The sequence below is a fragment of the Pseudomonas sp. F220 genome (assembly GCF_057813935.1).
The window spans coordinates 54687-112357 of the sequence record NZ_JBVASJ010000016.1; the positions used below are offsets into that span (position 1 = coordinate 54687).

49 protein-coding genes, 3 tRNA genes and 1 riboswitch (2 of these 53 cut by a window edge) are annotated in these 57671 nt (G+C 58.2%); of the genes, 14 read left to right on the forward strand and 38 right to left on the reverse strand.

Annotated elements, in window-relative coordinates; genetic code table 11:
* The 9 genes from ACZYSM_RS15850 to ACZYSM_RS15890 all read right to left on the reverse strand — a co-directional run.
* On the reverse strand, positions 1-281 hold the 5' portion of the coding sequence (locus ACZYSM_RS15850; RefSeq protein WP_489072421.1) for a phospholipase D-like domain-containing protein. It extends 877 nt beyond the left edge of the window; 281 of the gene's 1158 nt are visible here — the first part of the coding sequence; the start codon lies at positions 279-281; its stop codon lies beyond the left edge, outside the window.
* Between the two features lies 1 nt (position 282).
* Positions 283-873, reverse strand: a complete 591-nt coding sequence (locus tag ACZYSM_RS15855; RefSeq protein WP_489072422.1) for a YceI family protein — start codon at positions 871-873, stop codon at positions 283-285.
* Between the two features lie 174 nt (positions 874-1047).
* On the reverse strand, positions 1048-1818 hold the full coding sequence (locus ACZYSM_RS15860) for an IclR family transcriptional regulator (protein WP_489072423.1): 771 nt from the start codon (positions 1816-1818) through the stop codon (positions 1048-1050).
* A gap of 78 nt (positions 1819-1896) precedes the next feature.
* Complete coding sequence (locus ACZYSM_RS15865) at positions 1897-3369, reverse strand: amidase (RefSeq protein ID WP_489072424.1); 1473 nt, start codon at positions 3367-3369, stop codon at positions 1897-1899.
* Complete coding sequence (locus ACZYSM_RS15870; RefSeq protein WP_489072425.1) at positions 3369-4685, reverse strand: citrate-proton symporter; 1317 nt, start codon at positions 4683-4685, stop codon at positions 3369-3371. The genes ACZYSM_RS15865 and ACZYSM_RS15870 overlap by 1 nt, the downstream gene beginning before the upstream one ends.
* A gap of 81 nt (positions 4686-4766) precedes the next feature.
* A complete protein-coding gene (locus ACZYSM_RS15875; protein ID WP_489072426.1) occupies positions 4767-5942 on the reverse strand; it encodes a M20 aminoacylase family protein in 1176 nt (391 codons plus the stop codon).
* Between the two features lie 186 nt (positions 5943-6128).
* Positions 6129-6458 (reverse strand): amidase, encoded by a 330-nt coding sequence (locus tag ACZYSM_RS15880; protein WP_489072427.1) that lies wholly within the window; start codon positions 6456-6458, stop codon positions 6129-6131.
* Positions 6455-7549: a serine hydrolase domain-containing protein gene (locus ACZYSM_RS15885; protein ID WP_489072428.1), complete on the reverse strand. Its 1095-nt coding sequence runs from the start codon at positions 7547-7549 to the stop codon at positions 6455-6457. The genes ACZYSM_RS15880 and ACZYSM_RS15885 overlap by 4 nt, the downstream gene beginning before the upstream one ends.
* 267 nt (positions 7550-7816) lie before the next feature.
* Complete coding sequence (locus ACZYSM_RS15890; protein WP_489072429.1) at positions 7817-8692, reverse strand: acyl-CoA dehydrogenase middle domain-containing protein; 876 nt, start codon at positions 8690-8692, stop codon at positions 7817-7819.
* A gap of 141 nt (positions 8693-8833) precedes the next feature.
* On the opposite strand from ACZYSM_RS15890, the gene olsB reads away from it, so the two are divergent.
* Positions 8834-9589, forward strand: coding sequence for an L-ornithine N(alpha)-acyltransferase (olsB, locus tag ACZYSM_RS15895; protein ID WP_489072430.1), 756 nt, complete (start codon positions 8834-8836; stop codon positions 9587-9589).
* Positions 9589-10383: a lysophospholipid acyltransferase family protein gene (locus ACZYSM_RS15900; RefSeq protein WP_489072431.1), complete on the forward strand. Its 795-nt coding sequence runs from the start codon at positions 9589-9591 to the stop codon at positions 10381-10383. The genes olsB and ACZYSM_RS15900 overlap by 1 nt, the downstream gene beginning before the upstream one ends.
* 101 nt (positions 10384-10484) lie before the next feature.
* Here the strand turns inward: ACZYSM_RS15900 and ACZYSM_RS15905 are convergent, their stop codons facing one another.
* A complete protein-coding gene (locus ACZYSM_RS15905; RefSeq protein ID WP_489072432.1) occupies positions 10485-11057 on the reverse strand; it encodes an acyl carrier protein phosphodiesterase in 573 nt (190 codons plus the stop codon).
* 154 nt (positions 11058-11211) lie between these two features.
* Between ACZYSM_RS15905 and ACZYSM_RS15910 the strand changes: the two genes are divergently transcribed.
* The 3 genes from ACZYSM_RS15910 to ACZYSM_RS15920 are packed head-to-tail and all read left to right on the forward strand — an operon-like array spanning position 11212 to position 13777.
* Positions 11212-11514, forward strand: coding sequence for an ArsR/SmtB family transcription factor (locus ACZYSM_RS15910; RefSeq protein WP_489072433.1), 303 nt, complete (start codon positions 11212-11214; stop codon positions 11512-11514).
* 26 nt (positions 11515-11540) lie between these two features.
* On the forward strand, positions 11541-12707 hold the full coding sequence (locus tag ACZYSM_RS15915; protein ID WP_489072434.1) for an MFS transporter: 1167 nt from the start codon (positions 11541-11543) through the stop codon (positions 12705-12707).
* A gap of 20 nt (positions 12708-12727) precedes the next feature.
* Positions 12728-13777, forward strand: coding sequence for an alkene reductase (locus tag ACZYSM_RS15920; protein WP_489072435.1), 1050 nt, complete (start codon positions 12728-12730; stop codon positions 13775-13777).
* Positions 13778-13850: 73 nt separating this feature from the next.
* Here the strand turns inward: ACZYSM_RS15920 and ACZYSM_RS15925 are convergent, their stop codons facing one another.
* From ACZYSM_RS15925 to emhR, 4 genes are all read right to left on the reverse strand, one after another.
* Positions 13851-14480: a CoA transferase subunit B gene (locus ACZYSM_RS15925; RefSeq protein WP_489072436.1), complete on the reverse strand. Its 630-nt coding sequence runs from the start codon at positions 14478-14480 to the stop codon at positions 13851-13853.
* Between the two features lie 2 nt (positions 14481-14482).
* Complete coding sequence (locus ACZYSM_RS15930) at positions 14483-15181, reverse strand: CoA transferase subunit A (RefSeq protein WP_489072437.1); 699 nt, start codon at positions 15179-15181, stop codon at positions 14483-14485.
* Positions 15182-15298: 117 nt separating this feature from the next.
* Positions 15299-16183: a DMT family transporter gene (locus tag ACZYSM_RS15935; protein WP_489072438.1), complete on the reverse strand. Its 885-nt coding sequence runs from the start codon at positions 16181-16183 to the stop codon at positions 15299-15301.
* 162 nt (positions 16184-16345) lie between these two features.
* The gene (gene emhR / locus ACZYSM_RS15940; protein ID WP_489072439.1) at positions 16346-16978 is read right to left on the reverse strand and encodes an efflux system transcriptional repressor EmhR; all 633 of its coding nucleotides are present in this window, start codon (positions 16976-16978) and stop codon (positions 16346-16348) included.
* Between the two features lie 264 nt (positions 16979-17242).
* Between emhR and emhA the strand changes: the two genes are divergently transcribed.
* The 3 genes from emhA to ACZYSM_RS15955 are packed head-to-tail and all read left to right on the forward strand — an operon-like array spanning position 17243 to position 23025.
* Positions 17243-18400, forward strand: coding sequence for an efflux RND transporter periplasmic adaptor subunit EmhA (gene emhA / locus ACZYSM_RS15945; protein ID WP_489072440.1), 1158 nt, complete (start codon positions 17243-17245; stop codon positions 18398-18400).
* Positions 18401-18403: 3 nt separating this feature from the next.
* Positions 18404-21568 carry an efflux RND transporter permease subunit EmhB gene (gene emhB / locus ACZYSM_RS15950; protein WP_489072441.1) on the forward strand — a complete coding sequence of 1055 codons (3165 nt, stop codon included), beginning with the start codon at positions 18404-18406 and terminating at the stop codon, positions 21566-21568.
* Positions 21565-23025: an AdeC/AdeK/OprM family multidrug efflux complex outer membrane factor gene (locus ACZYSM_RS15955; RefSeq protein WP_489072442.1), complete on the forward strand. Its 1461-nt coding sequence runs from the start codon at positions 21565-21567 to the stop codon at positions 23023-23025. Before emhB ends, ACZYSM_RS15955 begins: the two co-directional genes overlap by 4 nt.
* Positions 23026-23184: 159 nt before the next feature.
* Here the strand turns inward: ACZYSM_RS15955 and ACZYSM_RS15960 are convergent, their stop codons facing one another.
* From ACZYSM_RS15960 to ltaE, 8 genes are all read right to left on the reverse strand, one after another.
* Complete coding sequence (locus tag ACZYSM_RS15960; protein WP_489072443.1) at positions 23185-23805, reverse strand: methyltransferase family protein; 621 nt, start codon at positions 23803-23805, stop codon at positions 23185-23187.
* Between the two features lie 669 nt (positions 23806-24474).
* Positions 24475-24551: transfer RNA gene (locus tag ACZYSM_RS15965), tRNA-Arg, on the reverse strand.
* A 72-nt stretch (positions 24552-24623) separates the two neighbouring features.
* Positions 24624-24700: transfer RNA gene (locus tag ACZYSM_RS15970), tRNA-Arg, on the reverse strand.
* Positions 24701-24807: 107 nt separating this feature from the next.
* Positions 24808-24898, reverse strand: a tRNA-Ser gene (locus ACZYSM_RS15975).
* Between the two features lie 62 nt (positions 24899-24960).
* Positions 24961-25149 carry a carbon storage regulator CsrA gene (gene csrA, locus ACZYSM_RS15980; protein WP_002554426.1) on the reverse strand — a complete coding sequence of 63 codons (189 nt, stop codon included), beginning with the start codon at positions 25147-25149 and terminating at the stop codon, positions 24961-24963.
* 185 nt (positions 25150-25334) lie between these two features.
* Positions 25335-26576 (reverse strand): aspartate kinase, encoded by a 1242-nt coding sequence (locus tag ACZYSM_RS15985; protein ID WP_489072444.1) that lies wholly within the window; start codon positions 26574-26576, stop codon positions 25335-25337.
* 95 nt (positions 26577-26671) lie between these two features.
* Entirely contained in the window at positions 26672-29302 is a 2631-nt protein-coding gene (alaS, locus tag ACZYSM_RS15990; RefSeq protein ID WP_489072445.1) for an alanine--tRNA ligase, read from the reverse strand.
* A 146-nt stretch (positions 29303-29448) separates the two neighbouring features.
* On the reverse strand, positions 29449-30453 hold the full coding sequence (ltaE, locus tag ACZYSM_RS15995; protein WP_489072446.1) for a low-specificity L-threonine aldolase: 1005 nt from the start codon (positions 30451-30453) through the stop codon (positions 29449-29451).
* A 215-nt stretch (positions 30454-30668) separates the two neighbouring features.
* A riboswitch (FMN riboswitch) is annotated at positions 30669-30840 on the forward strand.
* Positions 30841-30961: 121 nt separating this feature from the next.
* Between ltaE and ACZYSM_RS16000 the strand changes: the two genes are divergently transcribed.
* Positions 30962-31471 carry a 6,7-dimethyl-8-ribityllumazine synthase gene (locus ACZYSM_RS16000; RefSeq protein WP_489072447.1) on the forward strand — a complete coding sequence of 170 codons (510 nt, stop codon included), beginning with the start codon at positions 30962-30964 and terminating at the stop codon, positions 31469-31471.
* Between the two features lie 139 nt (positions 31472-31610).
* On the opposite strand, the gene astE is transcribed toward ACZYSM_RS16000, so the two are convergent.
* The 14 genes from astE to acs all read right to left on the reverse strand — a co-directional run bounded on the left by astE (position 31611) and on the right by acs (position 47863).
* Positions 31611-32621 carry a succinylglutamate desuccinylase gene (astE, locus tag ACZYSM_RS16005; protein ID WP_489072448.1) on the reverse strand — a complete coding sequence of 337 codons (1011 nt, stop codon included), beginning with the start codon at positions 32619-32621 and terminating at the stop codon, positions 31611-31613.
* Between the two features lie 12 nt (positions 32622-32633).
* On the reverse strand, positions 32634-32921 hold the full coding sequence (locus ACZYSM_RS16010) for a topoisomerase II (RefSeq protein ID WP_419118869.1): 288 nt from the start codon (positions 32919-32921) through the stop codon (positions 32634-32636).
* A gap of 63 nt (positions 32922-32984) precedes the next feature.
* Complete coding sequence (gene astB / locus ACZYSM_RS16015; RefSeq protein ID WP_489072449.1) at positions 32985-34331, reverse strand: N-succinylarginine dihydrolase; 1347 nt, start codon at positions 34329-34331, stop codon at positions 32985-32987.
* A gap of 153 nt (positions 34332-34484) precedes the next feature.
* Positions 34485-35954 (reverse strand): succinylglutamate-semialdehyde dehydrogenase, encoded by a 1470-nt coding sequence (gene astD / locus ACZYSM_RS16020; protein WP_489072470.1) that lies wholly within the window; start codon positions 35952-35954, stop codon positions 34485-34487.
* Complete coding sequence (astA, locus tag ACZYSM_RS16025) at positions 35951-36985, reverse strand: arginine N-succinyltransferase (RefSeq protein WP_489072450.1); 1035 nt, start codon at positions 36983-36985, stop codon at positions 35951-35953. Before astA ends, astD begins: the two co-directional genes overlap by 4 nt.
* An 82-nt stretch (positions 36986-37067) precedes the next feature.
* Entirely contained in the window at positions 37068-38087 is a 1020-nt protein-coding gene (aruF, locus tag ACZYSM_RS16030) for an arginine/ornithine succinyltransferase subunit alpha (RefSeq protein WP_489072451.1), read from the reverse strand.
* Positions 38088-38329: 242 nt separating this feature from the next.
* Entirely contained in the window at positions 38330-39550 is a 1221-nt protein-coding gene (locus tag ACZYSM_RS16035; protein ID WP_489072452.1) for an aspartate aminotransferase family protein, read from the reverse strand.
* A gap of 362 nt (positions 39551-39912) precedes the next feature.
* A complete protein-coding gene (argR, locus tag ACZYSM_RS16040; protein ID WP_489072453.1) occupies positions 39913-40893 on the reverse strand; it encodes a transcriptional regulator ArgR in 981 nt (326 codons plus the stop codon).
* A gap of 122 nt (positions 40894-41015) precedes the next feature.
* Positions 41016-41780 carry an ABC transporter ATP-binding protein gene (locus ACZYSM_RS16045; protein ID WP_489072454.1) on the reverse strand — a complete coding sequence of 255 codons (765 nt, stop codon included), beginning with the start codon at positions 41778-41780 and terminating at the stop codon, positions 41016-41018.
* Positions 41781-41807: 27 nt separating this feature from the next.
* A complete protein-coding gene (locus ACZYSM_RS16050; RefSeq protein WP_489072455.1) occupies positions 41808-42920 on the reverse strand; it encodes a succinylglutamate desuccinylase/aspartoacylase family protein in 1113 nt (370 codons plus the stop codon).
* A 2-nt stretch (positions 42921-42922) separates the two neighbouring features.
* The gene (locus tag ACZYSM_RS16055) at positions 42923-43621 is read right to left on the reverse strand and encodes an ABC transporter permease (protein WP_489072456.1); all 699 of its coding nucleotides are present in this window, start codon (positions 43619-43621) and stop codon (positions 42923-42925) included.
* Positions 43618-44307 (reverse strand): ABC transporter permease, encoded by a 690-nt coding sequence (locus tag ACZYSM_RS16060; RefSeq protein WP_077431437.1) that lies wholly within the window; start codon positions 44305-44307, stop codon positions 43618-43620. The genes ACZYSM_RS16055 and ACZYSM_RS16060 overlap by 4 nt, the downstream gene beginning before the upstream one ends.
* 91 nt (positions 44308-44398) lie before the next feature.
* A complete protein-coding gene (locus ACZYSM_RS16065; protein WP_489072457.1) occupies positions 44399-45172 on the reverse strand; it encodes an ABC transporter substrate-binding protein in 774 nt (257 codons plus the stop codon).
* 735 nt (positions 45173-45907) lie between these two features.
* A complete protein-coding gene (acs, locus tag ACZYSM_RS16070) occupies positions 45908-47863 on the reverse strand; it encodes an acetate--CoA ligase (RefSeq protein WP_489072458.1) in 1956 nt (651 codons plus the stop codon).
* 487 nt (positions 47864-48350) lie between these two features.
* Between acs and ACZYSM_RS16075 the strand changes: the two genes are divergently transcribed.
* The 5 genes from ACZYSM_RS16075 to ACZYSM_RS16095 all read left to right on the forward strand — a co-directional run bounded on the left by ACZYSM_RS16075 (position 48351) and on the right by ACZYSM_RS16095 (position 55009).
* Positions 48351-48614 carry a DUF2790 domain-containing protein gene (locus tag ACZYSM_RS16075; protein ID WP_489072459.1) on the forward strand — a complete coding sequence of 88 codons (264 nt, stop codon included), beginning with the start codon at positions 48351-48353 and terminating at the stop codon, positions 48612-48614.
* A 332-nt stretch (positions 48615-48946) separates the two neighbouring features.
* Complete coding sequence (locus ACZYSM_RS16080; protein WP_489072460.1) at positions 48947-49318, forward strand: heme utilization protein; 372 nt, start codon at positions 48947-48949, stop codon at positions 49316-49318.
* A 651-nt stretch (positions 49319-49969) separates the two neighbouring features.
* The gene (locus ACZYSM_RS16085; RefSeq protein WP_489072461.1) at positions 49970-51217 is read left to right on the forward strand and encodes a ribonucleotide-diphosphate reductase subunit beta; all 1248 of its coding nucleotides are present in this window, start codon (positions 49970-49972) and stop codon (positions 51215-51217) included.
* A 716-nt stretch (positions 51218-51933) separates the two neighbouring features.
* Positions 51934-53133, forward strand: a complete 1200-nt coding sequence (fdhA, locus tag ACZYSM_RS16090; protein WP_419118553.1) for a formaldehyde dehydrogenase, glutathione-independent — start codon at positions 51934-51936, stop codon at positions 53131-53133.
* 244 nt (positions 53134-53377) lie between these two features.
* Positions 53378-55009, forward strand: coding sequence for a DNA cytosine methyltransferase (locus ACZYSM_RS16095; RefSeq protein ID WP_489072462.1), 1632 nt, complete (start codon positions 53378-53380; stop codon positions 55007-55009).
* A gap of 118 nt (positions 55010-55127) precedes the next feature.
* On the opposite strand, the gene ACZYSM_RS16100 is transcribed toward ACZYSM_RS16095, so the two are convergent.
* Positions 55128-56900 carry an AIPR family protein gene (locus ACZYSM_RS16100; RefSeq protein ID WP_489072463.1) on the reverse strand — a complete coding sequence of 591 codons (1773 nt, stop codon included), beginning with the start codon at positions 56898-56900 and terminating at the stop codon, positions 55128-55130.
* Positions 56897-57671 carry the 3' portion of a PD-(D/E)XK motif protein gene (locus tag ACZYSM_RS16105; RefSeq protein ID WP_489072464.1) on the reverse strand. It continues 236 nt past the right edge of the window, so the window shows 775 of its 1011 coding nt (coding positions 237-1011); the start codon falls outside the window, past its right edge; it ends in the stop codon at positions 56897-56899. The genes ACZYSM_RS16100 and ACZYSM_RS16105 overlap by 4 nt, the downstream gene beginning before the upstream one ends.

Consider the following 57671-nt stretch of genomic DNA (forward strand, 5'->3'; position numbering starts at 1 on the left):
TCGACACCGGCATCGATCAATCGGCTACGCAAACTCAAGGTGAAGGCCAGGCTGCCGTAGTCATCGAACAGGCAGCGCACGTGAACACCGCGCTCGGCCGCCTGCACCAGCGCCTGGACCATCGCTTCGGCGCAGGCACCGGCCTCCACCAGGTACAACTCAAGCTCCACCTGACGCTCGGCCCGGGCAATTGCCACCAACATGCGTGGGAAGAAACTCGGCCCGTCGATCAGCAGTTCGAAGCGGTTGCCTTCGCGCCATGGGAATACTGCGCCGCTCATGTCAGCGCGCCGTAAAAATCAGCACCGCACCCACCGGCACCGAGAGACTGATCGCCGACAAACCGGCGGCGTTGCGTAACGTGGTCAGGCCTGGCGCCAAATCAAAGTCTTCGGCATTGAGCACCAGCGGCTCAAGGGTGACCACCTGAAAACGCCGGTCATCAAGCCTTGTGGCCAGCAGCTCAGCGTTGTAGTTCTGCTCTTTGCCGTGGAGTTTTACCGTCAGTGGCAGCCGCAGTTCGAGCTGTGCGCCGGGGGCCAGATCCTTGATGGGCTGTAGATTGATTTGTGCCGTGATCAGCGCCTGCGGGAAAGTCTTGATCTCGAACAGATCTTTGCGCATGCGCTCATCGCGCAGTGGAATCCCGCTATTGACCGACTCCAGCTCGACCTCCACGTGCGCCATGCCCTTGAGATTGATCTTGCCGTGCAGCACCAGAAAGCGCTGAACTTCAGAGATATGGGCGTTCTTGGTGGTGATAAAGGACAGCCGTGAAGACTCGCCATCCAGATACCAACTAGCGTGGGCGGGCAAAGCCGCACAGAGCGTCAGCAGGAAGGCGCACAGTTTGAACAGCGAAGCGTTGGGCATAACAACTCATGGGCAAATAAACCTGAGCCGAACCTTAGCTGTCCTTGGGGCCGTTGCAAACCGTCCATTGCTTGCAAGGGACTGCGAGCTAGCAGTTCAAGCGAATACCGAGTCCAGCACAACCCCGGTGGCGAGGGGGATTACCCCTAGCCACACAGCGCTGCGAAAGCACCCTCATGCCAACGCATGCTGCACATCACGAATGGTGTTGGCCAGACTCGCCAGATGCAGACTCAACACCCGCTCCACCGGCGCCTGATCCATCGGCCAATGCAAAGCCATACTGCCGACCAGCCGGCCATTGGCACGAACTGGCAGGGCCACTGCACGGATCAAAAAAGGAAGGCGCACCGGGTATTCCCAATAGCCTTCCGTGCGTTGACCGAAGCCTTGATGCTGGGACTGTTCGCACGCACGGTACTGATCCTCCAGCGCCACTTGATCACGGCCGGCCAGGCGCTCTACCTCGCTGCAATCAAGCTCGGCCAGGCAGGCCTTGCCCATCGCCGAATGAAACAGACTGGCATGCTGCCCGACGATCTGGCAGTTGTTTGGATAGCGCTTGCGCAGCACCGTGGGGATCGAACTCTCCATGACCTCCAGACGCTCGCCATCGAAGCTCGACAAATCGGCAACCAACCCCGTGCGCTCACTCAACGCCAGCAGCCAGGGTGCCGCACTCTCCACCAAATGGCGTTTGAAACGCTGCTGGCTGTCGCCGAACAGACGCCTGGAACACAACCGATAGCGTCGGTCGCTCAGACCCCGATAGATCCAGCCCTGCTCCTGCAGGGTCAGCAGCATCCGAGATACCGTGGCCTTGGGCAGCGCCGTCAGGTAATGCAGTTCTTCCAGGCCCAGCTCCTGATGCAGCCCCAAGAGCTCGACGATCGCCAAGGCCCGTTCGACTGAACGCACACCGCCGGTTTCTGCCTTGCTGTCCATGTTCCGACCTCCCTGATACCGGATGGATGATCGCTTTACGCAGCAAGATGCGGGCCCGCTGACTGATCGACAGAGTTGTTATGACCGCAGCAAGCAGGTGGGCGGCTGACGTTTGACCCACCGAGTCAGTTGTTCATGAGCATAGGCCAATTGCAGGACGGCCCGATCAGCCTGGGCCGGACCAATGATTTGCAGGCCCATCGGCAACCCGGCCGGGTTGAAACCCACCGGCACGCTGATACTCGGCAAGCCCGCCAATGTCGGCCCGATCACCACCTCCATCCAGCGGTGATACGTGTCCATTGCTCGCCCCTCGACGACGCGCGGCCAGTGCTGTTGTGCATCGAAAGGGAACACTTGGGCGGTCGGCAGCAGCAGAAAATCGTAACGTTCGAACAGCCGGCTCAAGGCGCGATACCACTCGCTACGACTCTGAGAGGCCTGATAGACATCAGCCGCACTCAGTCTCAAACCGCCCTCGACTTCCCATTGAGCCTCTGGCTTGAGCAAGCGGCGCTTCTGCGGATCGGCGTAAAGCGTCCCGAGGGCTCCCTGAACCAACCAATGCCGATGCACCAGCCAGGTTTGCCATAACCGCTCCATGGAAAAGTCAGGCTGGCAGGGTTGGACCTCGCAGCCCAACTCAGCGAAGTCGGCCAGTGCGGATTCGCACAGGCTCAACACCCCGCTCTCCATTGGCAAGTAACCCTTGTAATCGCCCAACCAGCCTAGCCGCGCCCCGCTGAAATCACGCTCAAGCGGTTCGGCAAAAACCCTCGGATCCTCCTTCAGCGACAATGGCACCCGCGAGTCGAAGCCGGCCTGAGTGCTCAACAACCGAGCGACATCAGCGACACTGCGGCCCATCGGCCCTTCGGTGGCCAACTGCTGAACAAATACCTCGGGGGCCGGCCCGTGAGGAACCCGCCCTTGGGAAGGTCGAAATCCGAACACATTGTTGAACGCCGCCGGGTTGCGCAACGAGCCCATCATGTCACTGCCATCGGCCACCGGCAGCATGCGTAAGGCCAGGGCCACCGCCGCCCCGCCGCTGCTGCCACCGGCAATCAGTCGCGGGTCGTAGGCATTGCCGGTGGTGCCAAACAGGCTGTTGTAGGTCTGCGAGCCGAGGCCGAATTCGGGGACGTTGCTCTTGCCGATGATGATCGCCCCGCAGTCCCTGACTCGCGCCACACTGATGGCGTCGTGTTGCGGAATCTGCTCGGCGAACAACGGCGAACCCATGGTCGTGCGCAGGCCGGCGGTGGCCGCCAGGTCCTTGATCGCCTGGGGCATGCCATGCATCCAGCCCTGGGACTGCCCCTTGTCCAGTTGCCTGTCGCGCTCATCCGCCTCGGCCAGCAGCACCTCACTTGGACGTAACGAGACCAACGCATTGACCTGCGGGTTGAAGCGCTCGATCTGTGCCAGATAAGCCAGCATCACCTCGCGACAGGAAACCTGTCGGGCATGGATCGCCCGCGACAACTCGTTAGCATCCAGTTCAACGATCGGGTTGTGCCAGGGGCACCGGTGCTCAGCAGGATTCATCAGGGCTTCACCCCATTGGAAAGTGGCAGTGCGGCAGATTTCTTTTCCCGCACAGCTTCATGCATGCAATAAGTGCCCAGCAATGTCAGCAAGCAGGCGAACAGCACATAAAATGCCGGCGCAACGGGGGTATCCATTACCTTACTGAGCCAGGTCACAATCAGCGGCGCAAAACCACCAAACACCATGACCGCCACGTTGTAGGCAATAGAGACACCTGTGGAGCGCACCTCAATCGGAAACTGCTCGGCCAACGCGGTAGGCGCCGGGCCGAAAAAGCCGCCGATGGCGCTGCACAACAGCAGTTGCATCACCAACAAGCGTTCCACCGAAGGCGCTGCTGCCACCCAGACATACAGCGGATAGACCATCACAAAAAATGCCAGGGTGAAGGCCATTAATACCGGACGTCGCCCAAGCCGATCCGACAACGCGCCGGACAACGGAATCACAATAGTCATCAACGCCACCGCGAGCATCTGCACCAGCAGTACCTGGTCCAGCGGCAAACCGAGGTTCTTGTGGGCAAACGTCGGCATGTTCACCAGCACCACATAGAAAGACACCGTGGCACCGCAGGCCAGACCCATGGACACCAGAATGCTCCGTCGATAATCACGAACCACCTCCAGCAGCGTCGGGCTCGGCCCACGCACGTTCTTACGCGCCTCGATAAACGCTTCTGGATCTTCCATGTGTTTACGGATCCACAACCCCACCGGACCGATCAGCAAGCCGAGGATGAACGGCAGCCGCCAGCCCCAACTGTCGAGCGCTTCAGGCGTGAACAGATGAGTCACCAGCGCCACCATTGCCGCGCCGCAAAACACCGCCAGGCATTGCCCGACCAGTTGCCAGGAACCGTACAAACCTTTTTTGTTCGCGGGTGCACTTTCCACCAGAAAAGCCGTGGCGCTGGCGTACTCGCCACCGGTGGCAAAACCCTGAAGCATTCGCGCCACCACGATCATCAGCGGTGCGCCCATGCCGATGGCCGCGTAGTTCGGCGCGAAGGCAATCAGCGCGATGGAAACCGTCATCAGTTGGATGATCAGTTGCATGGCCGCCTTACGCCCTTTGCGGTCCGAATACATACCCAGCAGGATGCCGCCCACCGGGCGCATGAAAAAACCCACACCGAAAGTCGCCAACGCCATCAGCAGCGAAGCGTAGTCATCCTCGGAGGGGAAAAACTGCCGGGCGATGATGCTGGCGAGAAAGCCGTAAACGATGAAGTCATACCATTCCAGTGCATTGCCGATCACGGCGGCGACCACCTGACAGGTGCGTGAAACACCGGGTTTGGAAATGTGCATGGGAACTCTCCATTAACCTGTTCGGGAAAAAGCGGACGCAGCTCGACTGCACCCGATCCAGCGGCAGAAGACAGAGGGAAATCAGGCTGGCTTGAGCCAGCTCTCGGTCAGTGCGCCCCAATACGCCGCGCCCGTCAGGAGAATGTCGTCGTTGAAGTCGTAGCCTGGGTTGTGAACCATCGGCCGCGCCAGTCCGTTGCCGATAAACAGGTAGCTGCCGGGACAGCGTTGCAGCATCCAGGCGAAGTCCTCGCTGCCCATCAGTTTTGGGGTATTGCCATCAACCGCCTCGGCTCCGATCAGCGCCACCCCGACCTGGCGGGCGAACTCGGTTTCTTCCAGGCTGTTGACCAATACCGGATAGGCCGGCCGATGTTCGATCTGCGCAGTGCAGCCATAACTTTCAGCCTGAGCAAGGATGATCGCCCGCACTCGATCCAGCATTTGCTCGCGAACCGGTGCGTTCAAGGCCCGCAGACTCAGGCGCAGAATTGCCTGTTGTGGAATCACGTTGGCCGCTTGCCCCGATTGCAACGCACCGACGGTGACCACCGCCGCCTGCTGCGCATCGATATTGCGCGCCACCACCGTTTGCAACGCCATGACCACACTGGATGCAGCCACCAGAGGGTCGACGGCCAGGTGCGGCATCGAGCCGTGGCCGCCGACGCCTTCGATCGTCACTGTGAGCAAGTCCTGAGAAGCCATCATCGGCCCTACGCGAAATCCCAGGTGCCCGGCCGGCAGCCCCGGCATGTTGTGCATACCGAACAGCGCATCACAGGGAAAGCGCTCCAGCAAACCGTCGGCAAGCATCGCCTCGGCGCCGCCCTGGCCCTCTTCCGCGGGTTGGAAAATCAGCGTCAGGGTGCCATCGAACTGACGCGTCGCCGCCAGATAACGCGCAGCGCCCAAGAGCATCGTGGTATGCCCGTCATGTCCGCAAGCGTGCATGCAACCGCTGTGGCGACTGCTGTAGGCAACACCCGTGTTTTCGATGATCGGCAAGGCATCCATGTCAGCCCGCAGGCCCAGCTTGCGCGAGCTGCTGCCATTGCGCAGCACACCGACCACACCGGTTTTACCGACACCGGTATGCACGTCATAGCCCCACTCTTCGAGGGATCGGGCCACCAGTGCCGCAGTGCGGTTTTCTTCGAAGCCGAGCTCCGGGTGGGCGTGAATGTCCTGGCGGACCGCGTGCAGGTCGCTGGCGACGTCGTTAAGCCAGGCAAAGATGTGCTGGTGTCGAGTCATGGCGTATCTCCTCAGGGCCGGGTGTATTCCCGTTCTTTTTTTCGGAGCATTTCACGACGTAGCAAGGCACTGTCGTGGCTCACCGTCAGATAACCGCGAGCCAGACTTGGGGACAATCAAATGTGGTTCCACAGGGTGGAACCTCATGGCGAGGGAGCACGCTCCCTCGCCACACAACCAGCATGATTATGGCAATAGCCGGCAACCCTGACGGGCACCGAGCCAGGCGGCGGTATGGCTGCGCCCCATACCGCTGGCGGTCACTCGACGTTGTTGGATGTCATCCAGGAAACCGCTGGTGGGCAGGTATTGCTTCACGTAGGTACGGCAATACTCGGCCGGGTTGCTCATCACATACCGGCAAGAGCAGTATTCCTTGGCGGTGTAGGCGCCAATGATGTCCGGGAAAGCCTGCAACGCCACCCGCTCCTGCCAGACCCAGGCGAGTAGCGCCAGAATCAGCAAACCCAGCAGGCTGCTGAACGGTCTGCGTCGGACAAACCTTTGGCGGCTCATGGCTGCACCTGCGGGGCAAAAGCGCCCAACGCGCGCTTGAGTAGTTCGTTGTGCCGGTAGCTACCATCGCGATCATCGCCATAACGCACGATCACCAGGTTCTCGCTGGGGATGACATACAACGCCTGCCCCCAATGGCCCAGCGCCGCGAAGGTATCGGCGGGCGCGTCTGGCCAGGGTTTGGCGGCGCCATCGACGGCACGATTGAGCCACCACTGACCGCCCGGCACGACCTCATCCTGCTTGGCTTGATAGTGAGCAAAAGGTTGACGATTGAACTCGACCCAATCCTTGGGCAGCAACTGGCGATCGCCCCAACGACCGTCGCGCTGCATCAGCAGACCGACCCGCGCCAGATCGCGGGCCGTGAGGTAGGCATAGGATGAGGCGACAAAAGTGCCGCTGGCATCGGTTTCCCACACAGCGTTGCGAATACCCAAGGGCTCGAACAATGCGGTCCATGGATAGTCCGGATACTTCGCGCCGAGCATGTCCTTCAGTGCAGCGGATAACAGGTTGCTGTCACCGCTGGAATATCGAAACGCCTGCCCCGGCGTACTGAACTCGCCATGGCCAGCGGTGAACGCCGCCATATCGCTGCAGCCACGTGTGTACAGCATGGCCACCACCGATGACTTCAATGGGGCGTATTCATAGTCTTCCTGCCAATCCAGACCCGACGCCCAGTGCAGCAAGTCAGCCATGGAAATCGCCGGATGCGTTTGCAATGGCAAATAGAATTTCGCCACCGGGTCCTGCAACGCAAAGCGCCCTTCGCCGTAGGCCACACCCAACACCGTGGCCATCAGGCTTTTGCTGATGGACCAGGTGAGATGCGGCGTATCGGCGGTGGTCGGCCCGGCATAACGCTCGTAGATCAATTGACCGTCGCGGATCACCAGCAAGGCATCGGTGCGGATGCCTTTATGGGTGGCGTCGTCCCGGGTTTGAAAGGCGTAATCCTCCAGCGCTTTCAGCGCCGGACCGGTAACCTGAGGACCTTGGGACCATTGTTCAGCAGGCCAGTTTTCGGCGACGGCCTGAACGCTCATGAAAAGCAGCACAAGCAGCAGGGACAAGCCTTTGAACATGGCGGGCACTCAGGAAGATCAACCTACTGAGCTTAGTCGAGATAGATGACAGTTTTGGAAGTAATACCAAGGACCGTTGGCTGCGAGAATCCTGTAGCCGCTGGCGTAGCCTGCGTTCGGCTGCGAAGCGGTCGTAAAACCTGCAATCGCGTTTCTTCAGACAAAACGCATCTATCGGATTGCGACCGCTACGTCCGGATGCAGCCCAGACCGAACGCAGCCTGGCGGCAGCTGCTACGAAAAGCGAGCGTTCTCAAGTCCCCCATTTCAACTCGCCAGCGCCTTTGCTAGTCGCTTGGCCCGTGCCCCAGCGGCCAGATCCAGCACCGCCCGATCACGCCCCCACAGCACCGCCCATTCCGGCGGGCCATCGGTGAACGCTTCGTTCAGCTCAGACTTGAGCGAATCAAATTGCGCGAACAAACCGCCCAGCAACACATGCCCGGCTTTCGAACCCGGATTCTGCCGACTGACTTCCGCACACCCGGCCAGCAGCGCCAGCAGCCGCAGTTGCAGGTTCTGCGGCCAATCGCAGTCCCGACCGACGCCATGCAACCAGGCGCTCATGGCACTGTGCACATAGATGTCTTCCAAGGTGCGGAACGGTTTGACGTAGGCGTCCCAACCATCCCCAGCCAGCAACTCGCAGAGGGCACTGTCGAGAAACAGGCGGCTGTGGCTGATGTCCGGCATCAATGGGATGGCCGGCAATTTTTCCAGACGTACGCCGGGCTCTCCGGGGTAAACCACCGCCAGACTCAAACGCGGTTGTTCACCCGCCTCTTCGCAGCGCGCCGCAATCAATAGCCAGTCCGCCGCATCGCCGGCAGTGACGAAGTCCTTGCGCCCGCTCAGTCGCAGGCCATCAAGGCGGGTCTGCATGTCTGCCGAGCGCAGACTACGTTGTTCGGTCGCGCACAAGGCTCCCAGGCTCGGCGGCGCGCTAGGCCAAAGCATACGTAACGCGGCCTGATAGCCCACCAGAAACGCCAGCCCCGGCGTCGCCATCAGCTGGCCGCCGCGCACCGCCAATTCGAACGGCGTCACGCAGCCCAACTGCTGCAACAACGTTGAATAACCTTCGGCCAGATCCGGGTTGGCGGGCAAACGTTCGCAACGGTTCAACAGGGCTTGCCAAGGCATAAACGGTTCCTCAAAGGGCTGTCATACAAGCATCACCAAAGCTTCATGGGGATGACACCGCGGCTACATAGCCTGACTTTGCACAACAAAGTCGATCGGCTGCAACCCAAGACGGGTGAGTAGCCCGTACGGAGATTCGCAATGACTCAGATCGCCCGCATCAGCGACACCGGCAATGAACGCCGCCTGCAAGCCGAACGCCTGATCGGTGCCGAGGCATTGCAGGAAGCCCAGGCCTTGCGCTTCAACGTTTTCAGCGGCGAGTTCAACGCCAAGCTTAAAGGCGCGGAGCTCGGTCTGGACATGGATGACTATGATGTTCACTGCGCCCACATCGGTGTACGTGACCTGAACACGGGTCGTCTGGTTGCCACCACTCGCTTGCTCGACCACCAGGCCGCCAGCAGTTTGGGGCGCTTCTACAGCGAAGAAGAATTCAGCCTGCACGGCCTGGTACACCTCAAAGGCCCGATCCTGGAAATCGGCCGCACCTGCGTTGACCCGGCGTATCGCAACGGCGGCACCATTGCCGTGCTCTGGGGCGAACTCGCTGAAGTGCTCAACGAAGGGGGTTACAGCTACTTGATGGGTTGCGCCAGCATCCCGATGCAGGACGGCGGGATTCAGGCCCAGGCGATCATGCAACGCCTGCGCGAACGTTACCTGTGCACCGAACACTTGCGCGCCGAACCGAAGAAACCGCTACCAACCCTCGACATCCCGTCCAACGTGATCGCCGAAATGCCGCCGCTGCTCAAGGCTTACATGCGCCTGGGGGCGAAAATCTGCGGCGAACCTTGCTGGGACGAAGACTTCCAGGTCGCCGATGTATTCATCCTGCTCAAGCGTGACGAGTTGTGCCCGCGTTACGCTCGCCACTTCAAGGCGGCAGTCTGATGAGCCGGTTGCGGGTGTACGCGCGGATTGCACGGGTGCTGGTGGTGGTCGCGCTGGGGTTGAGCATGGCCGGCCTGTTCGGTCTGTTTGAGCGCATGGGCGTGGCCAACTCCATGGTCCGGCGTCAGCGCTGGTCACGGTTTTTCATGGCACGTCTGGGCAATGCCCTGCCCTTTCGCGTGACCGTTCAGGGTGAATTGCCGCAACAGCCGATGCTCTGGGTCAGCAACCATGTGTCATGGACCGACATTCCGTTGCTCGGCATGCTGACGCCACTGTCGTTCCTGTCCAAGGCCGAGGTGCGCACCTGGCCGGTCGCCGGTTGGTTGGCGGCGAAGGCTGGCAGTCTGTTTATCCGTCGTGGCTCGGGCGACAGCCAGTTGATCCGCAAACAGATGAGCCGTCATCTGGAGCAAGAACACCCGCTGTTGATGTTCCCGGAAGGCACCACCACCAACGGCCGCTCGCTGCGCACCTTCCACGGCCGCTTGTTATCTGCCGCCATCGATGCCGACGTTGCCTTGCAACCGGTGGCGATTCGGTATTTACGTAACGGTCAGATCGATCCGCTGGCACCCTTCATCGGTGATGATGACCTGCTGTCACACCTGATGCGCTTGTTCGCCAATGATCAGGGCGAGGTAGAAATCCACCTGCTCAAACCGATTGCCTGTCATGGTCAAGAACGCGCCGCCCTGGCCTTTCAGGCGCAGCAAGCGGTGCAAATGGCCTTGTTTGGAGAGGTTGTTCAGCCTGCTGAACCGCGTCGTGTCGGCGAGCTGGTCGCGGCTTAGGGAATCGACGATAAACCTGTAGGAGCCGAGCTTGCTCGCGATGGGGTCACCGCGGTCTGTCTGATGACCGCATCATCGTTCATCGCGAGCAAGCTCGGCTCCTACAGGGATCGGTGTGCAAACACCTGAAGCTGCGGATAAAACACCCGGAAATCCTCACTCAACGGCTCATACAACTTTTCCAGTTCCTGCATGGCGCTGGCGAGTTCCTCCGGGCGTGACAAGCGCCGTGAGATGCCCCGGAGCACTTGCTCCAGCACCGCAAAATCCCGATACGAACCCAACCAGTCATTCGCTGCCATGTATGGCGCAATCTGCGCCAGTCGCCCTGGCAACTGCGGTTCAGCGGCCAGTACCCGGTAAACGTCCGAAGTAAAACTCTCCAGCGGCCGGTCGGCATACAACGCCCAATCCCGTGCCAGACAGTGATCGAAAAAAACATCAAGCACGATGCCGGCGTAACGCCGCCGCGTCAGCAAAAACCGTGACAGCGACTGACCGACCACCGGGTGGCGATCGGTGAACACATCAATATGCCGATGCAGCGCAATGGCCGCCTCGATCTCCGGATCGAACTGCCCTTGCAGCCGCCCTTTGACGAAGTCGCCATACAGGCTGCCGAGCAGTTGACCCGGGCGCTGGCCGCCAAGGTGTAGGTGTGCGAGATAGTTCATAGAGCCCAGCTTAGCACTGCGCCACCAATATCATTATAACTCGATATGTCGATTTATGCTGATCCCAGATCAAAATCATATTGGTATATCGCGAAATAGCGATTTAAAGTTCGCCCCATCGCGATATAGCGTTTTACTCACCCCGAGCACTGCCATGACCATCGACCTCGACGAAATAATAAAAGCCCTGGCGCACCCAGTACGGCGAGACATCCTCAACTGGCTGAAAGACCCGAAAGCTCAGTTCCCCGATCAAACCCACAACCACGAGTACGGCATCTGCGCCGGACAGATCGATCAACGCTGCGGCCTGTCGCAGTCGACCGTGTCCGCTCACTTGGCGACCTTGCAGCGTGCGGGGCTGATCACCAGCCAGAAAGCCGGTCAGTGGCACTTCTTCAAACGCAACGAGGATGTGATTCAGGAATTCCTCCGCGCCATCAGCAAAGAGCTCTGACCCAGAGCTTTTACAAGGATTTAAACATGCCCCTCTCGCTAATCATCCTGGCTCTGAGCGCCTTCGCCATCGGCACCACCGAGTTCGTCATCATGGGCTTGCTGCCCGAAGTGGCGGCCGACCTCGGTGTGTCGATTCCCGGCGCCGGCTGGCTGGTGACCGGCTACGCCCTGGGCGTGGCCATTGGTGCGCCATTCATGGCACTGGCCACCGCCAAACTGCCGCGCAAGGCCGCACTGGTAGCGTTGATGGGCATCTTCATCGTCGGCAACCTGCTGTGTGCCCTGGCCAGTGACTACAACGTGCTGATGTTCGCCCGGGTCGTGACGGCCCTGTGTCACGGCGCCTTCTTCGGCATCGGCTCGGTGGTGGCTGCCGGCCTGGTACCCGCCAACAAACGCGCCTCGGCCGTGGCCTTGATGTTCACCGGCCTGACCCTGGCCAACGTGTTGGGTGTACCACTGGGCACTGCACTGGGTCAGGAAGCCGGCTGGCGTTCGACCTTCTGGGCCGTGACGGTTATTGGTGTGATCGCGCTGATCGGCCTGATCCGTTTCCTGCCAGCCAAACGCGATGAAGAAAAACTCGATATGCGCTCGGAACTGGCCGCCCTGAAAGGTGCCGGGATCTGGTTGTCGCTGAGCATGACCGCGCTGTTCGCCGCGTCGATGTTTACCCTCTTCACCTACGTTGCACCGCTGCTGGGCGACGTCACCGGTGTTTCGCCCAAGGGCGTGACCTGGACCCTGCTGTTGATCGGCCTCGGGCTGACCGTGGGCAACATCATCGGCGGCAAATTGGCGGACAAGCGCCTGGCGGCCACCTTGATCGGGGTCTTCATCTCCATGGCGGTGGTTTCGACCCTGCTGAGCTGGACCAGCGTCGCGCTGATCCCGACAGAAATCACGCTGTTCCTCTGGGCCACCGCCTCGTTCGCCGCCGTTCCGGCCCTGCAAGTGAACGTGGTGACCTTCGGCAAAGCCGCACCGAACCTGGTGTCGACCCTGAATATCGGCGCCTTCAACATCGGCAACGCACTCGGCGCCTGGGTGGGCGGCAGCGTGATTGCCCACGGTTTCGGCTTGACCCGCGTGCCTCTGGCCGCTGCAGCACTGGCGGTCCTCGCCCTGCTGGTGACCCTGATTACTTTTCGTCAGAGCGGCAATGCCGAGCTGGCCCCTGTTACCAACTAATCATTAAGAGGGTTGTATCCATGACAACTATTTTCGATCCCATCAAACTCGGCGACCTTGAGCTTGCGAATCGCATCATCATGGCACCGCTGACCCGCTGCCGCGCCGATGAAGGCCGTGTGCCGAACGCGCTGATGGCTGAGTACTATGTACAACGTGCTTCCGCCGGGCTGATCCTCAGCGAAGCCACTTCGGTCACGCCAATGGGCGTTGGCTATCCCGATACTCCGGGCATCTGGTCCAACGACCAAGTGCGCGGCTGGAGCAACGTGACCAAAGCAGTACACGGCGCAGGCGGCAAGATCTTCCTGCAACTCTGGCACGTCGGGCGGATCTCCCATCCGTCTTACCTGAACGGCGAAGCGCCAGTCGCACCGAGCGCCATTGCGCCTAAAGGTCATGTCAGCCTGGTGCGTCCTCTGGCCGACTACCCGACCCCGCGTGCACTGGAAACCGCTGAAATCGCGGACATCGTCGACGCCTACCGCGTGGGTGCCGAGAACGCCAAGGCCGCTGGTTTCGACGGCGTGGAAATCCACGGCGCCAACGGTTACTTGCTCGACCAGTTCCTGCAAAGCAGCACCAACCAACGCACCGACATCTACGGTGGCTCACTGGAAAACCGTGCACGACTGATGCTCGAAGTAACTGACGCGGTGATCGAAGTCTGGGGCGCTGGTCGTGTCGGCATGCACCTGGCGCCGCGGGCCGACTCCCACGACATGGGTGACGAAAACCTGTCGGAGACCTTCAGCTACATCGCTCGGGAGCTGGGCAAGCGCGGCATCGCCTTCATCTGCTCCCGTGAGAAGGAAGGCGCCGACAGCCTCGGCCCACAACTCAAAGCAGCTTTCGGCGGCCCGTACATCGCCAACGAACGCTTCACCAAAGATAGCGCCAATGCCTGGCTGGCCAGCGGCAAGGCCGATGCGATCGCCTTCGGTGTACCGTTCATCGCCAACCCGGACCTGCCGGCACGCCTGAAAGCCGATGCACCGCTGAACGAAGCACGCCCAGAGCTTTTCTACGCCAAGGGCCCGGTCGGCTACATCGACTACCCCGTGCTGTAAACGAAACGCGCTAAAGCAAAAAGCCCCGACTCGTGAGAGCCGGGGCTTTTTTGCATATGCCAATCGCCGCAAATCAATCGCTGATCGGGCACCCTGTCGCCGCTTGCAGTTCTTCCAGGCTCACACCCGCTGCCAGCTCCACCAGTTTCAGGCCTTGTTCAGTCACGTCCAGCACCGCCAGATCAGTAATGATCCGGTCCACCACACCGACGCCGGTCAACGGCAGGTCGCACTTCTTGAGCAACTTGTGGCTACCGCCCTTGGCGGTGTGTTCCATCAATACCACCACGCGCTTGACCCCAGCCACCAGGTCCATGGCGCCGCCCATGCCTTTGACCATTTTGCCCGGGATCATCCAGTTGGCCAGATCGCCGTTCTCCGACACCTGCATGGCACCGAGAATCGACAGATTGATGTGGCCCCCACGGATCATCGCGAAGGAGTCGGCACTGTTGAAAAAACTGCTGCCAGGCAAGGTCGTAATGGTCTGCTTGCCGGCGTTGATCAGGTCAGGATTGACTTCATCTTCAAGCGGAAACGGACCGATACCAAGCAAACCATTTTCGCTCTGTAGCCAGACGTCCATGCCTTCGGGAATATAGTTGGCCACCAGCGTCGGCAAACCAATACCAAGGTTGACGTAGAAACCGTCCTTTAATTCTTGAGCGGCGCGCTGCGCCATTTCTTCACGAGTCCAGGCCATGATCAGGCGCTCCGCACAGTGCGTTGTTCGATGCGTTTTTCGGGGGTCGCGTTGAGCACCAGACGCTGCACGTAGATCCCCGGCAAGTGAATCTGATCGGCATCCAGTTCGCCTATCTCAACGATCTCTTCCACTTCGACAACACAGACTTTCGCCGCCATGGCGGCCAGTGGGTTGAAGTTGCGGGCAGTCTTGTTGAACAGCAGATTGCCCGACTTGTCGGCCTTCCAGGCTTTGACCAGCGCCACGTCGGCTCGTAGCGAGCGTTCCATCACGTACCACTCGCCATCGAACTCACGGGTTTCCTTGCCTTCGGCCACCAGGGTGCCGTAACCGGTCTTGGTGAAAAACGCCGGGATGCCCGCACCACCCGCGCGAAGTTTTTCCGCCAGGGTGCCTTGCGGAGTGAACTCCAATTCCAACTCGCCGGCCAGGTACTGACGCTCAAACTCTTTGTTCTCGCCAACGTATGAAGAAATCATCTTGCGGATCTGCCGGGTGGTCAGCAGTTGGCCCAGTCCGAAACCGTCAACCCCGGCGTTGTTACTGATCACCGTCAGGCCACTTTTGCCGGTATCACGTAAGGCGGCGATCAAGGCCTCAGGGATACCGCACAACCCAAAACCACCTACGGCAAGGGTCATGCCGTCTTCGACGAGACCTTGCAGGGCGGATTCAGCACTCGAGTAAATCTTGTTCACATGTTTTTCCTCGAATTCACCACGACCCGCAGGCATGCGGACGCGGCCTGTTTGCTCTGGTCGGGAGGAGCTAGAACTATCAGCGCCCCCCTCCCCCGATTCGGCTGCTTCGTCAGCTTAGCCCTTGCGCTGCCCCCAAGCCACGGCAAGACCGCTCAGGCAAATCACCGCGATTCCGATGATGCCGAACATATCCGGCGTATGGTCAAAGATCAGGTAGCCGTACATTCCGGCAAACAGAATCTGCCCGTAGCTGAACGGCGCGAGCATCGCCGGGGCCGCGTGGCGGAAGGCTTGGGTCAGCAACATATGGCCAAGCATGCCGCAGGTCCCCAGGCCGATCATGAACAGAGCGTGAGGCAGTGTTGGCGTACTCCAGAAAAATGGCACCAGCGCGCTCATGATCAACGAGTTGAGAATACCAGTCAGGAAGTTGCTGGTGGTCGGACTGTCGATGCCGCTGAGTTTGCGGGTCAGCAGTTGATAGAAGCCGAAACACAGTGCCGAGCACAGTGGCAACAAAATCGCAGGAGTGAACAGTGCCCCACCTGGCCGAACCACAATCAATACCCCGACGAAACCGGCCAGCACTGCGACCCATTGGCTGCGCGTTACCTGTTCGCCCAGCAGCGGGACGGACAGCGCGGTGACCAATAAAGGCGCGAGAAAGTTGACCGAAGTGGCTTCCGCCAACGGGATATAGCGCAAGCCTGTGGTGAAGAACAGGCTGGTGCCTATCAGGCACAGTGCGCGGAGCAACTGCAAGCCTGGGCGTTTGGTGCGCACCACCGCCGAAAACCCTGTGCGCGGCACGAAGATCACCAGCATCAACAGCGTGTGCACCACATAGCGTGCCCACACCACCATGACGATGGGGTAGAAAACAGAAAGGTATTTGGACAGCGTGTCGTGACTTGCGAACAGCAAAACCGCCAGGCAAATCAGTGCAATGCCTTTGGCCGGTTGCTCAGCTCCTTTGAACAACGGGGTTTTCACACTCATTCACACACTCGCAACAAATTCTCTACAAAATAAGTAGTTGGCTATCTATCAAGATAAAGCCAGCACGTATATAAAAGCACCCCATCGAGACAAGGCGAGCGAAGGTCTGATCTTCGCTCGCCTTAAAGGTTGACACAACTGGACTCAATTACGCATTTTGTCTTAATTGCGCAGACTAGGGCTCAAGCGCAGCATATCCAACCCGGTATCGACCCAGCGCTCGGCTTCTATGTGCAGTTGAAAACTGTCAGGTGCCAACAGCCACTTGTAAAGGATGCCGTTGATGAACGCATGCATGCTGACCGCGGCTCGAGCGGTATCGAGATTCTCGGGAAGTTGCCCACGATTCACCGCATTACGTAACGCCAGCCCGATACGCACATTGCAATCCAGGCTGGCCGCGCGGCGCTGCTGGCGCAGATCGCACATTTCATCGGTGAATTCGCACTTATGAAACAGAATCTCATTAATGCGTCGGGTCTTCGGGTCCAGGGCAACTTGATGAAACAAATGAATCAGCAGCTTGCGCATGCAACCCAACGGGTCGAGCTCCGCTTCATTTTCACTGGCCCTGGCCATCTCATCCAGCGGCTCATGCAAGGTGTCGAGCATGGCCTGAACCAGATCCGCCTTGTTACTGAAATGCCAATAGATGGCCCCGCGCGTGACGCCAGCCAGCGCCGCAATATCCGCCAGCGTGGTACGCGCCACACCTCGCTCATAAAAGGCTTTCTCTGCCGCTTCGAGTATCTGGCTACGGGTTTCTTGAGCTTCCTCTTTGGTACGACGGACCATGTCAGTACAACCTCAATCGGGGTGCTTCAGCGATGTTTGAAGATCATCTGAATAAATATGGGGCGAAGTCTCTTGGCTCTCGTCCCCGGCCTACAATTCACACCTTTTACGACTTTTGTAACCGGATCGGTACGCAGCCAAGGTATTTACAAACAACCATGAACGTAAGTATAGTCCTTAGCAAGCTACTTATCTACTCAGCGCACTTTTTTTACCCTTCCACTTTTCTTGTGCGCATTTTGCGTGCCTGACCCGAGGATTTTCATGCAACTCAAGCCAGCTGTTACCGCTCTGGTCACTGCCGTCGCCCTGGCATCGCTGCTCAGCGGATGTAAAAAGGAAGAGGCAGCACCTGCCCCTCAAGCCCCTCAGGTCGGCGTAGTTACCCTTCAACCACAAGCCTTCACCTTGACGTCCGAACTTCCGGGCCGCACAACGGCGTACCGCATGGCGGAAGTCCGCCCTCAGGTCAACGGCATCATTCTCAAGCGTCTGTTCAAGGAAGGCGGCGACGTCAAAGCCGGCCAACAGCTGTACCAGATCGATCCGTCGGTCTATGAAGCCACCCAGAAAAGCGCCGAAGCGAACCTGCAGTCGACCAAGTCGATTTCCGATCGCTACAAACAACTGGTCAACGAGCAAGCCGTAAGCCGTCAGGAATACGACACTGCCGTGGCCAATCGTTTGCAATCGGAAGCAAGCCTGCAAAGCGCACAGATCAACCTGCGTTACACCAAAGTGCTGGCGCCACTCTCCGGTCGTATCGGCCGTTCTTCAGTCACCGAAGGTGCGCTGGTCAACAGCGGCCAGACCGACGCCATGGCAGTGATTCAGCAACTCGACCCGATCTACGTCGACGTCACTCAGTCGTCGGTAGCGTTGCTTGAACTGCGCCGCGAACTGGAAAGCGGTCGCCTGCAAAAGGCCGGTGAGAATGCCGCCATGGTCAAGCTGACCCTGGAAGACGGTAGCCAATACAAACAAGACGGCAAACTGGAGTTCTCCGAAGTCTCGGTCGACCAAACCACGGGGTCCGTGACCCTTCGCGCCGTCTTCCCGAACCCTGACCACACTCTGCTGCCGGGCATGTTTGTCCACGCGCAGTTGCAGGCCGGTGTGAACAGCGCCGCGATTCTCGCCCCGCAACAAGGCGTGACCCGCGACCTGAAAGGCACTCCGACCGCTCTGGTAGTTGGCCCGGACAACAAGGTCGAACTGCGTCAGCTCAAGGCCAGCCGCACCGTCGGTAGCCAATGGCTGATCGAGGATGGCTTGAAGGCGGGTGACCGTCTGATCACCGAAGGTCTGCAATTCGTTAAACCTGGCGTTGAAGTCAAGGTGACTGAAGCGACCAACGTTTCGGCGAAAAACCCGGTTCCTGCACAGGCAACAGTCAAAGCTGCTGGCGGCAAAGGGGAGTAAACCATGTCGAGATTTTTTATCGACCGTCCGATTTTCGCCTGGGTAATTGCCCTGGTGATCATGTTGGTCGGGGCTCTATCGATCCTCAAACTACCGATCAACCAGTACCCGAGCATCGCACCTCCTGCGATCGCCATCTCCGTAACCTACCCAGGCGCTTCTGCACAGACCGTGCAGGACACCGTGGTACAGGTGATCGAGCAGCAGCTCAACGGTATCGACAACCTGCGTTATGTGTCCTCGGAGAGTAACTCCGACGGCACCATGACCATCACCGCGACCTTTGAACAAGGCACCAGCTCCGATACCGCGCAGGTTCAGGTCCAGAACAAACTGAACCTGGCCACCCCGCTGCTGCCGCAAGAAGTGCAGCAACAGGGCATACGCGTGACCAAGGCAGTGAAAAACTTCCTGCTGGTGATCGGCGTGGTGTCGCGCGACGGCAGCATGACCAAGGACGACCTGTCCAACTACATCGTGTCCAACATGCAGGACCCGATTTCGCGGACAGCGGGTGTCGGTGACTTCCAGGTGTTCGGTGCCCAGTACGCCATGCGTATCTGGCTAGACCCGGCCAAGTTGAACAACTACAACATGACCCCGGTGGACGTCAAAACGGCCATTGCCGCCCAGAACGTCCAGGTGTCTTCCGGCCAGCTCGGCGGCTTGCCTGCCCTGCCCGGCCAGCAATTGAACGCCACGATCATTGGCAAGACCCGCCTGCAAACGGCCGAGCAGTTCAAGGAAATCCTGCTCAAGGTCAACAAGGACGGCTCCCAGGTGCGCTTGAAAGACGTCGCTGACGTCGGCTTGGGTGGTGAGAACTACAGCATCAACGCCCAGTTCAACGGCGCCCCAGCCTCCGGTCTCGCGGTGAAACTGGCAACCGGCGCCAACGCCCTCGATACCGCCAAGGCCCTGCGCAAGACTGTCGACGACCTCAAGCCATTCTTCCCTGAAGGTATGGAAGTGGTGTTCCCGTACGACACAACGCCCGTGGTGACCGAGTCGATCAAAGGCGTGGTTCACACCTTGGTCGAAGCGATCGTGCTGGTGTTCCTGGTGATGTTCCTGTTCCTGCAAAACTTCCGCGCTACCGTCATCACTACCATGACCGTACCGGTGGTTCTGCTGGGTACGTTCGGGATCCTCGCGGCGTTCGGATTCAGCATCAACACCCTGACCATGTTCGGTATGGTGCTGGCCATCGGCTTGCTGGTGGACGACGCCATCGTCGTCGTGGAAAACGTCGAACGGGTCATGAGCGAAGAAGGCCTGTCACCCAAGGAAGCCACCAAGAAATCCATGGGCCAGATCCAGGGTGCGCTGGTCGGTATTGCCCTGGTTCTGTCGGCGGTACTGCTCCCGATGGCGTTCTTCAGCGGCTCCACAGGCGTGATCTACAAGCAGTTCTCGATCACCATCGTGTCAGCCATGGCCCTGTCGGTTCTGGTTGCCCTGATCTTCACCCCGGCGCTCTGCGCAACCATGCTCAAGGCGATTCCGAAAGGCGAGCACGGCGTACCGAAACGCGGCTTCTTCGGCTGGTTCAACCGCAACTTCGACCGTGGCGTCAAAAGCTACGAGCGCGGTGTCGGCAACATGCTCAAGTACAAGGCTCCATACATGCTGGCCTACCTGGTCATTGTGGTCGGCATGATCTGGCTATTCACCCGTATTCCAACCGCGTTCCTGCCCGAAGAAGACCAGGGCGTACTCTTCGCCCAGGTACAAACCCCGGCCGGCTCCAGCGCCCAGCGCACCCAGGTGGTCGTGGATGAAATGCGCGAGTTTCTGCTGCGTCCCACCAAGGATGGCGGTGAAGGTGATGCCGTAGCGTCCGTGTTTACCGTGAACGGCTTCAACTTCGCCGGTCGTGGCCAAAGCTCGGGGATGGCCTTCATCATGCTCAAGCCATGGGACGAACGTAACGCCGACAACAGCGTGTTCAAGGTCGCGGCCCGTGCCCAGCAGCACTTCTTTACCTTCCGTGATGCCATGGTGTTCGCATTCGCACCACCTGCGGTACTGGAACTGGGTAACGCCACCGGTTTCGACGTGTACCTGCAGGACCGCGCCGGTATCGGTCACGACAAGTTGATGGCGGCACGTAACCAATTCCTCGGCATGGCCGCGCAGAGCAAAGTGCTGTTGCAGGTGCGTCCCAACGGCCTGAACGACGAGCCGCAGTACCAACTGACCATCGACGACGAACGCGCCAGCGCCTTGGGCCTGACAATGACGGACATCAATACCACCCTGTCGATCGGACTGGGCAGTAGCTATGTCAACGACTTCATCGACCGTGGTCGTGTGAAGAAGGTCTATATACAAGGTCAACCCGGCTCCCGCATGAGCCCTGAAGACATCCAGAAATGGTTCGTACGCAACGCTAGCGGCACCATGGTCCCGTTCTCGGCTTTCGCCAAGGGTGAGTGGATTTACGGCGCACCCAAGCTGTCACGCTACAACGGTGTCGAAGCCATCGAAATCCTCGGTGCCCCGGCGCCCGGGTACAGTACCGGTGAAGCCATGGCCGAAGTCGAGGCCCTGGCCAAGAAGCTACCGACGGGTGTCGGTATCTCCTGGACTGGCCTGTCCTACGAGGAGCGTCTGTCCGGCTCGCAAGCGCCGGCGCTGTATGCGCTGTCTCTGCTGATGGTCTTCCTCTGCCTGGCAGCACTGTACGAAAGCTGGTCGATTCCGATCGCGGTCATGCTGGTGGTTCCGCTGGGGATTATCGGTGCCCTGCTCGCTACCAGCCTGCGCGGCCTGTCCAATGACGTGTACTTCCAGGTGGGCTTGCTGACGACCATCGGTCTGGCATCGAAAAACGCCATTCTGATCGTCGAGTTTGCCAAGGAACTGCATCATCAGGGACGCAGCCTGTCCGAAGCGGCCATTGAAGCCTGCCGGATGCGTCTGCGACCGATCATCATGACGTCGCTGGCATTCGTGCTCGGCGTGGTACCACTGGCAATCTCCACGGGCGCAGGCTCGGGTAGCCAGCATGCGATCGGCACCGGGGTAATTGGCGGTATGATCAGCGCGACTGTTCTGGCGATCTTCTGGGTTCCGCTGTTCTTTGTCACCGTGTCCTCCATGGGCCAAAGAAAAACTGCGGACGAACCAGACACAATTGAAACTGCAAACGAGGCTGGCCAATGAGCAAGTCGCTACTCTCCTTAGCAATTACCGCGTTTGTGCTCGGTGGTTGTTCGCTGATACCTGATTATCAGCAGCCAGAAGCGCCGGTAGCGGCGCAGTACCCGCAAGGTCCTGCGTACTCGCCGGCGGAGGCCGCCAACATGGCGGCCGCTGAACAGGGCTGGAAGCAGTTTTTCCGCGACCCGCAGCTGCAACAGCTTATTCAGACTGCACTGGTGAACAACCGCGACCTGCGTGTCGCGGCCCTGAACATCGACGCCTTTGCGGCTCAGTACCGTATCCAGCGCGCCGACCTGTTCCCGGCCGTGTCCGCGACCGGCAGCGGTAGCCGTCAACGTACTCCGGCGAGGCTGTCGCAAACCGGCGCAGAACACATCACCAGCCAGTATTCGGCGACGCTGGGCGTCAGCGCCTACGAGCTGGACCTGTTCGGCCGGGTTCGTAGTCTCAGCGAACAAGCGCTGCAGTCGTACTTCGCCACTGAAGAAGCGCGTCGCAGCACTCAGATCAGCCTGGTGGCCAGCGTGGCAAACGCCTACCTGACCTGGCAGGCCGACAAGGAACTGCTGCAACTGACCAAGGAAACCTTGGGGACCTTCGAGGAGAGCTACAGACTCACCTCGCGCAGCAACGAAGTCGGTGTGGCCTCGGCGCTCGATCTGAGCCAGTCGCGGACCTCGGTGGAGAACGCACGGGTGCAATTGGCGCGTTATACCCGTCTGGTCGCACAGGACGAAAATAGCCTCGCGCTGTTGCTGGGCACCGGGATTCCGGCCAACCTGCCGGGCAGTCGGCCGCTGGCCGACGACCTGCTGAGTGAAGTACCCGCCGGCCTGCCTTCTGACTTGCTGCAACGTCGTCCAGACATCCTTGAGGCCGAACACAAGCTCAAGGCTGCCAACGCCAACATCGGCGCGGCACGGGCAGCGTTCTTCCCGAGCATCACCCTGACGGCTAACGCAGGTACGGCAAGCCCGGATCTGTCCGGTCTGTTCAAAGGGGGTTCGGGGACCTGGTTGTTCCAGCCGCAGATCAATCTGCCAATCTTCAATGCCGGTAGCCTGAGAGCGAGCCTGGATTACTCGAAAATCCAGAAAGACATCACCGTGGCCCAGTACGAAAAATCCATCCAGACTGCCTTCCAGGAAGTTTCCGATGGCCTGGCCGCACGCCAGACCTTCAACCAACAGTTGCAGGCCCAGCATGATCTCGTCAGTGCCAACCAGGATTACTACCGTCTGGCTGAGCGTCGCTACCGAATCGGTGTCGACAGCAACCTGACCTTCCTCGATGCCCAGCGCCAGTTGTTCACTTCGCAGCAAGCATTGATCACCGATCGTCTTTCGCAGCTGACCAGCGAGGTCAATCTGTACAAGGCCCTCGGTGGTGGCTGGAACGAACAAACCGCGCAGAACAAGCCGGTTGCCGAAGAAGCACCGAAGCTAAAGCTCTTCTGACTGTTCACTTAGGGATTGTTGATCAATCCCTGGCCAACAAAAAATCCGGAATCTGATAAAGATTCCGGATTTTTTTTGCCTGTTGAACAGGATATGAAAACGGCTCTGGACGTGAACGAACAGCCGCTAGCGTCCTGAGCGGTTAATTCAATAATTTTTCTAAAATATGAATGGAACAAGCCGATAACGAACACCCTGCATATACTCTTGATATAAGGGATCAAGAGAAAGATGCGCTTCCTCTCGAAATATTCGTGCGATCAGAAAACCGACACTTACTGCATAGATAACTGCATTCGTTAGCGATGTATTTGTCAATACATAGCCCGTAAACGTCAGACAGTAACTGGCATAGATCGGGTGACGCACCACACGATACATCCACGCAGTCTTGATAACCCGCTTTGCTGCAACGAGTGCAAAGCTGCGATTTAGAGAAATTACACCCAGCACCTGAATTACCGCCCCCACCACTATCAGAGAGCTTGCCAACGGGAGTACCCCCCAAGCCTCCGGACGGAGAAATAACGGGGCAAAAGTCCCAACCACCGCCATCAACCAGTCGACAGGAATGAGCGAAACCGTCTTTGGCTCGCTTCGAAAAACGTACAAAACTGCTGTCAGCGTTTCGGAGAGACAGAACAAAAGTAGGGCCCACTTATGCGTTTCTTGAAATTGAACCAAATGAGCATAAGCAAAAGCACCCCATACCCACGCCAGGACAACTCCGCTATAAAATCCGACCCGTTTCGACTGCAGTACTGCAGACAATGAACTCATGCCACACACTCCCACCCGGAAAGTAACCCGAATCAGTGTTGAGGCGCCCTGTTTGCACCCCCTACCCACTGGTATTTTCGATGCTGTGATTGCGTCATCACTGATCATCATAGCCTTGGCTAGCGATTACGCCTCGCCCCCAGCTCTGCTTTTTTTTACAGAGCTGGTGATTGATTCACCCGTCTTGTTCCACCTGAAGGGCTTGTTGAAGAAACACCGAAGCTGAAGCTGTTCTGACAGCCTGCCCGAGGATTGTTGAGCACTCCTCGATCAGCAAAAAAATCCGGAACCCGACAAGGGCTCCGGATTTTTTTGCCTGCTCCACGGGATTCGAGCACTAACTCTCGTAGCAGCTGCCGAGCCTGCGAGGCTGCGTTCGAGGCCGAAGTCCTCGCAAAACCTGCGTACGCGGTTTGCTTGAAAGACCCCATTGCCTGATTTAACGACCGCTTCGCAGTCGAACGCAGCCTCGGCAGCTGCTACGGCGCCCGGACAAGCACTCACAGCGTGCTTGAGGTCCTTGGCGAGGCATTCACTGCCGAATCGTGTGGCGTCTGCCTGGCACGCCGCACAGGAGCGTTTACCGGCATCCCACACGATGCCAAACCCTTTCATAAAAAGCGCAAAAAAAACGCCCCGAGCCGTTAAGCTTGGGGCGTTTTTCATGTTTGGTGCACTCGACAGGATTCGAACCTGTGACCGCTCGGTTCGTAGCCGAGTACTCTATCCAGCTGAGCTACGAGTGCATTGTGTGTTTGATAAACCAGACCACCGCTGGTTGAAGCAAGTTGCTCGCATTACTGCAAACAACCCTTAAATGGTGCACTCGACAGGATTCGAACCTGTGACCGCTCGGTTCGTAGCCGAGTACTCTATCCAGCTGAGCTACGAGTGCATTTGTTGCCGCGCATTATAGGCCGTAGAATCTTTTTGTAAAGCACTTTTTCTAGTAATCTCAACAACTTACCGAACAAGCCAGATTACAACGTACTAGATAAATAATGGCGGAGAAGGGGGGATTCGAACCCCCGACACCCTTTTGAGATGTACTCCCTTAGCAGGGGAGCGCCTTCGGCCACTCGGCCACCTCTCCGCAACACGGGGCGTATGTTAACCAACCTTTTCCCCGTTTGCAAACATAAAAAACGATAAAAATTAATGGCTTGGTTCTTCGTCCTTCTCTTTCTTGATCCGCAGGTAGATTTCCTCACGGTGAACAGCCACCTCTTTAGGCGCGTTAACACCAATACGCACTTGATTTCCTTTGACGCCGAGCACGGTCACAGTGATTTCGCCATCACCAATAATCAGGCTTTCTGCGCACCGACGAGTCAGAATCAGCATACCTTTCTCCTCACGCATTTCAGTTCAGGGACAACAGTCTGCAAAAAAAAGGCACTCGACCTACAACCAAAGCGGTCGCAGCCCTACATGCCTAAGTATTGACTAGCGCGAGTAAAAGAACAGCTTTCAGTCGCTCCGATCAAAAAAACGAAGGGCGCGGATAACCGCGCCCTTCGGGCAACGCATCACTCGCCCTGTCGGACCGGAGCGTCCAGTTCGAACGCTGTGTGCAGAGCCCGTACAGCCAGTTCCAGGTACTTCTCTTCGATGACGACCGACACTTTGATTTCCGATGTCGAGATCATCTGGATGTTGATGCTTTCTTTGGCCAGGGCCTCGAACATACGGCTGGCAACGCCCGCATGGGAGCGCATGCCTACACCCACGATGGACACCTTGGCGATCTTGATATCGCCGACGACTTCACGGGCAGCTATCTCGCGCGAGGTGTTTTCCAGCACCAGCAAGGCGGCCTGGTAGTCGTTGCGGTGCACCGTGAAGGTGAAGTCGGTGGTGTTATCGTGCGCAACGTTCTGCACGATCATGTCGACTTCGATGTTCGCGGCACTGATCGGGCCGAGAATTTTGAAGGCCACGCCGGGAGTGTCTGGCACACCACGGATGGTCAGCTTGGCTTCATCGCGGTTAAAAGCGATGCCGGAAATGATCGGCTGTTCCATGGATTCCTCTTCATCAATAGTAATGAGGGTGCCCGGACCCTCCTTGAAGCTGTGCAGTACGCGCAGCGGAACGTTGTACTTGCCGGCGAACTCGACCGCGCGGATCTGCAACACCTTGGAACCGAGGCTGGCCATTTCCAGCATCTCTTCGAAGGTGATCTTGTCCAGGCGCTGGGCCACGGACACGACACGCGGATCGGTGGTGTAGACGCCATCCACATCGGTGTAGATCTGGCACTCGTCAGCCTTCAAGGCTGCGGCCAGTGCCACACCAGTGGTGTCGGAGCCGCCACGACCCAGGGTCGTGATATTGCCGTGCTCGTCGACGCCCTGGAAACCGGCGACTACAACCACGCGCCCGGCCTTCAGATCACCCCGAATCTTCTGATCATCAATCTGCAAGATGCGCGCTTTATTGTGCGCGCTATCGGTCAGAATCCGCACCTGGTTACCGGTGTACGACACTGCTGGCACACCGCGCTTGATCAGCGCCATGGCCAAGAGTGCGATCGTCACTTGCTCACCGGTAGAGACGATCACATCCAGCTCACGGGGAACCGGTTGATTATCGCCACTGATTTGCTTGGCCAGATCGATCAAGCGGTTGGTTTCGCCACTCATCGCGGACAGCACAACCACCAGGTCATCGCCGGCTTCGCGGAATTTCTTAACCTTGTCGGCGACCTGCTCGATTCTCTCGACAGTGCCGACCGAGGTGCCTCCAAATTTCTGTACGATCAAAGCCATTTTCAAGCCGCCTCAGCCCGTAAAGGGGCGCCCATTAATCATTCAACTGCACGGCTCCAGAGCCCGCCACTAGACGACAGGCTCTGTTTGGAGCCTTAGATACCCTGCTCTACAAACGGTACGGTCAGGGCCAGTGCTGCATCCAGCGCGCCAGCGTCGGTACCGCCGCCTTGCGCCATGTCTGGACGACCACCGCCCTTCCCGCCCACTGCCGCAGCGGCTTGCTTCATCAAATCACCGGCTTTGAGTTGGCCAGTCAGGTCTTTGGTCACGCCTGCAACCAGAACGACCTTTTCCTCATGGACACTGCCGAGCAGGATCACTGCGCGGCCGAGTTTGTTCTTCAATTGATCGACCAAGGCCAACAGCGCCTTGCCGTCCTGACCGTCCAGACGCACAGCCAGCACTTTCACGCCCTTGACGTCCTGAGCGGAAGCCGACAGGTCATCACCGGCTGCGCTGGCGGCCTTGGCTTGCAACTGCTCGAGTTGTTTCTCCAGCAGACGGTTGCGCTCAAGCACAGCCAGCATTTTGTCGATCAGGTTGTCGCGAGTGCCTTTGACCAGGCTCGCGGCTTCCTTGAGTTGTTCATCAGCGGCGTTCAGATACGCCAGCGCTGCAGCGCCGGTGACCGCTTCAATACGACGAACGCCAGACGCCACGCCGCCTTCGCTGATGATTTTCAGCAGGCCGATGTCGCCAGTGCGATTGGCATGGATACCGCCACACAGCTCGACGGAGAAATCACCGCCCATGCTCAGCACGCGCACGCTGTCGCCGTATTTCTCGCCAAACAGCGCCATGGCGCCTTTTTGCTTGGCGGTTTCGATATCGGTTTCTTCGGTTTCAACCTCAGTGTTGTTACGCACTTCGCGGTTGACGATGTCTTCCAGCGCTTTCAGTTGCTCTGGCTTGATCGCTTCGAAGTGGCTGAAGTCAAAGCGCAGGCGCTGACTGTCGACCAACGAGCCCTTCTGCTGTACGTGCTCACCCAGTACCTGGCGCAGTGCGGCGTGAAGCAAGTGAGTCGCGGAGTGGTTCAGCGAAGTGGCATGACGCACGTCGGCATCGACCTGAGCCTCCACCGGCGCACCAACGGTCAAGCTGCCCGACGCCAACACACCGTGGTGCAGGAACGCGCCGCCGGTCTTGGTGGTGTCGCGCACGTCGAAGCGCGCAACACCCGCCTGCGTGCTGGTCATCAAGAACCCGCAATCGCCAATCTGGCCGCCCGATTCAGCGTAGAACGGGGTCTGGTCAAGAACCACCACGCCCTCTTCACCTTCGCTCAGCACGTCGACCGATTGCCCGTCTTTATAGAGAGCAACCACTTTGGCCGAACCGCTGGTGGCTTTGTAGCCGGTGAACTCGGTGGCCACATCAACCTTGACCAGGCTGTTGTAGTCCATGCCGAACGAGCTGGCCGACCGCGCGCGCACGCGCTGGGCTTCCATCTCGCGCTCGAAGCCTTCTTCGTCGATCGTCAGGCTACGCTCACGGGCGATGTCACCGGTCAGGTCCATCGGGAAACCGTAGGTGTCGTACAACTTGAACACCACATCGCCCGGAACCACGTCGCCTTTGAGCTCGGCCAGATCCTGCTCGAGAATTTTCAGCCCTTGCTCCAGGGTCTTGGCGAACTGCTCTTCTTCAGCTTTCAGGACACGCGCGATGTGCGCCTGGTTCTGCGTCAATTCAGGGAAAGCCTCACCCATCTCGGCGACCAGCGCGGCAACGATCTGATAGAAGAAGCTGCCCTTGGCGCCCAGCTTGTTACCGTGACGGCAAGCGCGACGGATGATCCGGCGCAGCACGTAGCCACGACCTTCATTGGACGGCAGCACACCGTCCGCGATCAGGAAACCGCAGGAACGAATGTGATCCGCGACCACTTTCAGCGAAGCCTGGTTGTCGTTGGTGCAACCAATCGCCTTGGCCGAAGCGCTCAACAGGCTTTGGAACAGGTCGATTTCATAGTTCGAGTGCACGTGCTGCAGAACGGCACTGATTCGCTCCAGGCCCATGCCGGTATCCACCGACGGCGCTGGCAGCGGATGCAGCACGCCATCGGCAGTGCGGTTGAACTGCATGAATACGTTGTTCCAGATTTCGATGTAACGGTCGCCGTCTTCTTCCGGCGAACCCGGCGGGCCACCCCAGATGTCGGCGCCGTGATCGTAAAAAATCTCGGTGCAAGGGCCGCACGGGCCGGTGTCGCCCATGGTCCAGAAGTTGTCGGAAGCGTACGGCGCGCCTTTGTTGTCGCCGATACGGACCATACGTTCAGCCGGAACCCCGACCGCCTTGGTCCAGATGTCATAGGCTTCGTCATCGCTGGCGTAGACCGTGACCCAGAGTTTGTCCTTGGGCAAGTTCAAGACAGAGGTCAGAAAGGTCCAGGCAAACGTGATCGCGTCGCGCTTGAAATAATCGCCGAAGCTGAAGTTACCCAGCATCTCAAAGAAAGTGTGGTGACGAGCGGTATAGCCGACGTTTTCCAGGTCGTTGTGCTTGCCGCCGGCGCGTACGCACTTCTGGCTGCTGACAGCGCGGGTGTAGGCGCGCTTTTCCTGGCCCAGAAAGCAGTCCTTGAACTGGTTCATCCCCGCGTTAGTGAACAGCAGGGTTGGGTCGTTGCCCGGAATCAAAGAGCTGGAGGCTACACGGGTGTGGCCTTGCTCTTCGAAGAAGCGAAGGAAGGCTTCACGGATTTCTGCGCTTTTCATTAGGTTCTTCCACGGAGACTGCGGCCAAAGGCCAGTGCAAAACGTCAAAAGACGGAGCGACGGCAAAGGGCCGCATTATATCGGCGTTAGTGACTAGGTACAGTGTGTTTGTACGATACAAACAGTCAATTGGACGGCTAACACTGTCAGTTGCGAGAAAATTCGACGAAAGTCCCTACAACCTGCTCGATTTGCGCGCGACTGACGTCCAGATGGGTGACCATCCGCAGCCGTGGGGCGGCACTGAGTTTGATCCCGCGCTCACTGGCGAAGGCCTTTAGCGCTTCGGCCCTGTCACCGAGTTGAACATAAACCATATTGGTCTGCACCGGTTCCACCACATATCCCGCGTCGAGCAAACCCTTAGCCAGCAACCGGGCGTTGGCATGATCATCGGCCAGACGCTGCACCTGGTGATCCAGCGCATACAAGCCCGCCGCAGCGAGAATGCCGGCCTGGCGCATGCCGCCACCGACCATCTTGCGCAGCCGCCGTGCCTTTGCGATCAACTCGGTCGTGCCGCACAGCACCGAACCAATCGGCGCGCCGAGCCCCTTGGACAGGCAGACCGACACCGAATCGAAATGCTGAGTGATTTCCCGCGCGTCTACACCCAGTTTGACCGCCGCGTTGTACAACCGCGCGCCATCCAGATGCAGGGAGAGGCCGTGCTGCTGGGTAAAACTGCGTGCTCGGGCCAGATACTCCAATGGCAGGACCTTACCTTGCATGGTGTTTTCCAGGGCCAGCAAGCGCGTGCGCGCGAAATGGAAGTCGTCCGGCTTGATCGCGGCGGCCACCTGGCCCAGGTCCAGCGAGCCGTCGGCCTGGACCTCCAGCGGCTGCGGCTGGATCGAACCGAGCACCGCAGCACCGCCACCTTCGTACTTATAGGTGTGCGCCTGTTGGCCGACGATGTATTCGTCGCCGCGCTCACAGTGGGCCATCAGCCCCAGCAGGTTGCTCATGGTACCCGTCGGTACAAACAGCGCTTGAGCAAAGCCCAGGCGCCTGGCCAGTTCGGCTTCAAGCCGATTCACCGTGGGATCTTCGCCGTACACGTCATCCCCGGTGACGGCCGTTGCCATTGCGTGGAGCATTCCGGCAGTCGGTTGGGTCACTGTGTCGCTACGAAGATCGATAACTCTCATGGAACAGACCTCGGCAATGGGACGCGAGCGTCGCCGCTAAATGGGAAAATCCCTTTCGAACTCGATTACTGCGGTCATCGCACTCGATAATCAAGGCTATACGTAAGAAAAGCCTGTTCAAGCCAACGGAAAATTCGATTCATATCATCAGAAAGCAGCGATGCGCCGTTCAGAAATATATGTTAAAAACTCACCGCCGCCAGAAATCCTGGTGGCAACGTTCTCAGGGCGGGGTGTAACTCCCCACCGGCGGTAATTGCGCGCAATGCGCAGAGCCCGCGAGCGCTTGGTGACACGAACGGCTTCGGCCGTGTGCGTCGGCAAGGTCAGCAGACCCGGTGTGATCCCGGGGCCGACGGTCATAGTCCGGATGAAGAGAGAACGGGATTGGCGCCAAAGGGCCGTCTCAAGGCACTCGTGCAGGTACCGCACGATCGACCGGAACGCACCCTTAAATCCCATTCGATTCATAACGCCCTGTTTTTCACACAAACAGGAGTCAGAACAGATGCAACCCACCGCAATCGATAGCAAAAGCAAAAGCCACCACGGCGAGCGTGTCGCGTTTATCCAGGCCTGCTGGCACAAGGATATTGTCGATCAGAGCCGTAAAGGCTTCGTCGCCGAAATGCTCGTTCAGGGCTATCAGGAAAGTGACATCGATTTCTTTGAAGTCGGCGGCGCATTTGAAATCCCGCTGCACGCCAAACTACTGGCCAAGTCCGGCCGTTACGCCGGCATCGTCGCTGCCGGGCTGGTGGTGGACGGCGGGATCTACCGCCACGAGTTCGTCGCTCAGTCGGTGATCAGCGGCCTGATGCAGGTTCAGCTGGAAACCGAAGTGCCGGTATTCTCGGTGGTACTGACCCCGCATCACTTCCATGCTGGCGAAGAACATCAGAAGTTCTTCTTCGAGCACTTCCTGCATAAAGGTCAGGAAGCGGCGAAGACCTGTGCCGATACGTTGCACAAGACCCGTGCATTGCGTCGCAGCGAACCACGTGCGTTAGCCGTTTAAACACAAGACCCTGTAGGAGCGAGCTTGCTCGCGATGGACGTTAACGATAACGCGCGTTTACTGAATAAACGCGGCGCCCTCGGGTTCATCGCGAGCAAGCTCGCTCCTACATTAGATTTATGCCGGCAGTGAAGTCCAGTCAGACCAGGTTTTCGCCTGTGCTTGGCACAATCAGAATCCCCGCCCGCAATCCGTTCTTCACCTTCGGATTGGGGAAAATGATCCGCGCGCCCTCTTCTTCTACGATCCAGCGCGTCTGGGCGATGTCCTCGGCCAGCAGATAACCTTTTTTCAGCTCCGAGAAATTCTCGATATCCGTCGGCAAGTGCAGATGGAAGCTATCGCTGTGCTTGATGATTTCTCGCGCCACGCTAAACAGCTGCAAGCCGTCCAACCCTTCGGCGGCCAACGACGGCTCGTTGCCTTCGATGATTTGCTTCAGGCGCACTTCCAGGCGTTCAACGTTAACCCCTTCGTTTTGCCCGAACGGTCGGGCTTTGCCCAGCTCAAGGGTGAAGGACTCGGCGCCAAGTTTGTCGTAGGTGTAAGAACTGAAAACGATGGAAGGTTTGTTCTGCAACAGCACCGCTTCCATACCGGCAGCGCGCAAGCGCACGAGTTCCTGGCGCGAATGCTGGCGACCTTCTTTCCAGGGATACAGTGCGAACTGCTCGATCTTCGAACCGCGAATCGCGGTGTGCAGGTCGTAGTGCAAGCGACTGCGATCCGGCAGGCTGAAGAAGCTCGCCGCCAGACGCTCCAGCTCGCAAGCGCGCAAGGCTTCCGAACCACTCGTTAGTTCGTGACGGCCGTTGAACAGCCGATTGACGTCCTGCTCGATATAACGCTCGCCGTGGCGCATGGCCTCAGGGTTGCCGAACAGGAACAGAATGCGTGCGCGTGGCTTCAAATCACCACGGGCGATTTCATGCAACAGACGGTCGAGCAGCTCGATCGGTGCTGTCTCGTTACCGTGGATGCCGGCAGACAACAGCACGTCCATACCGTTGTCACGAGCCTCGGGTGGCCGGACTTCCAGCGCACCTTCGCTCAGCCAGCGCATCCGCACGCCTTCGACAGTCAGTTGAGTCTTCTCCGCCGGTTCGCGGCCGGCGAGGGTCAGTTCAAGCAGTTTGCCGAGGGCGAGCATAGAGCGATTTCCTTAGTGGTCGTGTGCGCAATCCGGGCCGTGCACGTGGTCTTCGTCACCGACTTCAGCCGGTTCCATTTCCAGTTGCAGACTTACCAGATTAGTCGCCAATGGGCGCAACAGTATGTTGGCGTATTCAGCGTCGCCTTCTTCAACATCCACGCCGATCAGCAACTGGCCGCGGCCATCGTGCTGAATCCACAATTCCTTGCCTTGCCACATCACCGCAACGCGGGTGCAGGAAGTTTCCAGCTGAGTGCCGTCGGTGTCTTCAAGGATCAGCTGCAGGGTATCGCTCATTATTACGCTCTCATCTGGAAATAAAGCTACGCGCCCGGCTCTGTTTGAGCCGGACGCGGGCTTTCAATTGATCTGGAATGGATAAACCGCGCCCAGTTTAAGGATTTGCGTCAATTCATCCAGTGCCGTCCGGCACTCAAGCAACAATTGCGGGTCCGCCAGATCGGTTTCGCGCAAGGTGTCGCGGTAGTGCTTGTCGACCCATTGGGTCAGCGTGCTGTACAACGGCGCGGTCATGATAACCCCTGGGTTAACCGCCGCCAGCTCGGTTTCATTCAGCGCGACGCGAAGACGCAGGCATGCCGGGCCACCGCCGTTCTGCATGCTTTGCTTGAGGTCGAAGACTTTTACTTCGCGGATCAGACCACCAGAGCTGGTCAACCCTTGCAGGTACTGCCAGACGCGGTCGTTGTTCTGGCACTCTTGCGGCACGATCAACAACATCGAACCGTCGGCGCGCGACAGTAGCTGGCTATTGAACAGGTAGGAACGCACTGCGTCTTCTACCGACACTTGGGAACGCGGCACGCAGATCGCTTTGAAGTTAGCGCCGCGCTTGGCCAGCTTGGCTTGCAATTCAGCCAGCATCTGCTCGGTGTCGAGGAATGCGTCCTCGTGATAGAACAACGCCTCGCCGTTACCCACCGCAATCACGTCGTTGTGGAACACGCCCTGATCGATCACCGATGGGTTCTGCTGGGCGTAGACCACGCCGTCATCGCTCAAGCCGTGCAGGCGTGCGACCGCTTGCGAGGCTTCCAGGGTCTGGCGCGCCGGGTACTTTTGCGGAGCCGGGTAGCGAGTGTCAAAGGCACTGCGACCAAACACGAAGAACTCGACACCGGCCTCGCCGTATTCACGGCAGAAGCGCGTGTGGTTGGCCGCGCCTTCGTCACCGAACTGCGCCACTGCCGGCAGTGCCGCGTGGTGGGCGAAGTGCTTTTGGTCGGCGAACATCGCCCCCAGCACGCGGCTGGTGGTCGGGTGCTCAATGCTGCGGTGGTATTTGCAGTTGAGGTTGGCTGCGGTGAAATGCACGCGACCGTCAGCAGTGTCGGCGCTCGGGCTGACGGTGGCAGCGTTGGCCACCCACATGCTCGAAGCCGAGCAACTGGCGACCAACAACGGCATCGCCTGCTTGGCGGCTTGCTCGATCACTTGAGCATCGCTGCCGCTGAAACCGAGGTTACGCAGTGCTGCCACGTCCGGGCGTTCCTGCGGCGCCAGGACGCCTTGTTGAAAGCCCATTTCCATCAGCGCTTTCATTTTCGCCAGGCCTTGCAGCGCCGCTTCCTTGGGATTGGAGGACTGCTGGCTATTGCTCTGGGACGCGACGTTGCCGTAGGACAGACCGCCGTAGTTATGGGTCGGCCCCACTAGACCGTCAAAATTGACTTCATAGGATTTCATCAGCGAGGCTCCACGAAAATCTGTTGTTATAGGCATCAGTAACTAACTGTTCAGTGCGACCGAGTCGCGGCCATCGCGAGCAAGCTCGCTCCTACAGGTTCAATGCAATCCATGTAGGAGCGAGCTTGCTCGCGATTAGACGCCTGAGGCGTCTTACGAAAGCTTCACGCCGGGCGTCAACGCTGTCGGCAACGTCAGGCTCGGTGTTTCCAGCGAGGCTACCGGGTACGCGCAGTAATCCGCCGCGTAATAAGCACTGGCGCGATGGTTGCCCGAGGCGCCCACGCCACCGAATGGCGCGCTGCTCGCAGCACCGGTCAGCTGCTTGTTCCAGTTGACGATACCGGCACGGCTTTCCAGCCAGAACTGTTGATAACGCGCTTCGGAATCCGACAGCAAACCGGCAGCCAGGCCATATTGAGTGTCGTTGGCTTCAGCGATCGCCGCTTCAAAATCAGCGTAGCGGATCACTTGCAGCAGCGGGCCGAACAGTTCTTCGTCCGGACGATCGCTGACCGCAGTCACATCGAGAATGCCGGGTGTCAGCAACGCGGCCTGGGCTTGTGGCTGAGTCATTTCCAACAGCGCCACAGCGCCGTTACCGAGCAAGTGCTCCTGAGCATCCATCAACGCACGGGCGGCGCCGAGGGAAATCACCGAGCCCATGAACGGCGCTGGTTGCTGGTCAAACGCGCCAACTTCAATCGTCGAGCTGACCGCCACCAGACGCGCCAGCAGCGTGTCGCCCCAAGCGCCTTGCGGCACCAGCAAGCGGCGAGCACAAGTGCAGCGCTGACCGGCGGAGATGAAGGCCGACTGAATAATCGTATAGACCGCTGCGTCGAGGTCCGCGACCTGATCGACCACCAGCGGGTTGTTGCCACCCATTTCCAGCGCCAGGATCTTGTCCGGACGACCGGAGAACTGCTGATGCAGGTGGTTGCCAGTGCGGCTGGAACCGGTGAAGAACAAACCGTCGATACCCGGGTTGGCCGCCAAAGCGATACCGGTTTCCCGGGCGCCTTGCAGCAGGTTCAGGACGCCGGCCGGTAAACCGGCTTCGATCCAGCACTTGACCGTCAGCTCGGCGACTTTCGGGGTCAGCTCGCTGGGTTTAAACAGCACGCTATTACCGGCCAGCAATGCCGGAACGATATGGCCGTTCGGCAAGTGACCCGGGAAGTTGTACGGGCCGAACACCGCGACCACACCGTGTGGTTTGTGGCGCAATACCGCGGTGGCGTCGCCCAATGGGCCGCTCTTCTCGCCGGTACGCTCACGGTAGCTCTGCACCGAGATGGCGATCTTGTTGACCATGCTGGTGACTTCGGTGGCCGACTCCCACAGCGGTTTGCCGGTTTCTTCACCGATGCAGCGAGCCAGTTCGTCAGCGTGGTTTTTCAGGCTGGCGGCGAACGCTTCCAGCACGCTGATGCGATCTTCCAGCGAACGCTTGGCCCAGGCCGGAAATGCCTGACGGGCTGCCTGCACGGCAGACTCGACTTGCGCGACGTTAGCGCCATTGCCGGACCACAAGACTTGCTGGGTCACCGGGTTCAACGATTCGAAGGCTTCGCCCTGGCCTGCCAGCCATTCACCGGCGATATAAAGCGTGCTCATTATTTCGACTCCCGAGAAACTGGCTGGGCTGACAACGGTACAGCACGTACCTGATCGCCCGCAGTGAGTTGAAGACGTTTAGCGGTCAGCTGATCGACCACCAGGGTGCCCGCGGCGAAACGTGCTGGAGCGGCAGTGATCCGGCAGTCTTCGCGCTTGCGGTTGTGAATCAGGAATGGCGTAGCGTCGTCACCTGGGGTGCCGATGGCCAGCACCAGCGCCTGACTGTCGCGCACTGCGCGAATCTTGCTGGTTTCGCATTCCACGGCCGGGCCGGCGTCGAAGATGTCGACGTAGCCTTGATAGCTGAAGCCTTCGCTCTTGAGCATCGCCAACGCAGGCTCGGTGTCGGTGTGGACCTTGCCGATCACGTTGCGTGCATCTTCGGAAAGGAAGCAGGTGTACAGCGGGAATTTCGGCATCAACTCGGCGATAAAGGCTTTGTTGCCGACGCCGGTCAGGTAATCGGCCTGGCTGAACTCCATCTTGAAGAAGTGCCGACCCAGGCTTTCCCAGAACGGCGAACGCCCGGCTTCGTCGGACATCCCACGCATTTCGGCGATGATTTTGTTGCCGAACAGTTGCGGGAATTCAGCGATGAACAGCATCCGCGCCTTGGCCAGCATGCGGCCGTTGAGGCCACTGCGGTAATCGGCATGCAGGAACAGCGAGCACAATTCAGAGTTGCCGGTCAGGTCGTTGGCCAGGAACAGCGTCGGGATTTCGCGATAGATATTCAGCTCTTGGGAAGCGCTGACGGTCAAACCGACCCGGAAGTTGTACCACGGCTCACGCAGGCCAACTGCGCCGGCAATCGCGGAAATGCCCACGACGCGACCGTTGTCATCTTCGAGCACGAACAAATAGTCCGCATCACCGCGTTCGGCTTCGCCGCGGAAAGTCTTTTCCGCCCAACCGACCCGATGCGACAAGCGCTCTTCGTTGGCCGGCAAGGTGGTCAGACCGGTGCCAGTGCTACGGGCAAGTTCAATCAGAGCGGGTAAATCGCTGCTGCGTACGGGACGAACGATCATGCTATCTCCTCAAACGGGCGGCTTGCGCCACCCGCAAAACTCGCTGCTTTCTAGGCGTTTTTTCTAGGCATTAAAGCAAGCGTTAAACCGCTACCAGGCGCACGCTGGCACCTTCGCCGACGCCCAGGGCTTCGGCGGCTTCAAGATCCAGGGTCACGGGTTTGCCCGGCGCGTAGTCAAGCTCCAGCAATACCGCGCGGTAATCCTGCAACTGGGCGTTGGCCACCAGGTATTGACGACCGGCGCCTTTGACCGGCTCGCCGATTTTTACCGGGACTACCCGGCTCTGGGCGATCGAACGGATCCCCGAAACGCGGGCATGCAGGGTCGGACCACCGTCGAAGATGTCGATGTAGTGATCGGTCTCGAAGCCTTCGCGCATCAGGATGTCGAAGGTGATCTGCGCCCGTGGATGCACCTGACCCATCGCCTCTTGGGCGGAGTCGGGCAACAGCGGTACGTAGATCGGGTAATGCGGCATCAATTCGGCGAGGAAGGTCCGGCTTTTCAGCCCGCACAGACGCTCGGCAGCAGCATAGTTAAGGTCGAAGAAGTTACGGCCGATGGCATCCCAGAACGGCGAATCGCCATTCTCGTCGCTGTAACCGACGATCTCGGTCACGACCGAATCAGCGAAACGCTCCGGGTGGCTGGCGACAAACAGCAGACGACCACGGGAGTTGAGTTCCGACCACGCCGAACCCACCAGCTCCGGGACCACATAGAAGCTGGTCAGCAGGCTGTTGCCAGTCAGGTCATGGCATTGGGAAAGCACGTGGATCTTGTTATGAATCTTCAACTCACGGGAGGCGTGAACGAAGGTTTCATTACGGAAGCTGTAGAACGGTTCCGAATAACCGGCCGAAGCGACGATTGCCGAGCAGCCAACCAGTTTGCCGGTGGCCGTGTCTTCGAGGACGAAGAAATAGCTCTCTTCACCGTTGAAGCTGACTTCGGCAGCGAACGAGGCTTCGGACGCAGCGATTTTGTCGCTCAGGCGTTCGACATCATCCGGCAAGGAAGTGACACCAATCGGGCTGTCCGCAGCCAGACGCTGTACCTCGCCCAGATCAGCCATTTGCGCGGGGCGCATCACCAGCATGGTGTCACTCCTTACTGAAAAACAGGTCGGTAAAAGTGCCGACTCAGGGAAAAAATGCCGGGCAGGCCCGGCACAGGAATTTGGCTCAACGCCTATTAAGAATAGGCGTTGAGGGGTACTACGACCTGAATCAGATCCTTGTAGGAGCCGAGCTTGCTCGCGATGGAGGCATAACAGTCGACATCAATGTTGGATGTCAGACCGCTATCGCGAGCAAGCTCGGCTCCTACAGGGGCGCGGGATCAGGCTTGAGTCAGTTTCGCCACGGCGCGTTCGAAACGCTCCAGGCCCTGCTCGATATCGGCGTCTTCAACCACCAGGCTTGGCGCGAAACGAATCACGTCCGGGCCGGCCTGCAGGATCATCAGGCCTTCGCGTTCAGCGGCGTTGAAAATGTCTTTGGCCTTGCCTTTCCAGGCATCGCTGAGCACGCAACCGAGCAACAGACCCAGACCGCGAACCTCAGTGAACAAGCCGTATTGCTTGCCGATCTGCTCCAGACGGGTCTTGAACTTGTCATGCTTGGCTTTGACGCCATTCAGCACTTCTGGCGTGTTGACCACGTCAATCACCGCTTCCGCTACAGCGCACGCCAATGGGTTGCCGCCGTAAGTGGTGCCGTGAGTACCGACCACCAGGTGCTTGGCCAGCGCTTCAGTGGTCAGCATTGCCGCGATCGGGAAACCGCCGCCCAGGCTCTTGGCGCTGGTCAGGATGTCCGGAGTCACGCCGTAATGCATGTAGGCAAACAGCTCACCGCTGCGGCCCATGCCGGTTTGCACTTCGTCGAACACCAGCAGCGCGTTGTGCTCATTGCACAGCTCGCGAGCGCCCTGCAGGTAAGCCAGCTCAGCCGGCAATACACCGCCCTCGCCCTGAACCGGTTCCAGCACCACGGCGCAGGTCTTGTCGGAGATTGCGGCTTTCAGTGCTGCCAGATCGTTGAACGGCACGTGAGTGATGCCAACAATCTTCGGGCCGAAACCATCGGAGTACTTGGACTGACCACCCACGTTCACCGTGAAGAGCGTACGACCGTGGAAGCTGTTCAGCGCGGCGATGATTTCGTACTTTTCAGGGCCGAAACGATCGTGAGCAACACGACGGGCCAGTTTGAACGCGGCCTCGTTGGCTTCGGCGCCGGAGTTGCAGAGGAACACGCGCTCGGCAAAGGTGGCGTCGATCAGCTTATGGGCCAGGCGCAGGGCCGGCTCATTGGTGAACACGTTGGACACGTGCCACAGCTTGTTCGCCTGTTCGGTCAATGCACCGACCAGCGCCGGGTGCGCGTGGCCCAATACGTTAACCGCGATCCCGCCGCCGAAATCGATCAGCTCACGACCCGACTGATCCCAGACTCGGGAGCCAGCGCCGCGCACAGGAATGAAAGCAGCAGGCGCGTAGTTAGGAACCATTACCTGGTCGAAATCGGCGCGTTGCACTGGAGCATGCTCAACGGACATCGGAGTCTCCTGAAGAGGAACGCCTGCCTGAAACTGGCAAGCGATGGGGGGATTGTAAGGAGAGTTTTCAGCTCGGCCTTGCCGCCAAGCGACAACTTCTTATAGCGCCAAACCCGGTTTTACCCGGGTTTATGGCAATGCGACAAATAGCGTCGCAAAGGCGCAGTTTAAACTGCTGGCGAGGATTTGCGGCTGGGTTGGGGGAATTTGATTTGCGCAGTGGTTCAGAGGTGCGGCGCAAGTGATGGCCTCATCGCGAGCAAGCTCGACTCCTACAAGAGCCCCGCAATACCTGTAGGAGCAGCCGGTCGACGCTCGATTGCTCGCGATAGCTATATCAAAGACACAACAGAGCTTGAAACTTAACCGCGCTCTGAAGGCACCGACGACAATTCGAACGGGCTGCTGCTGCGGCGCTGGTTGCGGTCTTCGCGCGGGGTGGCGCCAAAGAAGTTGCGGTAGGCGCTGGAGAAGTGCGGCCCCGAAGAGAAACCGCAGGACAAACCGATCTGGATGATCGACTTGCTGGTCTGCATCAACATCTGCCGGGCCTTGTTCAGGCGCAGTTCCAGGTAGTACTGGCTCGGCACACGATTGAGGTACTGCTTGAAGATCCGCTCCAGTTGCCGACGGGACACGCAGACATGCTGGGCGATTTCGTCGGTGGTCAGCGGTTCTTCGATGTTTGCTTCCATCAGTAACACGGCTTGCGTGAGCTTCGGATGGCTGGACCCCAAACGATTCTGCAATGGAATGCGCTGACGCTCGCCACCTTCGCGAATCCGCTCAACTACCAGTTCTTCGGACACTGCGCCAGCCAACTCGGCGCCGTGGTCACGGGCCAATACGGCCAGCAGCAGATCAAGCACCGACATCCCGCCGCAAGCGGTCAGGCGATCACGATCCCAGTCGAACAGATGGCTGGTGGCGATGACTTTCGGGTAGCGCTCGGTGAAATCATCCTGCCAGCGCCAGTGCACGGCGGCGCGGTAACCATCGAGCAAGCCCAGTTGCGCCAAGGGGTAGACACCGGCGGACAAACCGCCGATCACACACCCTGCGCGCACCAGCTGCTTGAGCGCACTGCTGAGCGCCGGCGCAATGGCTGTCGGCGGCTCGTCCGCCAGCAAAAACAGTTTCTGAATACCTTCGAGCTTGCCGGCCCAAGGCTCGCCCGGCAATTGCCAAGCCCCTTCGGCGGGCAGTTCGGCCTGCAGAAACGAGAGTTCATAAACAACATCCGGATGCACGCGCTGAGCAACACGCAAGGCCTCCTCAGCCAGCGCCAGCGTCAAGGCTTTAGTGCTGGGCCAAATCAGGAAACCAATTCGATGGGCAGTCATGGCGTGCAATCCGAAACAAAAACAGTGTTAAAAGCCGAAGGCGGCAGCAACCAAATTAGACCATCTGGCGCGCGGTGCGCAGCATGACCTAATTGGGTGCGTAACGGGAGCGTTAAACGGTATTACTTCAAGCTGCCCGACAGAAACTGCTGCAGACGTTCGGATTGCGGATTGACCAGTACTTCACGCGGGTTGCCGCATTCTTCCACGATACCTTTGTGCAGGAACACCAACTGGTTCGACACTTCGCGAGCAAAGCCCATTTCGTGAGTCACCACGATCATAGTCCGGCCTTCCTGAGCCAAGGCTTGCATCACCTTGAGCACCTCGCCGACCAGTTCCGGGTCCAGCGCCGAAGTCGGCTCGTCGAACAGCATGACTTCCGGCTCCATCGCCAGCGCACGGGCGATCGCTACACGCTGCTGCTCGCCACCGGACATATGGCCCGGGTAGGCGTCCTTACGATGGGAAACGCCCACCTTGGCCAGGTAATGCTCAGCCTTTTCACGGGCTTCTGCCTTGGACATGCCGAGCACGTGCACCGGTGCTTCCATGATGTTTTCCATCGCGGTCATGTGCGACCACAGATTGAAATGCTGGAACACCATCGACAGCCGCGAACGCATGCGCTGCAGCTGTTTCGGGTCGGCAGCCTTCAGCGCGCCGTCCTTGTTCGGCACCAGCTTCAACTCTTCGTTGTTGAGCAGAATCTTGCCCGCATGGGGCTGCTCGAGCAGGTTGATGCAGCGCAGGAAGGTACTTTTGCCGGAGCCACTGGAGCCGATGATGCTGATCACATCGCCAGCTTGAGCTGCCAGGGACACACCTTTGAGCACTTCGTGACTGCCATAGCGTTTATGCAGGTCTTGGACTTCAAGTTTGTACATGCGGTCGGTTCTCACAAAAACAGTCAGTCAGTCGTTGAGCAAGCGCCCGTGACGCAGCGCTTCGCGCCCCGCCACCTTGGCCAGCCAGAAACCGGGTTGGGCATAACGTAGCCGTTCAACGGCAAACAACACACCAGACGTGCCAGCACACACGGTGCTGACCCGATCAGATAACGGATCAATCACTTCAAAAATCGGCTCGCCCGCTTCCACCCAGCTACCGGCCGGGAGCAGAAAGCTCACCACGCCAGGATGCGGTGCGAACAGCAACTCAGTGCCTTCAAAAGGCATCGCCTCACAGGCTTCTTGCTGCGCGGCCGGCCACTCACCAGCGATCAAGCCTTGCTCGGCGAGAAACGCCAGAATGCCTTCGGCGTGAGCCTCGGCTTGCGGGCGACCGGTATCGGCCTGACCACCTAACTCAATGGTAGTCGCCAGGCAGGCCAACGGAATCTGCGCCTGCGGGAACAGTCGAGACAAGCGCAGCCACGGCAGCGAACAAGCTTCGTCAAAAGAGCTGCCACCGGAGTCTTCCGCCAGCAGCCCGACCCGCACATTCAAATGCGCAGCCAACGAACGCCATTGCGGCCAGTGTTGCGGCAACGCGTACATGTGCAGCGCGGCTTCAGCGTCGCAATGCAGATCGAGCACCACATCCGCCGTGCAGGCATGGCTCAACAAAACCCGCTGCATGCCTTGCAACTGACTGGCGGCCGGCGGCAGTGCCGCCAACGCATCGGCCATGGCCAGGCGGATCAGCTTGACGTTGGCGTGAGGGTCATCACCCAGACACCCATCCAGCTGCGCTGCTACCGGCTCGCTCAGCTCGAAGAAGTCCCGATTGAAGTTCTTGCCACTGCCAAACTCGAAACGCCCTTGATGGCTGCCCTGCAACAGTTGACCGAGGCCCAGCGGGTTCGCCACTGGCACCAATTCGATCACACCGTTCAAGGCGCCCTGCGCTTCCAGTTCGGTCAGACGTTTTTTCAGCTCCCAGGCCGTGCGCATCCCTGGCAGTTCGTCAGCGTGCAGACTGGCCTGGATATAGGCCTTGCGCTCGCCGCTGCCGAAACGGAACACCGACACATGGCGTTCGCTGCCCAGGTGGCTCCACGGTAACGGATGATCGATACGTTCCATGGTCAGGCCTTGCGTGGGGCCATATAGCCCAGCCAGCGGTGCTCAGCCTTTTTGAACAGGCGCACCAGAATGAACGTCAGGCACAGGTAGAACACGCCTGCGGTGATATAGGCTTCGAACGGCAGGTAGTACTGAGCGTTCACTGTGCGCGCGGCACCGGTGATGTCGATCAGGGTCACGATGGAGGCCAGACTGGTGGTCTGCAGCATCATGATCACTTCGTTGCTGTACTGCGGCAGCGCCCGGCGCAGGGCCGACGGCAGCAGGATGCGGCGATACAACTTGTAGCGCGACATGCCCATGGCCTTGGCCGCTTCGATCTCGCCATTAGGTGTAGCGCGCAGGCTACCGGCGATGATTTCGGCGGTGTAAGCGCTGGTATTGATGGCAAACGCCAGGCAAGCGCAGAACGTCGCGCTCGACAGCCATGGCCAAAGGAAGCTCTCGCGCACCGCTTCGAATTGCGCCAAACCGTAGTAGATCAAAAACAGCTGCACCAGCATCGGCGTGCCGCGGATCACATAGGTGTAGAGCCAGGCAGCCATGTTCACGGCCGGCTGCTTGGAGACGCGCATCAAGCCCAACGGCAAGGCACCCAGCAGACCAAACACCAGCGACAGTGCGAGTAATTTCAGGGTGGTCAGCAAGCCGCCGAGGTACAGCGGCAGAGCCTCCCAAATGACGTTGTAGTCGAAGATCATAGATCAGCCGCCCTTACGCCTACCGAGTAGCGCTTCTCAAGGTGACGCAATGCCAGCAACGAGACACTGGTGATCACCAGGTACATAGCCGCCACTGCGAGGAAGAAGGTGAAAGGTTCGCGGGTGGCATCTGCCGCCTGCTTGGCCTTGAACATCATGTCTTGCAGGCCCACCACCGAAATCAGCGCAGTAGCCTTGGTCAAAACCAGCCAGTTATTGGTGAAGCCCGGAATCGCCAGGCGAATCATCTGAGGCACCAATACCCGGAAAAACACCTGAAAACTGCTCATGCCATACGCCATGCCAGCTTCTGCCTGCCCCTTCGGGATCGCCATGAAGGCCCCACGGAAGGTTTCCGACAGGTACGCACCGAAGATGAAACCCAACGTGCCGATACCAGCGGCCAGCGGGTTCAGGTCGATGTAATCGTTAAAACCGAGCAGCGGTGCAACGCGGTTGAGCAGGTCTTGACCGCCGTAGAAAATCAGCAGGATCAGTACCAGGTCGGGAATCCCGCGGATCACCGTGGAATACAGATCGCCCAGCCAGGCCAGCCAGCGTACCGGCGACAGGCGCAATGCGACCCCGATCAGACCCAGAACAATGGCCAAGGCCATGGACGACAAGGCGAGCTGAAGCGTCAGCCATGCGCCATCGAGGATGACAGCCCCGTAGCCTTTCAACATGATTCAGGTCCTCGAAAGTTGGGATGAAAAAATGGCGCAAACTTCAGAGATCCTGTTGCTTGCGCCATTTCGGACTTACCGCTGCGACGTATTACTTTCCGTAAATGTCGAAGGCGAAGTACTTGTCCTGGATTTGCTTGTACTTACCGTTCTCACGAATGGCGGTGATCGCGGTGTTGACTTTGTCTTTCAACGCGTCGCCTTTGCGTACTGCGATTCCCACGCCGTCGCCGAAGTATTTAACGTCGGTGAACGCCGGGCCAACGAAGGCAAAGCCTTTGCCTGCGTCGGTTTTCAGGAAGCCGTCATCCAACAGGGTAGCGTCAGCCACGGTGCCGTCGAGGCGACCGGCAGCCACGTCCAGGTAGATTTCGTTCTGCGAACCGTAAGGTTTGATTTCAGCACCCAGCGGAGCCAGGACTTCGCGAGCGAAGCGCTCGTGGATCGAACCGCGCTGCACGCCGATGTTCTTGCCTTTGAGCTCAGTCAAACCTTCGCTGACCTGAGTACCGGCCTTCATCACCAGGCGAGCCGGGGTGTTGTAGTACTTGTTGGTGAAGTCCACAGACTTCTTGCGATCTTCAGTGATCGACATGGACGACAGAATCGCGTCGATCTTGCGCACTTTGAGTGCCGGGATCAGACCGTCGAACTCTTGCTCGACCCATACGCACTTGACCTTCATCTCTTCGCACAGAGCGTTGCCGATGTCGTAGTCGAAACCAACGATGCTGCCGTCTGGCGCTTTTGATGCGAACGGAGGGTAAGCCGCCTCGATGCCAATTTTCAGAGGCTTTTCATCGGCGAACGTCGGCAAGGACAGCACGGACAGTGCCAGGGCGCCAAGAAGCACGAGTTTCTTCATCTTAGGACTCCATCGGTAAAGGGCGAAAACGGCAGAGTGAGCAACAGCCCAATATGCGAATGGGTGGAACCTGAAAGCGATGCTGCGTCCCAGAATCCTTGCGTTGAAATCAACACAAGCAACGACGAGCGAGTGATCGGCATTCTAACGACAGGCCCGAAGCCGATATTTCTTCAATGCGACAACAATTTACAAAAGCACTGAGAAAGCCGATCGAGCACATTGACAGCCCTGCAAGTTTATGCAAGAGCAAAAGACGTACAACCGATCTATATTGCAAATAGCGGGCCTATTATTCGCAAACCCTTCTATTCCGGCAAGCACAGCGTTCTATCTTATTTTTCATGTGGGCTGAAGCGGCCAAAAACGGTGCTTTGCGTTTCCCATCGCCTCGAAATCGGTCGCGGGGTTACACGTTTGGTTACTTTCCAGGTGATGGGTAACAACGGGAGAGTTCCTACGCGCAAAACCGATAATTATTGGTTCGGGGCCCTGCTCTACCGGCGCCTGACGAACCGTCATCGCGAGCAGGTCGGATCGCCGCACCGTCGCTCCCACATTGAATCTCAGTCGTATACAGCTTCTGTACACGCAGGAGATCCAGTGTGGGAGCGAGCCTGCTCGCGATAGCAATAGACCAGCCACCCCAAACCTCAAGCCCTATCAAAAATCCCGCGCCACAAAAAAGCCCCACCCGGCTCACACCGGATGGGGCTCGATGACGCTGAACTCGCCTTACGCGACGTTCATGGTCTTGTGGGTATCGATCAAATGCTGCACCACACCTGGATCTGCCAGGGTGGAGATATCGCCCAGACCGTCATATTCCGCCGTGGCAATCTTGCGCAGAATACGGCGCATGATTTTCCCCGAGCGGGTTTTCGGCAGGCCCGGTGCCCATTGGATAACATCCGGCGAGGCAATCGGACCAATCTCTTTACGCACCCAGTTCTTCAACTCCAGACGCAGCGCTTCGCTCGGTTCTTCGTCACCGTTGAGGGTGACGTAGACATAGATGCCCTGCCCTTTGATGTCGTGCGGCACACCGACCACCGCCGCTTCGGCGACTTTCGGGTGAGCGACCATCGCGCTTTCGATCTCGGCGGTCCCCATACGGTGACCGGAAACGTTCAACACGTCATCCACACGACCGGTGATCCAGTAGTAGCCGTCCTCATCGCGACGCGCGCCGTCGCCGGTGAAGTACATACCACGGAAGGTCTTGAAGTAGGTGTCGACGAACCGGTCATGGTCGCCATACAGCGTGCGCGCCTGGCCTGGCCACGAATCGAGAATCACCAGGTTGCCCTCGGCGACGCCTTCGATGATGTTGCCCAGGTTATCCACCAACGCCGGCACTACGCCGAAGAACGGCCGTGCTGCAGAGCCTGGCTTAAGCGCGTGAGCACCCGGCAGCGGACTCATCAGCGTGGCGCCGGTCTCGGTCTGCCACCAAGTATCGACGATCGGGCAACGCGATTGACCGACGTTTTTGTAATACCAATCCCAGGCTTCCGGGTTGATCGGCTCACCGACCGAACCCAGCAGACGCAGACTGCTGCCATCGGCGCCTTCAACGGCAGCCTTGCCCGAAGCCATCATCGCGCGGATTGCGGTTGGCGCGGTATAGAGGATATTAACCTTATGCTTGTCGACGATCTTCGCCACCCGGGTGATATCCGGGTAGTTAGGCACGCCTTCGAACAGCAAGGTGGTCGCACCATTGGCCAGCGGGCCATAGACAATATAGGTATGGCCAGTGACCCAACCGACGTCGGCGGTGCACCAGTAGACTTCACCCGGGCGGTAGTCGAACACCCGCTCATGGGTCATCGCGGCGTACAGCAGATAACCGGCAGTGGTGTGTTGCACGCCCTTCGGCTTGCCGGTCGAACCGGAGGTGTAGAGGATGAACAGCGCTTCTTCAGCGCCCATTTCTTTCGGCGCGCACACAGTGCCCGCCACTTTCATCAAGTCTTCGTACCAGATGTCGCGATGCTGGTTCCACTTGATGTCGCCACCGGTGCGCTTGCACACGATGACTTTCTGAATGCTGCTGGTATCCGGATTGGTCAGCGCGTCATCGACGTTGGCCTTGAGCGGGATTTTCTTCCCTGCACGCAGACCTTCGTCCGCGGTGATCACCACTTTGGATTTGCAGTCGATGATCCGACCGGCCAGGGCTTCCGGTGAGAAACCACCGAACACTACCGAGTGAATCGCGCCGATCCGGGTGCAGGCCAGCATAGCGACCACAGCTTCGGGGATCATCGGCATATAGATAGTCACCACGTCGCCGCGGTGCACATCCTGGCCACGCAGGGCGTTGGCGAACTTGCAGACTTCTTCGTGCAGCTCGCGGTAGGTGATGTTGCGGCTCTCGGCAGGGTCATCGCCCTCCCAGATGATCGCGACCTGATCGCCGCGCTCGGCGAGGTGACGGTCCAGGCAGTTATAGGAAACGTTCAGGGTGCCGTCGGCAAACCACTTGATGTCGACATGGTGATCGTCGAAAGAAGTCTGCTTCACCGTGGTGAAAGGTTTGATCCAGTCGAGGCGCTTGGCTTGCTCGCGCCAGAAGCCGTCCGGGTTGACCACCGACTGCTGGTACATGGCCTTGTAGGTCGCCTCATCAGTCAGCGTGTTAGCCGCAACCTCGGGACGAACGGGATACAGAGAAGCCGCACTCATCTTTCTTACCTCGGTGACATAGTTGTTGTTGTATGCCCCAGTTGTAGCCGGGGCGGGCCTATAGAACCATTCGACGATGGTAGTAACAAGCCCCTACAAAATGCCTTGAATGCCCCACACACCCCGTAGGAGCTGAGCTTGGTCCGGGCGGCGTTCCGACGATGGCGATCTCAAGGACGCCATTGCAGGCAAGCCGTGCTCTTACAGGTGTTCTCTGCGCGACAGCGCGATGTCGAAGACGGGGCGGCAGCTCCTACAGGTTTTTTTCAGAGGATTGTTACAAGATTTGCCAATAGTCTTTATCAAAAGCACAGCTATATGAATGATATTCACACGCCTAAAATCAGCCTCGCCAACAACGGCAACGTGATTAACCCAGTTGCAGCCCCCACGAAGGCACGTTAATCCAGATCCTCTTTTCAACGTTCCACACGCAACCTTAAAAGGGTTGCGTGACCCCTCACGCCCCGAGAAAGGTAAAATTGAAATGAAAGCTTTATTAGTTCTGGCCCTCAGCAGCGTTTGCGCCACCGCCATGGCTGCCGAGAGTGCGACAGACGTTGCCAGCCAGCAAACACCGGAAGAGGAATACACTTACTCGACCCACCTGGACATCGCCAAAGTTGTATCGATGAGCGAAGTTCCGAATGTCTGTGAAGTTGTACCGGCCCGCATGGAATATGAAGACTCCAAAGGTCAACGGCATATTCTGCGATACAGCGTGATGGGTAATGGTTGTTCTAACGGTTAAACAACCCCGTTAGACCCAGACTCTCTTTACCACTGCCGGCCGCAAGAAATCACTCTTGCGGCAAAGATGCCCGGATGCACACCTGACCACAGGACTGTTGCACAGCATCGCCTAATGAAGTGCGACCACGGCACTCGCACTCCGCTGATTCTTCACCGTTCGATCTACCGCGCTGCGCAGCCTGCTGGCCGCAGGTACAAGGAACGTCGAACGCATTACATCTAATTACTCGATTGTTTTAAGCATTTATTTGCGCTTTTTAATCGAAATAGTCCGAGTAGTATGAGCTTCACACCCACTGAACAAAACGAACAACACCCGGAGCCACCACCATGAAAACCAAACTGATCCTCGCCCTGACCCTCTCCGTACTGGCCGCCAACACCTTCGCTGCTGATGGCTTCGACCGCACCGGCTCCAACTTCGCCGCTGACGGCTATGACCGCACTGGCTCGGCCACTGTCGCTGCCGATGGCTACGACCGCACGGGTTCCGCCACTGTCGCTGCTGACGGTTACGACCGCACGGGTTCGGCTACTGTCGCTGCTGATGGTTACGACCGCACGGGTTCCGCCACTGTCGCCGCTGATGGTTACGACCGCACGGGTTCGGCCACCGTCGCTGCTGACGGTTACGACCGCACGGGTTCGGCTACTGTCGCTGCTGACGGCTACGACCGCACTGGCGCCAACCGCCTCAGCTAATAGCTGACCGCGACGTCACAGCCCGGCCTCGGCCGGGCTTAGTTGTTTCTGGAGGCCCCAAAAACCTACAACACCACATAACCTTGTAGGAGCGAGCTTGCTCGCGATGACCGCGTAGCGGTCAATCTCAAAAACAATCCACCACCCGAACTGAACACAATTCCCTCACCCAATCCCGCCAAAATCCCTGCAACTACCGCCGCAACGCCATTCCACCGCGTTGTCGACACAACCCGATAACCTCCCCTCCTCCAATTCCCAAAAAACTCATGAACCCAGGCAAAAAAAAATCTTCTGCGGTCAAAGCCCTATAAACCCTTGCTCCGCCTTAAAAAGCCCCTCGACAGCCGATCCCAATGCCACTTCGTCGCACCACAGACGCAAAAAAACACCTATAATGCCGCGGTAAATCGGGCCTGCAACATCCCCTTACAGCAGGAGGAAAGCAACGCTGAGGCCACCGCAGGAGCAGACAACATCATCTCCGCCCCTCAGCGACTTCAGGACACCCGTACACATTTCTGTTTTTTGCCTGCGTACTGCTGCAACTAACGATTCCTTTAGATCCAACGCGGCCAGCAGGCCGTGTGAAACGCCAACCATAGTGTTTTTCACACGGGCATCTGGCCCTCACGCAGGAGACGACACGTCATGCTGAGCTGGGACGAATTCGACAAAGAAGACGGCGAAGTCGCCGCTAAAGGCGCCAACGCTGGCCACGCTACTGAAGCCAACATGGACCGCCTCGACAGCGCTGGCGGTGCCGCAGCTCAAGAAGCCCGCGCCGTCACCGCCACCGACTCCGCCGCGATCATCCGCGCCAAAGCCGCTCTCGATAACCTCGACATCGCCGAAGGCTTGGCCGAGCTCGAAGGCGCTTCCGCCCGCGTTGCTGTCGACGAAAAGCGCATGATCAACTGCCGCGCCGACCTTAACCAACTCGTACCGTTCAAGTACGACTGGGCCTGGCAGAAATACCTGGACGGCTGCGCAAACCACTGGATGCCGCAAGAAGTCAACATGACCGCCGACATCGCCCTCTGGAAAGACCCGGAAGGCCTGACCGACGACGAGCGTCGCATCGTGATGCGCAACCTCGGCTTCTTCTCCACCGCCGACTCCCTGGTTGCCAACAACCTGGTGCTGGCCGTGTACCGCCTGATCACCAACCCGGAATGCCGCCAGTACATCCTGCGCCAGGCCTTCGAAGAGGCGATCCACACCCACGCCTACCAGTACTGCATCGAATCGTTGGCCATGGATGAAGGCGAGATCTTCAACATGTACCACGAGATCCCATCGGTCGCGAAAAAAGCCACCTGGGGCCTGAAATACACCCGTTCGATCTCCGATCCGAAGTTCGAAACCGGCACCGTCGAGACCGACAAAGAACTGCTGCGCAACCTGATCGCCTATTACTGCGTTCTGGAAGGCATCTTCTTCTACTGCGGCTTCACCCAGATTCTCTCCATGGGCCGTCGCAACAAAATGACCGGTGTCGCCGAGCAGTTCCAGTACATCCTGCGCGACGAATCCATGCACCTGAACTTCGGCATCGACGTGATCAACCAGATCAAAATCGAAAACCCGCATTTGTGGGATGCTGAAATGAAGGAAGAGGCTTCGCAGATGATCCTGCAGGGCACTCAGCTCGAAATCGAATACGCTCGCGACACCATGCCGCGCGGCGTACTGGGCATGAACGCCGCGATGATGGAGGACTACCTCAAGTTCATCGCTAACCGTCGTTTGAGCCAAATTGGTCTGAAAGAAGAGTACCCAGGTACTACTAACCCGTTCCCGTGGATGAGCGAAATCATGGACTTGAAGAAAGAGAAGAACTTCTTCGAGACGAGAGTGATTGAGTATCAGACGGGTGGGGCGTTGAGCTGGGATTGATTCCCGGAGCTAGCCACGATTTGCCGGTTGTGAATTGAATCGGCAGATTGGAAAAATCAAAAAGCCCTGACTTGTTCAGGGCTTTTTATTGGAAGAAAAAACATCCCCCCGCGTAGGAGCTGCCGCAGGCTGCGATCTTTTGATCTTGCTCCTCGGCAATCTCCAGATTCGCAAAAAACTATTCAATGAAATCCTGAACAGCCCGATCAAAATCCGCTGACATGCGAATCTGCCCTTTAAGCCGCCCAGGCTTGCGTCGGCGCATAACATCCGCCGGCGCTCGGAACTGACGATGCCGAGAGAGTTCGCATAAGCACATGCTGATTCCAGAGTTTCAAGAGGGATCTGCTCCTTACGCACATCACGCTTCAGCGCGGTCACAGCCCTAAGCCCTGTCGCAAAGTCTCGTCATTCATCCAAATTGCGTTGTACGTAGAGGTGAGTTGCGGGGCCAATGGCTTCTGCCCACTCCAGCAAGGCTGGCGGTTGAGAGGTCCTGGAACTGGTGGTGATTGGGTGCTAAATGCTCTCGCAGGGTGCTGATACCAGGCGTAGGATCGATACGATGACTGCTAATCACGCGTCGTTGGAAGGTGACTTCCAACCAATCTGCACTCACGTGCAAACGCAAGACATATACCGCCGCACTGTAAGGCCGCGCGACCCTTCGCAGTACAAGGGCCGTGTTCTCACAACAACACAAGCGAGGTGAAAGCATGTCTGGTAATCGTGGTGTCGTGTATCTCGGCGCAGGCAAGGTCGAGGTGCAGACCATCCCCTATCCGAAAATGGAAGACCCGCGCGGCAAGCGCATCGACCATGGCGTGATCCTGCGCGTGGTTTCGACCAATATCTGCGGCTCCGACCAGCATATGGTGCGTGGTCGGACCACGGCCCAGGTCGGGCTGGTGCTTGGCCATGAGATTACTGGTGAGGTGATCGAAAAGGGCCGTGACGTGGAAAACTTGCAGATCGGTGACCTGGTCTCGGTGCCGTTCAACGTCGCCTGCGGCCGTTGTCGCAGTTGCAAGGAACAGCACACCGGCGTCTGCCTGACGGTCAACCCGGCGCGCCCCGGCGGTGCCTATGGCTATGTGGACATGGGCGACTGGGTTGGCGGCCAGGCCGAATACGTGCTGGTGCCGTATGCCGACTTCAACCTGCTGAAGCTGCCCGACCGCGACAAAGCGATGGAAAAAATCCGCGACCTGACCTGCCTCTCCGATATCCTGCCGACCGGCTACCACGGCGCGGTGACCGCCGGTGTCGGCCCTGGCAGCACAGTGTATATCGCCGGTGCCGGTCCGGTCGGACTGGCTGCTGCCGCCTCCGCCCGTCTGCTGGGTGCGGCGGTAGTGATAGTCGGCGACGTCAATCCGCTGCGTCTGGCGCATGCAAAGGCCCAGGGCTTCGAGATCGCCGACCTGACCAAGGACACTCCGCTGCACGAGCAAATCGCCGACCTGCTCGGTGAGCCGGAAGTCGATTGTGCGGTCGATGCGGTCGGCTTCGAAGCCCGTGGCCACGGCCATGACGGCGCGCAGCATGAGGCCCCGGCCGACGTGCTCAACGCGCTGATGGGCGTGGTGCGGGTCGCCGGCAATATCGGGATCCCCGGTCTGTATGTCACCGAAGACCCGGGCGCGGTCAACAAAGCCGCCAAGCATGGCAGCCTGAACATCCGTTTCGGCCTCGGCTGGGCCAAGTCCCACAGCTTCCACACCGGCCAGACCCCGACGATGAAGTACAACCGTCAGCTGATGCAGGCGATCATGTGGGACCGGATCAACATTGCCGAGGTCGTCGGCGTGCAGGTGATCAGCCTGGACGACGCGCCGCGCGGTTACCACGAGTTCGATGCTGGGGTGCCGAAGAAATTCGTCATGGATCCGCACAAGCTGTTTAGCGCCGCCTAAGGAGTAGGTTGGGAAAAGGGCAGCTTTGAGCTGCCCTTTTTTATGGCCGAGAATTCACCCTCTTACGCGTACATTCGTACATTCTGTGGAACTCGGCACCTCTGCTCAAGGTTCATTTCTTGCCCGCTACCCAGTGAACCGTTACCATTTATCGCACATAGTGCGTGTCTCTTCGGGGCCGCAACTCACTTGGGCGCTACAGTGCGCTTTTTTTATTTTCGTATTTGGCGCATCGACTAACTCAATGAAATACAAGGAATCTATCCCGGTCATCGACCTCTTTGCGGGCCCGGGCGGACTCGGGGAGGGATTCTCTTCAATCGGCGGCCATGAGAAGGGAGTACGTAAGTTCCAGCTGCGTGTCTCGATCGAGAAAGATCCTGTCGCTCACGCGACCTTATCCCTCCGCGCATTGTTTCGCGCCTTTCCGAAAGGTGAAGCCCCAGAGGCTTACTACCAATACATCCGGGGCGAAATTACTCGTGAAGAGCTTTTCAAGCATCCGGACGTCCCCGCGGAAGCCGTGGAAGCCGCGCAAGAAGCTAAGCTCGCAGAGCTTGGTAAAATTTCGCCGGAGGAAGTCGATAGCTGGATAAAGGAAGCCCTAGTTGGCGCAGATGAATGGGTTCTCATTGGTGGCCCGCCGTGCCAAGCCTACTCTGTAGCAGGACGTGCTCGTCGAACACGCGAAAGCCAAGAGGAATTTGAAAGCGACGAAAAACATTTTCTCTACAAAGAGTACCTGCGGATTATTCGTGAGTTCAAACCAACTATCTTCGTGATGGAGAATGTTAAAGGCATACTTTCCTCGAAGCACAGTGGCTCGCACATCTTCCAGCAAATCCTCGATGACCTCTCGGCTCCTGCCGGAGATCTCTCATACAACATCCGCTCCTTAGTTATCCCTAAAGACGCGGAAAAACCAGATCCACACGACTTTGTCATCCAAGCTGAACGTCACGGCCTTCCGCAGGCTCGACACAGGGTCATCCTGCTTGGCATTCGCTCTGACGTCGCTTCGGACTGTCCTGCTTTGCTGGAGCGCCCGCACAAGCTTGTAATGGAACCCAGCAAAACGGTTTTTACAGTCGGGCAGGCTTTATCAGGACTACCGCCCGTACGGAGCAAAATTTCAAGGGGGGGAGACTCCCTCGAAGCTTGGCTCTCCGCCTTGGATGAGGCCAGCTCTATGCTTTTACGGCCCTATGTGGCCGGGCGGGGCGATTTGATAGATGCCATAAAAAAGGCGGCTCTCAACGCACAGAGGCTGAACTCTAGTGGCAGCGAGTTTATACCTTGGCAAGTAGAGCCAGAAATGAATGCCAAGCAGCGTCAGTGGTTCCTCGACCCAAGACTTAAAGGGGTGCTACAGCACGAGGCGAGGAGTCATATGCGCTCTGACCTGCAGAGGTATATTTTTGCAGCAAGCTATGCAAAGTTGTATGGAACTTCTCCAAAAATACATCAATTCCCTGCGCAGCTGCTGCCAGCTCATGAAAACGTGTCTTCCGACTCCGTCCCCTTTAGTGACCGCTTCAGGGTTCAAATGGAAGATGGACCTTCTACTACCGTCGTCGCTCACATAGCGAAAGACGGGCACTACTACATACATCCGGATCCAAGCCAGTGTCGCAGTTTGACTGTTCGCGAAGCCGCCCGGCTGCAGACCTTTCCTGACAACTACTTCTTTGAGGGTAATAGAACCCAGCAGTACACACAGATCGGAAACGCGGTCCCACCGCTACTTGCTAGAAAAATTGCAGCTGTTGTCGCAGCAATCATCGACTCCTATCGATCTGGGAAAAAAACCCCAAGCAACACCGCGCACCTGATCGAACCAGACAGACTATCGAGCAACGTAATCAGCGCCGGATAGTTTCGGGGGGCAGCCCCCCGACGACGAATTTTCAGCCAGCCTCTGCCAATGAAAATTCGCGACTTACTAACTAACCCTGGGCCCATAATTTTGGCTTTTCTCTCTGGGTCTTGGGATGTCAGAGCGTCTCAGGAATTTCTGCTAAGGGAGGGGAGAACAGTCGAGAGAACATAGCCTCTCGACACTCCGGACGCTTTGCCCATTCAGAGATCATCCTGCCATTTGCCGTCTCATGAAGACGATCATTGACTTCCCTCGCCCAAATTTCGATCTGTTTAACTAGCTGAGGAGAAATACCTTGTCTGCTCCAGACACGCTCATGGTTAAAGGACTTGCCGTAAGCTTGAGAAATTAATGCAACAGTGTAAGCAGCAACGTTCGCGAGAAAGGCAGGCACCAATGGCCGAGCAGTCTTGTGAACTGCCTTGAACAGCAAAGCTTTCGAGACAATAGCCTTAAAATAAGAAACATCCGGAGTAAAAACCGTACCTTTAGCCTCAACGTCAGCCATACCAGACATGAACCGATCAAAGCACTTCTGTGCGCCAAGACTGACAACATCAGCTTGGCCATCCCACGCAGTGGAGTACTTCGCCAACTCAGTTTTTGTTATTTTCCTCGAGGTTGGTACGGAGTCCCTCAGGGCGCGAAGCTTAGCTGGAGTAACACCTTCACGTGAAAGTAAAGTGTTGTAACTGCCCGCAGCCCTTTCGTAGAACCATCGGCCCATACCATCAGGGCAATAGACGGAAAGCGATAACCGCTCAATTTCAACATGGAACGGCTTGTTGGCTGATAGATCTGATTGCCGAACAGCATTTTGACTGTTGGCATAACGCGAGATGTCGGAGACCAGCGCCTCTTCTTTTGCAGGATCCTGCTCTTTCATAACGATGATTTTGGCTGGGACGCGAACCTTGCTCAAATCCGTATCTGCGTACTTTTTCTTGGCAAAGAAAATTGAAGCTGTGGTTTGGCCGCCATTAACAATTTGCATGCCACGTAACCAAGCAATGCCCGGCGATCCATCTACGGCGCGATCCAACCGCATCTCATCAGCGACTAATACAATCCCATTATTGTAAGCCATGAATCTTTCAGGGGCATTCCGCAAAGTATTCTGCAGTCCCGCGTTCACACCTTTCGCCTTTACGCTTAAGAATGAGCGCACGTTGGCCTCAAGCAGGCGAGGTCCAAATTTTTCATAGATGAATCTAAGCGCCTCACCTGGAATTGCGGTAAGAGCATAGTCATAATCCCCTGTTTCACCTGGCACGAAAACGCAGGGCAGTGGAGAACCTGACACATCTTTGAAATCAATGACAAGTTCATCACGAGGCTTGCCTTCAGAACGATGGCGATAAAGTCGCTCAATATCCATCACCTCAAGTTTCACGAGTTTTTCGCCAACTTCTCGAGATTGGAAGCTTTTCGACTTGGCTATACCATCCGTAAGTACATAAACACGAACCTGTTCAAGCCCGTCGTAAATTTCTCGAATCGTCAGCGCAAGGGAATGGACGTCGCTTGATGGATCGAGCTTTTCGGCAATGCGCCCGGCTGCACAGAGTTCCAAGAAACGAACGCATTGGGCCGCTGCTGTCTTGATATCTTGATCGGAAATCGGACTCAGGTTTTCAAAGCCTTCATACAAACTTACGAACAGGTCAAGCTGGTCAGCGTCTTCAGACATTGCATAGCCGCTTAAGCGCAAATTCGCATTGCCAACCTTCCCCTGAAAGTGGCACACAACTGGATCGAAAGTCATTCCGGCTTCAGCAAGATGCTGCATCACCACTTCGGAAAAAACGAGTTCACCAAAAGGGGCGCCGTCAGACATCTGGTTCGCTATTTCGCCCCTGGTCTCTGCGAAAAAATCATCAAGCGTCATCCAGTTACTCCTAGTAGTTTCAGAGCCGCGCAGAGGTCCAAGAGGAACTCTTCGGCGTGGTCCAGATTGATTTCGTAAAGGGCTCGCGTGATGCCAACAGGAACGGTTCCCGTGGTCAGTCGAGGGAAGCCCTCAGACACAGCAAAAACTCTCGTCTCCTTCGGTTCGAACCTGCGGGTGTAATGGCTCGAGTGAATTTCGGAATATCCGGCAACCATAAGCCTATCTTTAAGGAAGTTGATCGCTCCTGGTACTTCGCGAAAAAGTTGCTCGGCCTCCGCGACCATTTCAGGAAGGGTGAGCCCGCCATCCTCAGAAGCAAACCGTACGGCAGCGAGAAAGAGTGGCGACGCCACCGAGTCATCCAACTGCTCAAGGGAGCTTATCTTCACAGGGAAGCCAGACGAGGACATTGTTGCCTTTACCTCAACCGCTCCGTCACCCAATAGGAAATCCTGCAGAGCATCGTCGGGCCCAACCCAGCCTCTGAGCACTTCCTCAGCATAAACTCCAGAGTTTATAAGAGTGACCATAAAGGCGAGTTCACCCATTAGGCCAAGCTCGGCCTCAGGACTGAGAGGAACAGGTCCGCGAGACATAAACTGTTGCCACATTCGAACCCTGCGCAACATCGTCCGCAAAACGGCATCCTCGCCCTCTGCAACAGAAGCATCCATGGCTCCAGCGACATCACCGACCATCTCTGAGAACAGTTCGATACTGCCGGATTCCTTGCGTGACAGGGCTATCCACGTCTTGCCGTCGCCACGA

What these genes read in the sequence shown, in the direction of transcription:
- ACZYSM_RS15855 (WP_489072422.1), bottom strand. Translation starts at nt 873, where the DNA reads ATGCCCAACGCTTCGCTGTTCAAACTGTGCGCCTTCCTGCTGACGCTC.
- ACZYSM_RS15860 (WP_489072423.1), bottom strand. Translation starts at nt 1,818, where the DNA reads ATGGACAGCAAGGCAGAAACCGGCGGTGTGCGTTCAGTCGAACGGGCC.
- ACZYSM_RS15865 (WP_489072424.1), bottom strand. Translation starts at nt 3,369, where the DNA reads ATGAATCCTGCTGAGCACCGGTGCCCCTGGCACAACCCGATCGTTGAA.
- ACZYSM_RS15870 (WP_489072425.1), bottom strand. Translation starts at nt 4,685, where the DNA reads ATGCACATTTCCAAACCCGGTGTTTCACGCACCTGTCAGGTGGTCGCC.
- ACZYSM_RS15875 (WP_489072426.1), bottom strand. Translation starts at nt 5,942, where the DNA reads ATGACTCGACACCAGCACATCTTTGCCTGGCTTAACGACGTCGCCAGC.
- ACZYSM_RS15880 (WP_489072427.1), bottom strand. Translation starts at nt 6,458, where the DNA reads ATGAGCCGCCAAAGGTTTGTCCGACGCAGACCGTTCAGCAGCCTGCTG.
- ACZYSM_RS15885 (WP_489072428.1), bottom strand. Translation starts at nt 7,549, where the DNA reads ATGTTCAAAGGCTTGTCCCTGCTGCTTGTGCTGCTTTTCATGAGCGTT.
- ACZYSM_RS15890 (WP_489072429.1), bottom strand. Translation starts at nt 8,692, where the DNA reads ATGCCTTGGCAAGCCCTGTTGAACCGTTGCGAACGTTTGCCCGCCAAC.
- olsB (WP_489072430.1), top strand. Translation starts at nt 8,834, where the DNA reads ATGACTCAGATCGCCCGCATCAGCGACACCGGCAATGAACGCCGCCTG.
- ACZYSM_RS15900 (WP_489072431.1), top strand. Translation starts at nt 9,589, where the DNA reads ATGAGCCGGTTGCGGGTGTACGCGCGGATTGCACGGGTGCTGGTGGTG.
- ACZYSM_RS15905 (WP_489072432.1), bottom strand. Translation starts at nt 11,057, where the DNA reads ATGAACTATCTCGCACACCTACACCTTGGCGGCCAGCGCCCGGGTCAA.
- ACZYSM_RS15910 (WP_489072433.1), top strand. Translation starts at nt 11,212, where the DNA reads ATGACCATCGACCTCGACGAAATAATAAAAGCCCTGGCGCACCCAGTA.
- ACZYSM_RS15915 (WP_489072434.1), top strand. Translation starts at nt 11,541, where the DNA reads ATGCCCCTCTCGCTAATCATCCTGGCTCTGAGCGCCTTCGCCATCGGC.
- ACZYSM_RS15920 (WP_489072435.1), top strand. Translation starts at nt 12,728, where the DNA reads ATGACAACTATTTTCGATCCCATCAAACTCGGCGACCTTGAGCTTGCG.
- ACZYSM_RS15925 (WP_489072436.1), bottom strand. Translation starts at nt 14,480, where the DNA reads ATGGCCTGGACTCGTGAAGAAATGGCGCAGCGCGCCGCTCAAGAATTA.
- ACZYSM_RS15935 (WP_489072438.1), bottom strand. Translation starts at nt 16,183, where the DNA reads ATGAGTGTGAAAACCCCGTTGTTCAAAGGAGCTGAGCAACCGGCCAAA.
- emhR (WP_489072439.1), bottom strand. Translation starts at nt 16,978, where the DNA reads ATGGTCCGTCGTACCAAAGAGGAAGCTCAAGAAACCCGTAGCCAGATA.
- emhA (WP_489072440.1), top strand. Translation starts at nt 17,243, where the DNA reads ATGCAACTCAAGCCAGCTGTTACCGCTCTGGTCACTGCCGTCGCCCTG.
- emhB (WP_489072441.1), top strand. Translation starts at nt 18,404, where the DNA reads ATGTCGAGATTTTTTATCGACCGTCCGATTTTCGCCTGGGTAATTGCC.
- ACZYSM_RS15955 (WP_489072442.1), top strand. Translation starts at nt 21,565, where the DNA reads ATGAGCAAGTCGCTACTCTCCTTAGCAATTACCGCGTTTGTGCTCGGT.
- ACZYSM_RS15960 (WP_489072443.1), bottom strand. Translation starts at nt 23,805, where the DNA reads ATGAGTTCATTGTCTGCAGTACTGCAGTCGAAACGGGTCGGATTTTAT.
- csrA (WP_002554426.1), bottom strand. Translation starts at nt 25,149, where the DNA reads ATGCTGATTCTGACTCGTCGGTGCGCAGAAAGCCTGATTATTGGTGAT.
- ACZYSM_RS15985 (WP_489072444.1), bottom strand. Translation starts at nt 26,576, where the DNA reads ATGGCTTTGATCGTACAGAAATTTGGAGGCACCTCGGTCGGCACTGTC.
- alaS (WP_489072445.1), bottom strand. Translation starts at nt 29,302, where the DNA reads ATGAAAAGCGCAGAAATCCGTGAAGCCTTCCTTCGCTTCTTCGAAGAG.
- ltaE (WP_489072446.1), bottom strand. Translation starts at nt 30,453, where the DNA reads ATGAGAGTTATCGATCTTCGTAGCGACACAGTGACCCAACCGACTGCC.
- ACZYSM_RS16000 (WP_489072447.1), top strand. Translation starts at nt 30,962, where the DNA reads ATGCAACCCACCGCAATCGATAGCAAAAGCAAAAGCCACCACGGCGAG.
- astE (WP_489072448.1), bottom strand. Translation starts at nt 32,621, where the DNA reads ATGCTCGCCCTCGGCAAACTGCTTGAACTGACCCTCGCCGGCCGCGAA.
- ACZYSM_RS16010 (WP_419118869.1), bottom strand. Translation starts at nt 32,921, where the DNA reads ATGAGCGATACCCTGCAGCTGATCCTTGAAGACACCGACGGCACTCAG.
- astB (WP_489072449.1), bottom strand. Translation starts at nt 34,331, where the DNA reads ATGAAATCCTATGAAGTCAATTTTGACGGTCTAGTGGGGCCGACCCAT.
- astA (WP_489072450.1), bottom strand. Translation starts at nt 36,985, where the DNA reads ATGATCGTTCGTCCCGTACGCAGCAGCGATTTACCCGCTCTGATTGAA.
- aruF (WP_489072451.1), bottom strand. Translation starts at nt 38,087, where the DNA reads ATGCTGGTGATGCGCCCCGCGCAAATGGCTGATCTGGGCGAGGTACAG.
- ACZYSM_RS16035 (WP_489072452.1), bottom strand. Translation starts at nt 39,550, where the DNA reads ATGTCCGTTGAGCATGCTCCAGTGCAACGCGCCGATTTCGACCAGGTA.
- argR (WP_489072453.1), bottom strand. Translation starts at nt 40,893, where the DNA reads ATGACTGCCCATCGAATTGGTTTCCTGATTTGGCCCAGCACTAAAGCC.
- ACZYSM_RS16045 (WP_489072454.1), bottom strand. Translation starts at nt 41,780, where the DNA reads ATGTACAAACTTGAAGTCCAAGACCTGCATAAACGCTATGGCAGTCAC.
- ACZYSM_RS16050 (WP_489072455.1), bottom strand. Translation starts at nt 42,920, where the DNA reads ATGGAACGTATCGATCATCCGTTACCGTGGAGCCACCTGGGCAGCGAA.
- ACZYSM_RS16055 (WP_489072456.1), bottom strand. Translation starts at nt 43,621, where the DNA reads ATGATCTTCGACTACAACGTCATTTGGGAGGCTCTGCCGCTGTACCTC.
- ACZYSM_RS16060 (WP_077431437.1), bottom strand. Translation starts at nt 44,307, where the DNA reads ATGTTGAAAGGCTACGGGGCTGTCATCCTCGATGGCGCATGGCTGACG.
- ACZYSM_RS16065 (WP_489072457.1), bottom strand. Translation starts at nt 45,172, where the DNA reads ATGAAGAAACTCGTGCTTCTTGGCGCCCTGGCACTGTCCGTGCTGTCC.
- acs (WP_489072458.1), bottom strand. Translation starts at nt 47,863, where the DNA reads ATGAGTGCGGCTTCTCTGTATCCCGTTCGTCCCGAGGTTGCGGCTAAC.
- ACZYSM_RS16075 (WP_489072459.1), top strand. Translation starts at nt 48,351, where the DNA reads ATGAAAGCTTTATTAGTTCTGGCCCTCAGCAGCGTTTGCGCCACCGCC.
- ACZYSM_RS16080 (WP_489072460.1), top strand. Translation starts at nt 48,947, where the DNA reads ATGAAAACCAAACTGATCCTCGCCCTGACCCTCTCCGTACTGGCCGCC.
- ACZYSM_RS16085 (WP_489072461.1), top strand. Translation starts at nt 49,970, where the DNA reads ATGCTGAGCTGGGACGAATTCGACAAAGAAGACGGCGAAGTCGCCGCT.
- fdhA (WP_419118553.1), top strand. Translation starts at nt 51,934, where the DNA reads ATGTCTGGTAATCGTGGTGTCGTGTATCTCGGCGCAGGCAAGGTCGAG.
- ACZYSM_RS16095 (WP_489072462.1), top strand. Translation starts at nt 53,378, where the DNA reads ATGAAATACAAGGAATCTATCCCGGTCATCGACCTCTTTGCGGGCCCG.
- ACZYSM_RS16100 (WP_489072463.1), bottom strand. Translation starts at nt 56,900, where the DNA reads ATGACGCTTGATGATTTTTTCGCAGAGACCAGGGGCGAAATAGCGAAC.